The sequence below is a fragment of the Micromonospora musae genome, from assembly GCF_003626635.1.
Lineage (GTDB): Bacteria > Actinomycetota > Actinomycetes > Mycobacteriales > Micromonosporaceae > Micromonospora > Micromonospora musae.
This window is the reverse complement of sequence record NZ_RAZT01000013.1, coordinates 115,344-173,014: the sequence shown is the minus strand read 5'-3', so window position 1 is coordinate 173,014 and position 57,671 is coordinate 115,344. Positions and strand designations below refer to the sequence as shown.

The following is a 57,671-nucleotide window of genomic DNA, read 5'->3' as shown; positions in this document are numbered from 1 at the left end:
ATCAGGTCGAGCAGGTTGGCCCAGCCCGGATCCTCGACGGCGACCGCGTCACCGGCGCGCAGGTGGGCGCCGAGCAGCCGTTCGATGCCGTCGAGCGCGCCACCGGTGAGGGTCAGTTCGCCGGCCGGTACGCCGTCGGCGGCGAGCCGGGCGCGGGCCGCCTCGGCCAGCTCGGGGAGGACGCCTCCGCCCGAGTAGCCGATCGAGGCTCCGGCGTCGGCGGCGAGGGCGGCCAGATGCGGGCCGAACGGCGGCAGCAGCGACGGATCGGGCTCACCGGCGGAGAGGTCTCGCAGGCCGGGCGACGGGGGCGGGCGCAGCGCCGAACGGCGGGCCGCCACCGGCGGGCGGGGACGGACCCGGGTGCCGTGCCGGCCGGCGGTGGCGACCAGCCCGCGCTGGCGGAGCTCCTGGTAGGCGCGGGAGACGGTGGCCGGGCTGACGGCCAGTTCGGCGGCGAGCGCCCGGACCGGTGGAAGGGCGGCCCCGGGCGGCAGGGCTGCGGTGCGGATGCCGGACTCGATGCTGGCCGAAATCTCGACGGCCGTCGCCCCGGTCACCTGATAGCGTGCTGACACAAATATGGGATTGTACTAGAACAAAGGCGGATCGCGATGGCCACCCCTGGAACCGACCCGACCACCTACCCCCGGACCACGCGGACCACCCCGAACCGCTCCCGCGACCGGATGAGCTACGACCGGGCGGGCGTGCACGCCGTGCTGGACGAGGCGTACCACTGCGTGCTCGGGTTCACCGTGGACGGCGAGCCGCGGGTGCTGCCCACCCTGCACGTACGCGTCGACGACACCCTCTACCTGCACGGCTCCACCGGCAGCCGGCCGCTGCTCGCCGCCCGGGGCGACGGGCTGCCGGTCGCCGTGGCGGTCACCCTGCTCGACGGGCTGATCTACGGCCGGTCCCAGTTCCACCACAGCGCCAACTACCGGTCCGTGGTCGCCCACGGCACCGCCCACCTGGTGACCGACGAACGGGAGAAGGCCGCGGCGATGACCGCCCTGGTGGAGAAGGCCGCCGCCGGGCGCAGCGCGGACAGCCGCCCGCCCAGCCGCAAGGAGCTGGCCGAGACCGCGGTGCTGGCGCTGCCGCTGCACGAGGTCTCGCTCCGCCGCCGCGTCGGCGGAGTCCGCGAGGAGGAGTCGGACCTCGGCCTGCCGCACTGGGCCGGAGTGGTGCCGCTGCGGCTCACCCGGGGACGTCCCGAGACCGACCCGGCCGTGACCGCCCCGATCCCGGCGTACCTGTGGCCGGAGCGCTCGCCCTGGCTCGACCCGGTGGTGCTGCGCGGCGAGCACGTGACGCTCGAACCGCTCGAGCTCGCGCACGCGGGCGAGCTGCACGCCGCCACAGCCGACCCGGAGGTCTGGCGGCACCTGTCGCGGGCCGTGCCGACCGACGCCGCCGCGACGGCCGCGGTGATCACCGAAGCGCTGGCCGCCCACGACCGCGGCGAGCGGGTGCCCTGGGTGCAGCGCTGCGCGGCCACCGGCGCGGTGGTCGGCAGCACCTCCTACTACGAGGTGGACCCGCAGCGCCGTTCGGTGGCGATCGGCCACACCTGGCTCGGCCGGCCCTGGTGGCGTACCGGCATCAACACCGAGGCGAAACTGCTGCTGCTCACGTACGCCTTCGAGGAACTGGGCGCGGTCCGGGTGGTGTGGCACACCGACATCCGCAACGAGCGCTCCCAGCGGGCCATCGAGCGCCTCGGCGCGACCCGCGAAGGGGTGTTGCGCATGCACCGGCAGCGCCCGGACGGCTCGTGGCGCGACACCGTGCAGTACGCCCTCACCGTCCAGGAGTGGCCGAACACACAGCAGGCGCTGTGGGAAAGGCTTCGTCGCACGGCACCGGCGGCGTGATGATGGCCGGCGTGCTGGGGATCACCGACATCGGAACGTACGTGCTGGGCACCGTCGCCATCATCCTGCTGCCCGGACCCAACTCGCTCTTCGTGCTCTCCACCGCCGCGAAGCGCGGCGTGGCCGCGGGCTACCGGGCCGCCGGCGGGGTCTTCCTCGGCGACGGGGTGCTGATGCTCCTCTCCGCCGCCGGGGTGGCGTCCCTGCTGAAGGCGTACCCGCCGCTCTTCCTCGTCATCAAGTACGCGGGTGCGGCGTACCTCGGTTACATGGGTCTGACGATGCTGCGTGGCGCCTGGCGGCGCTGGCGCGACCGCAACGACCCGACCATGCCGCGGCTGATCGACGCGGCACAACCGGCGGAGCTGCGCAGCCCGTTCCGCAAGGCGCTGGTGATCAGCCTGCTCAACCCGAAGGCGATCCTCTTCTTCGTCTCGTTCTTCATCCAGTTCGTCGACCCGGCGTACCACTGGCCGGCGCTCTCGTTCCTGCTGCTCGGGCTGATCGCGCACCTGACCAGCGCGCTGTACCTGACCGCGCTGATCTTCACGGGTACCTTCCTGGCCGCGCAGTTCCGTCAGCGCCGACGGCTCGCGGCGGGCGCCACCACCGGCATCGCTGCCCTCTTCCTGGGCTTCAGCGTCAAGCTCGCGACCGCGAGCATCTAGGGTCGGGGGCGTACGGCCGGCTCAGGTGCCGTCGCCGCCCCCGCCCCCGCCGCCGACCCCCGGGCCCCCCGCGGTCCCGCCGAGCCCCGTCCCCGGATGGACTGGCTCGTCGGGCGGGCGGCTGACATGCGCGGACTCGGTGATCTGGGCGGACCAGTCGGAGTGCGCGGCGACCGCCGCGTGCTGATTGATCGCCGTACGCAGCCAGCCGTCCACAGTGCTCACCCAGTCCCGCTGCTCGGCGCCGGTGTGCCAGATCCGGAAACGGCTGATGCTCTGATGGGTCACCCCGGCCAGGGCGAGCCGGCGGTCCAGCCAGAGGATCACCTCCAGGCCGGCTGAGTCGGCCACGAAGATCAGTTCGAGCTCCGTGATCGGCCCGGCGTAGAGCGGGGCGACCCAGAAGCCGATGCGCTGGTGCAGCGGCAGGGTCTGCTGCACCCCGGGCAGCCGCGCGTCGAGCAACCCGGCCTGACGCAGGGTGAACCCGAGGGTGTCCAGCGCCGCGAGCACGTGCCCCTGGGTGGGCAGCGGATGCACGAAGACCGGCACCATCGCGCCCTGGTCGAGCTCTGGCTCGATCGCGACCTCCGTACGCAGGCCCATCCTGAGGCTCAGCAGCGGCACGCCGCCGAAGATGGTCACCGGGGTCTCCCAGGGCATCGGGAACTGGAACGGGATGGTCCGTCCCCGCCCGGCCCGGAGCACGAACGCGCCGGTCAGCGCCGCGCCGTGGAACTGCACCAGGCGGCGCGGCGCCGACGGGTCGTCCGGCTCGGCCGTGGTCACCAGACCGAGCCGGACGTGCCGCACCGGCACGTCCGTGGAGCCGGCCGTCACCGTCACCCGGCCGGGCAGCCGCAGCCCCGGCCGGGTACTCGGATTGGTGAGCGCCGTGGTCACGGTCAGGCCGGTCCAGCTGGACTCCGGTGACACCCCCGTGTACGGCACCGGACCTCCTCCCGCCGCTCGCGCCTCCACCCCCACTGTGGCGGAACGCGCCCCCGGTCACTCGGGGTTCGCCGGAAGCGCCGGTTCCGCCGCCCGGATCGCGGCGTGCGGAACCGGCGCCCGGCTCACGGTGATGTCAGACCCGGGCGGGCCGGCTCATCTCAGCCGGCGGCCGCGCGGCACCGGGTCGGTCTCGTCGTCGAACTCGCCGATGACCTCCTCCAGCAGGTCCTCCAGCGCCACGAAACCCACCGGCCGGGTAGGCCCGCCGCCGTTGCGCACCAGGGCGAGCTGGGACTGGCGGCCACGCATGGCAGCCACCGCCTCGGTCACCGTCGCCTCCGCGGGCAGGGTGAAGGCGCTGCCCATCAGCTCACCGGCGGTGCTCCGCTGACCCGTGGTGACGGCGCGCACCGCCTCCCGGACGTGCACCAGACCGCAGACGTCGCCGGCCGCGTCCAGCACCGCCAGGCGGGACCGGCCGCTCTCGCGGCTGACCTGCTCGATCCGCTCGGCGGAGTCGTCCCGGTGGACCGTCACCATGGTCGAGAACGGCTCCATCACCTGGGCCACCGTGGTGCCCTGCAGCTCCAGCATGCTGGTCAGCAGCTGGTGTTGCTCGGCGCCGAGCAGCCCGTGCTCCCGGGACTGCTCCAGCAGCATCCGCAGCTCGTCCGGGCCGTGCACCTGCGCCAGCTGGTCCTGCGGATTGACCCGGGCCAGCCGCAGGATCGAGTTGGCCAGCGCGTTGAGCGCGCTGAGCACCGGCCGGGCGACCCGGGCGAACGCCCGGAACGGCAGCGCCAGCAGCATGGCCGAGCGTTCCGCGTCGGTGATCGCCCAGGACTTCGGCGCCATCTCGCCGACCACCAGGTGCAGGAAGGTGACCAGCGCCAGCGCGAACACCAACGCCACGATGTGGCTGGCCGCGTCGGGCAGCCCCACCGCGTGCAGCACCGGGCTGGCCAGGTGCTCGATCGCCGGTTCGGCGAGCGCACCGAGACCCAGCGTGCACAGCGTGATGCCGAGCTGCGCGCCGGCGAGCATCAGCGACAGTTCGCGTACGCCGTCCAGCGCCGCCCGGGCGGCCCGTCCGCCACCGGCCGCCGCCTGCTCCAGGCGGTACCGCTTGCTCGCGACCAGGGCGAACTCGGCGGCCACGAAGAAGCCGTTCAACGCCAGCAGCACCACCGAGGTGACCAGCGCGACCCCGGGGCTCATCGCAGCCCTCCTTCGTTCGCGACTGCGGGGCTCGCAAGCTCACTCCTCGCACTCACCGCACCGCCTTCGTTCGCGACTGCGGGGCTCGCAAGCTCACTCCTCGCACTCACCGCACCGCCTTCGTTCGCGACTGCGGGGCTCGCAAGCTCACTCCTCGCACTCACGCGGACACCTCCGGGCGCTTGCCGGACTCGGTGACCCGCAGGCGTACGGAGTCGGCCACGTGCCGGTCGACGGCGAGCACCTCCACCAGCACACGCGGCTCCGCCGCGCCGTCCTCGGCGTCCGCGGCCGGGCCGATCTCGAGCCGGTCACCAACCTCGGGCACCCGCCCCAGCTCGCGCATGACCAGGCCGGAGAGGGTGTCGTACTCGGGGGCCTCGGGCAGCAGGATGCCGGTGCTGTCGGCCACCTCGTCGATCCGCCAGCGGGCCGGCACGACCCAGGAACCGTCGGCCTGCCGGGCCGGCGCCCGCTCCGGCGGGTCGTCCTCGTCGCGGATCGGGCCGACCAGCTCCTCGGCGATGTCCTCCAGGGTGATCACCCCGGCGAAGCCGCCGTACTCGTCGACCACGCAGGCCAACTGCCGGTGCCCGGACCGCAGCCGGTCCAGCACCGTCGGCAGCGGCAGCGTCTCCGGGACCAGCAGCGGTGGTCCGGCCACCGAGCCCACCAGGGTGGTGGCCCGCTCGTGCGACGGCACGCCGAGCACGTCGGCGATGCCGACCACGCCGACGAGGTCGTCCACCCCCTCGGCGCCCCGGACGGGGAACCGGGAGTGCCCGGTGTCCAGCAGCTCGACGACCCGGCTGACCGGCTCGTCGGCGCGTACGGTGTGCACGTCCACCCGCGGCACCATGGCCTCGCCGGCGCTGAGCTCGCGGAAGTCGAGCCCCCGGTCGAGCAGGGTGGACATCTCCGCGTCCAGGTGCCCCTCGTTCCGGGACTCGGCGATGATCTGTTCCAGGTCCTCCGGGGTGGCGCCGCTGGGCAGCTCCTCGATCGGCTCGATGCCGACGCGACGCAGCAGCCGTACCGCGGCCTTGTCGAAGAGCCGGACGACCGGTCCGGCCACCTTGAGGTACATGAGGGTCGAGCGGGACAGCGCCCGGGCGACCGTTTCGGCGCGGGCGATGGCGAGGTTCTTCGGAGCCAGCTCACCGAGGACCATCTGCACCACGGTGGCGATGACGAGCGCCAGCACCACGGAGAGCGTGACGCTGAGCGTCTCGGAGACGCCGGCGACGCCGAGCAGGTCGGCCAGGCCGGCGCCGAGGTACGGCTCGGCGGCGTAACCGACCAGCAGGGCGGTGACGGTGATGCCGAGTTGGGCTCCGGAGAGCATGAAGGAGAGTCGGCCGGTCACCTCGAGTGCCCGGGCGGCCGGCTGGTCGCCGTCGTCGGCGAGCTGGCGCAGCTTGCCTCGGTCCACGGCGACGAAGCCGAACTCCTGGGCCACGAAGTAGCCGGTGAGTGCGGTGAGAACGATGATCAGGACCAGGCCCAGGACGATCAGCACGGGAGGCTCAGGGCTCCTCGCAACCACGTCGGGGCCTTCGAATGCCGGGCACGACCCGGCTGGCTACTGCTGCCCTCCTGGGCAGAAGAGTCGATCATGCGGGTCATTTTATCGGCGTTGGCTGTACGCCCGCTGAAGGTGCGGCGAAGCCTCCCCGTTGTCCGGTTCGTCCGGCGACGAATCGGCCGGGAAGGCCGGTTCCGGGGTCTCACCGGTCGGCGAGTTCGTCGACGTCGAGGAGGGTGGGGTCCACGCGGCCGGCGCGGTAGGCGGAGCGCGCGATCATCTGGGCGGCCACCGGAGCGGTGGCCAGTTGGAAGACCGCGACCAGCGCCACCATTCCGAGGTCGGCCGGCGTACGCAACCGCAGGGCGACCCCGGCCAGCAGGAGGAGCACGCCGAGCGTCTGCGGCTTGGTGGCGGCGTGCATCCGGTCCAGCACGTCCGGGAAGCGCAGCACGCCGATCGCGGCGGCCAGGGCGAGCAGCGCGCCGGAGACCAGGCAGGCGGCGCCGAGCCAGTCGGCGACGGTGGCCGGCATCAGGCGCCCTTGCGGGCCGCGAAGCGGACGAGTGAGATCGAGCCGACGAAGCCGAGCAGCGAGAGCACCACCAGCACCGGCAGGGTGGTGGCGTGCCGGTTCACCGCCGCCTCGGCGGCGACCGCGCCGACCATCGTGGCGAGCAGCATGTCGGCGGCGACCACCCGGTCGAGCAGCGACGGGCCGCGGTAGAGCCGGACCAGCACGAGCAGCGCGGCCGCCGAGAAGAGTCCGGTGAGGACGACGGCGAGGAACGTGGTCACGGTTTTTTCTCCCTTTCGTCGGGTTCGCTGTCCAGCCGGCGTACCTCGGCGGCCGAGCCGACCGCCCGGACGATGCGCCGCTCGATCTCGAGGACCCGCGCCCGGTTGTCGGCCAGGTCCTGCGGCCGGCGTACGTCGAGCACGTGCAGGTAGAGCACTCCCGCCTCCCGGTCCACCTCGAGGATGAGGGTGCCCGGAACGAGCGAGACCAGTTCGGCGGTGAGCGCCAGATTCAGGTCGGTGCGGACCCGCAGCGGCACCGCGATGATCGCGCTGCGCGGCTGGAACCCGGGCTGCACGGCGATCCGGGCCACCCGCACACTCGCGACCACCAGTTCGACGACGAAGCGGGCGACGAGCACCAGCAGCGCCCGGGGCCGCAACCGGCCGCCGAAGGTGACCGGCGGCAACGGGAAGAAGACCAGCACCACGGCCCCCACCAGCACGCCGCCGAGCAGGTTGCCCCAGGTGAACTGGCCCCAGAGCAGGTTCCAGATCAGCACCAGCCAGCCGAACGCGACGCCCTGGTCGCGCCAGGTCGCCGCCCGGCCGCGCAGCCGGCCGGCCGGCCGCCCGCTGGTCCTGCCGGACCCGCCGGTCACGGCGTACCCGCCGGGAAGACGGCGCGGAGGTACGGGGTGCGGTCGCGCAGGTCGTGGGCGGCGTCGGCGGTCACGTCGAAGAGCGGCCCGCCGGCCACGGTCAGCGCCAGCCCGAGCGCGACGAGGGCGACGGTGGCCCCCACCATCAGCGCGGGCAGCCGCACCGCCGGCTCGTCGGTGGCGAGCCGGGGCGACCGCCAGAAGGCGATGTTCCACACCCGGGCGGCCACGTAGAGGGTGAGCAGGCTGGTGAGCGTGCCCGCCGCCACCAGCGCGGCGGGCAGCGCACCGCCGTCCGCGACCCCGGCCTGGAGCAGACCGAGCTTGCCGAGGAAACCCGAGAAGGGCGGCACCCCCGCGAGGTTCATCGCCGGTACGAAGAAGAGCACGCCCAGCAGCGGCGCCAGCCGCGCCAGCCCGCCGAGACGCCGCAGGTCGGTGCTGCCGGCCCGGATCTCCACGAGACCGGCGACCAGGAAGAGGGTGGTCTGGATGGTGATGTGGTGTACCACGTAGAAGATCGCGCCGGAGAGCCCGGCCACGGTGCTCAACGCCACCCCGAAGATCATGTAGCCGATGTGGCTGACCAGCGTGAACGAGAAGAGCCGCTTCAGGTCCGACTGGGCGACCGCGCCGAGGATGCCGACGAGCATGGTCAGCCCGGCCACCACCATCAGCAGCGGGGCGACCTGCCCGTCCGGGAAGAGCAGCGTCTCGGTGCGGATGACCGCGTACACGCCGACTTTGGTGAGCAGGCCGGCGAAGACGGCGGTGACCGGGGCCGGCGCGGTCGGGTAGCTGTCCGGCAGCCAGGCCGACAGTGGGAAGACCGCCGCCTTGACGCCGAACGCGAGCAGCAGCATGAGTTGCAGCGCCAGGCGGACGTCGTCCGGCAGCGCGTCCAGTCGCTGGGCGAGCTGGGCCAGGTTGAGCGTGCCGGTGGCCGCGTAGACCAGCCCCACGGCGGCCAGGAAGATCATCGAGGAGAGGATGCTGACCACCACGTACGTTGAGCCGGTCCGGATCCGGACCTCGGTGCCGCCCAGCGTGATCAGCACGAAGCTCGCGGCGAGCAGGATCTCGAACCCGACGAAGAGGTTGAACAGGTCACCGGCGAGGAACGCGTTGGTCACGCCGGCGGTCAGCACCAGGTAGGTGGGGTGGTAGATGGTGACCGGGGCGCTCTCACCGGCATCCGCCTGACCCTGGCCGATCGAGTAGAGCAGCACGCAGAGGGTGACCGCCGAGGAGACCACCAGCATCAGCGCCGCCAGCTGGTCGGCGACCAGCACGATCCCGACCGGCGGCGGCCACCCGCCGACCGCGAGCACCACCGGTCCGTGCCGGTACGCCTCGACCAGCAGCACCGCGGCCACCGCCAGGGTGGTGGCCAGGCCGACCACGCTGATGCCCCGCTGCAGCCGTGGCCACCGGCCCAGCACCAGGGTCAGCGCCGCGCCGAGCAGCGGCAGCACCACCGGCAGCGGCAACAGCCGGTTCACCGGGCCACCCCTGCGGCCGGGTACCCGATCACTCGACGCCCTCCCCGCGCCGCAGCCGGCGGCGCGCCGGCTCGGGGTCGACCTGCTCCGGGTCGGCGTCCGCCCCCTCGCCGCCGAGGTCCTCGGTGGTCACCTCGTCCCGCTCGGCCCGGCGGATGATCTGCCGGTCCTCGATGTCGTCCGGCACCTCGTCGTCGCCGGTCAGGTACCAGCTGCGGTAGCCGACCGCGAGCAGGAACGCGGTGAGCCCGAAGGTGATCACGATCGAGGTCAGCACCATGGCCTGCGGCACCGCGTCGCTCATCTCCTCGACCGCGCCGGTGCCGACCACCGGGGCGACGCCCGGCCGGCCCCCCAGCAGGATCAGCAGGTTGACCCCGTTGCCGAGCAGGATGACGCCGAGCAGGATCCGGGTCAGGCTCCGCTCCAGCAGCAGACTCACGCCGCAACCGACGAGCACGCCGACGATGACCACCAACACCAGCGTCGGGCCCGCCCCGCCGGCGCTCACGCGCCCTCGCCCCGCTCGACGGCCAGCCGACTGGTGGCGCCGCCGGCCGCCTCGATGTGCCGATCCACCTCGGCGCCCAGGCTGCGCAGGATGTCCAGCATCAGCCCGACCACCACGAGGTAGACGCCGATGTCGAAGAAGATCGAGGTGACCAGGTAGAAGTCACCGACCCCGGGCAGGTACAGGTCGACGCGCGCGCTCTGCAGCACCGAACCACCGGCCAGCAGCGAGACCACGCCGGTGCCGACCGAGACGGCCAGCCCGGCGCCAAGCACCGTACCGGCGCCGATCGGCGCCGCCTCGGCCAGCTCGTACCGGCCCCCGGCCAGGTAGCGCACGACCAGCGCGAGGCCCGCCACCAGCCCGCCGGAGAAGCCGCCGCCCGGCGCGTTGTGGCCGGAGAAGAGCAGGTACAGCGAGAAGAGCACGACGGTGTGGAAGATCAGCCGGGTCATCACCTCCAGCACGATCGACCGGCGCCGCTCCTCCAGGCGGGCGCCGCCGCGCAGCCAGACCGGGCGGCCGGGACGCTGCGGCCGGGCTCCCCGCTGCTGCCGTCGCGGTCGAGGCCCGGTCCGCGAGCGCTGGAAGACGAGGCTGGCCACCCCGGTCGCGGTCACCACGAGCACCGCCATCTCGCCCATCGTGTCCCACGCCCGGATGTCCACCAGGGTCACGTTGACCACGTTGCGGCCGTACCCCTCGGCGACCGCCAGGTCGGGGAAGGCCGCCGAGATGGTGGGTGCGTTCCGGGCGCTCGCGGCGACCAGCGCGAGGCCGGCGGTCACCAGCCCGACCGCGGCGCCGACCGCCCGGCGCAGCCACCGGCTGCGGCGCAGCGGCCGGGCCGAGAAGCGGGCGGGCAGCCGGCGCAGCACCAGCACGAAGACCGCGATCGTCGCGGTCTCCACCAGGAACTGGGTCAGCGCCAGGTCGGGCGCGCCGTAGAGGACGAAGAGCATGGCGGTGCCGTAGCCGGTCACCCCGACCAGCAGCATCGCGGTCATCCGGCTGCGCGAGCCCACGGCCAGCACCGCCGCGACGGCGAGCACCGTGGCGACCACGAGTTGCAGCGGGGTGTCCCAGAGGGCGATCCGCTCTCCCCACGGCCGCGCGGCGAGCATCGCGCCGCCGGGCAGCAGGACGAGCACGACCAGGATGGTGCCGAGGTACTGCGGGAGGGAGCCGCGCTGGGTGGCGCCGGTGACCTCGACGGCGAACCGGTCGAAGCGGCCGACCACCCATTCGTAGCCGGGGTTGCCTCCGACGGGCGCGCGCAGCCGGGCCAGCAGCGGGGTGAGCGGACCGCGCAACGCGAAGAGCGCGCCGCCGGCGACCAGCACCAGCGCCGAGAGGCCGAGCGCCGGGGTCGGGCCGGGCCAGAGCACCAGGTGCGCGTGGACCGCGCCGAAGAGTTCGGCGTACGGCCGCAGCACGCCGTCCAGGCCACCGGCGAGCGGACCGGCGACCAGCCCGGCGACGGCGAGCAGGGCGGGGGGCAGCAGCAGCGGCGCGGCGATCCGGTCGAGCCGGGCGGGCGGCACGCCGGGCCGGTCGGCGAAGGCGCCCCAGAGGAAGCGCGCGCTGTAGGCGACCGTGAGGACGGTGCCGGCGACCAGTCCGGCGAGGATCACCGGCCGGTCGAGAAACGCCGCGAAGACGGCCTCCTTGGCCACGAACCCGATCAGCGGGGGGATCCCGGCCATGGAGGCCGCCGCGAGCAGCGCCACGGCGACCAGCGGGGTGGCGCCGTGCCGGAGCCCGGACAGTTCGCGCAGGTCCCGGGTGCCGGCGCCGTGGTCGATGATCCCGACGACCAGGAAGAGCGTCGCCTTGAACAGGGCGTGCGCGAGCAGCATGGCGATCCCGGCGAGCGCGGCGTCCGGGGTGCCCGCCCCGGTCAGCACCACCAGCAGGCCGAGCTGGCTCACCGTGCCGTACGCCAGCAGCAGCTTCAGGTCGGTCTGCCGCAGCGCGGCCCAACCACCGACGATCATGGTGGCCAGCCCCGCGCCGAGCACCACGGGACGCCAGGGCCCGACGGTGGCGAGCGCCGGCGCGAGCAGCCCCACCAGGTAGACACCGGCCTTCACCATGGCCGCCGCGTGCAGGTACGCGCTCACCGGGGTGGGCGCCGCCATCGCCACCGGCAGCCAGGAGCTGAACGGCAGCACCGCCGACTTCGACAGCGCGCCGATCAGGATCAACACCACGGCGGTGATCAGGTAGCCGCCGGCGGGCAGCGAGCCGGCGGCGATCTCCGACCATCGGTAGGTGCCGGCGTGCTCGCCGAGCAGGATGAAGCCGATCAGCATGGCCAGCCCGCCGAGGGTGGTGACCATCAGCGCCTGGGCGGCCGCCCACCGACTGGATCGACGTTCGGTGCTGTGCCCGATCAGCAGGTAGGAGAAGATCGTGGTCAGTTCCCAGCCGACGTAGAGCAGCAGCAGGTCGTCGGCGAGGACGACGCAGAGCATCGCCCCGGCGAACGCGACCAGCACGGTGGCGAACCGGGCCAGGCCGAGCGAGCCGGGGCTGAAGTAGCGGGCGCAGTAGACCAGGACGAGCGTGCCGACCCCGCCGACCAGCAGGGTCATCAGCCAGTTGAGCGTGCCGAGCCGGAACGCGAGTTCGAGCCCGAGCTGCCCGACCCACGGGTACGTCTCGACCACCGCCCGCCCGTCGCGGACGGTCGGGGTCTGCGCCAGTGCCCAGCCGAACGCGGCGGCCGGCGCCAAGGCCAACGGGTAGCACGCGCGCGGACCCCACCATCGCACGAAGAGCGGCGCGAGGAGTGCCGCCACGAGGTGGAGGATCAGCAGTACGAGCACCCGCACTCCCGGTCGTGGTGGCAGCGGCGGACGCCTCCGGCGGGTCGGCGCCTAGGGCGTGTGTCGAAGTCCTCGGTCGAGCCGAGGCGGAGCCCAGGCGGCGGTCCGGCAAGGCGGGGATTCGTTCGGATACCGGTGTTGTATCCGGACGAAGCGCCGACGCCGCCGGTCGTCGTCTGGGCCCGCCGCAGGCCGGCCAGGGACTTTGACACATGCCCTAGCTGCGATCAGACGCCAGTTCTGCGCGCTTCGGGCGTGTTTACGCAAAGTCGCCTGCGTTGTCCGTGTCCCGGGTTCACCCGATGCACCGGCCCGGACCTGCGCCGGGCGTTGATCGACTCGACTTTCTTGATGTCGGGGCGTTCCTGCGGCGTGGATGGCCCGACATCAAGGAGGTCGAGTTGGTCTTGCGCTCCCAATCGGGGCGAGGCCACCAGACCGAGCAACGGGCGGCACGGCCGGGGCCGGGCGGCTCAGCCGGGGCCGGGCGGCTCAGCCGGGGCCGGGCGGCTCAGCCGGGGCCGGGCGGCTCAGCCGGGGCCGGGCGGCTCAGCCGGGGCCGGGCGGCTCGCCGAGAGGGTTTGGTCGTCGGCGCGGGCGCGGCGACGACCGGGGCCGGGCGGTTCGGCGCAGGGGTCTGGTCGCCGGCGCGGACGCGCGGCCGGCCCGGTGGGTGCCGGCGAGGACTCAGCGGGTGACGGCGCGGCCGACGGGGCCCGGGTCGACGGCCCGCCCCACCCCGGCGCCGCACGACTCCGCGCCGGGCCGGTCGTCGAGCGGCAGCTCGGCCAGCAGGTCGGCGCGCCCGAGCTGCTCGGCGACCCGCCGCACCACCCGCTCGGCGGCGGCCAGCGAGCGGACCGAGAGCAGCCGGCCTCGGCTCTCGCGGCGGAGCACGAAGTAGTGCACGGCCGCGCGGACCTGCCCCCGGTCGGCGGCGCTGGCGTGTGCGGTGGAGACGACCAACTCGCGCAGGCAGCGGCCCAGCCGCTCGGCGAGTTCCAGCTCGGCGCCGCGCAGCCCGGCGCGGACCGCGGCGAGATGACTGTCGACCTTGCGGATGAGCACGTCGGTGCCGGGCTCGAGGTTCCGCTGTTCGACGGTCATCCGATCCCCTCCACCCGCAGCGTGTCGTGAGTGAAGTTACTTTATGTTGCTCAACCCAAGCAAGCAGTTAAGTGAGACTTAATACGTTAAGTGTCATATTCACGGTTGAAGCTCTTGTAGTCGGACAAAACCATTGCCCGCCGCTACGGCTTGTCAGAGGCGCGCGGCAGGATAGAGAGATGGCGGAGATGGCAGCCGGCCCGGCAGCGGGCGGCACAGACACGCTGGGCGAGTTCGGCCCGGCGACGCGCGAGTGGTTCAGCGCCGCCTTCGCCGCACCCACCGCCGCCCAGACGGGGGCCTGGCGCGCGATCTCCGCCGGCCACAACGCGCTCGTGGTGGCGCCGACCGGCTCCGGCAAGACCCTCGCCGCGTTCCTCTGGTCGCTGGACCGGCTCGCCCGCGAGCCCGCCCCGGCCGACGCCCGGCAGCGCTGCCGGGTGCTCTACGTCAGCCCGCTCAAGGCGCTCGCCGTCGACGTGGAGCGCAACCTCCGTGCCCCGCTCGCCGGCCTGCGCCAGGCGGCCACCCGGCTCGGCATCGCCCCGCCCGAGATCACCGTGGGGATGCGCACCGGCGACACCCCCGCCGACGAGCGGCGGGCCTTCGCGCGCACCCCGCCGGACATCCTCATCACCACGCCGGAGTCGCTCTTCCTGCTGCTCACCTCCGCCGCCCGCGACTCGCTGCGCGGCGTGGAGACGGTCATCGTCGACGAGGTGCACGCGGTGGCCGGCAGCAAGCGCGGCGCGCACCTCGCGCTCTCCCTGGAACGCCTCGACGAGCTGCTGCCCACGCCCGCCCAGCGGATCGGCCTCTCCGCCACGGTCCGCCCGATCGACGGCTGCGCCCGGTTCCTCGGCGGCGCCCGGCCCGTCGACGTCGTCCAGCCGGCGACCGCGAAGACCATCGAGGTCACCGTCCAGGTTCCGGTCGAGGACATGACCCGCCTCGACGAGCAGGAGCAGCCCCCCGAGGACGGGCTGGGCGGGCCGGGGCCACGGCGCGCCTCGATCTGGCCGGCCGTCGAGGAGCGGGTCTACTCCCTGATCCGGGCGCACCGCTCGACCATCGTCTTCACCAACTCCCGCCGCGGTGCCGAACGGCTCTGCGCCCGACTCAACGAACTGGCCGCCGACGAGCTGGCCGGGGGCCCCGACGGCGAGCCCGGCAACGCCCGCGAGGCGCAGGCACGGACGACCGGCCCGCTGCGGGCGCCCCGCCCGCCGGCCGAGGTGATGGCGCAGTCCGGCGCCGCCGTCGGCGCCGCGCCGGTGATCGCCCGGGCCCACCACGGGAGCGTCTCCCGGGAGGAGCGCAAGCACATCGAGGAGTCGCTCAAATCCGGGCAGCTCCCCGCCGTGGTCGCCACCTCCAGCCTGGAGCTCGGCATCGACATGGGCGCCGTCGACCTGGTCGTGCAGATCGAGGCGCCGCCCAGCGTCGCCGCCGGGCTGCAACGCGTCGGCCGCGCCGGGCACCAGGTCGGTGCGGTCTCCCGCGGGGTGGTATTCCCGAAACACCGTGGCGACCTGCTCTCCTGCGCCGTGGTCGCGGAACGGATGGGCGCGGGCGCGATCGAGGAGCTACGCCTGCCGCGCAATCCGCTCGACGTGCTGGCGCAGCAGATCGTCGCGATGGTGGCGCTCGAACCGTGGGGCGTCGGGGACCTGGCCGTCCTGGTCCGCCGGGCGGCGCCCTTCGCCGAGCTGCCCGACTCGGCCCTGCACGGCGTGCTCGACATGCTCTCCGGCCGCTACCCGTCGACCGCCTTCGCCGAGCTGCGCCCTCGGCTGGTCTGGGACCGGGCCACCGACCTGCTCACCGGGCGGCCCGGGGCGCAGCGGCTCGCGGTGACCAGCGGCGGCACGATTCCCGACCGGGGTCTCTTCGGCGTCTTCCTGGCCGGGGCCGAGCGCGCCGCCCGGGTCGGGGAGCTCGACGAGGAGATGGTCTACGAGTCGCGGGTCGGTGACGTCTTCCTGCTCGGCTCCTCCTCCTGGCGGATCGAGGAGATCACCCCCGACCGGGTGCTCGTCTCCCCTGCGCCCGGGCAGGCCGCCCGGATGCCGTTCTGGAAGGGCGACACCGTGGGGCGCCCCGTCGAGCTGGGTCGGGCCATCGGCGCCCGGGTGCGTACCCTGCTGCGGCAGAGCGACGAGGCGGCGATCACCGCGCTGCGCGCCGGCGGGCTCGACGACTGGGCCGCCGGCAACCTGATGGCCTACCTGCGCGAGCAGCGGGCGGCCACCCGATCCCTGCCGGACGACCGGACGATCGTCGTCGAACGGTTCCGCGACGAGCTGGGTGACTGGCGGCTCGCCGTGCACAGCGTGCTGGGGGCCCGGGTCAACGCGCCCTGGGCGCTGGCCATCGCCCGGCGACTGACCGAACGCTACGGCGTGGACGCCCAGGTGATGCCCTCCGACGACGGCATCGTCGTACGCCTGCCGGACACCCTCGACGAGCCGCCCGGCGCGGACCTGGTCGCCTTCGAGCCCGACGAGATCGGCCAGCTCGTGGAGGATTCGGTCGGCACCTCCGCGCTCTTCGCGGCCCGCTTCCGCGAGTGCGCGGCCCGCTCCCTGCTGCTGCCCCGCCGCGACCCCCGTCGCCGGCAGCCGCTCTGGCAGCAGCGCCAGCGCTCCGCCCAGCTGCTCGACGTCGCCCGGGAGTACGCGGACTTCCCGGTCACCCTGGAGGCGGCCCGGGAGTGCCTGCAGGACGTCTTCGACCAGCCCGCGCTGGCCGACGTGATGCGCGACCTGGCCGCCCGCCGGGTCCGCCTGGTCGAGGTGGAGACCAACCAGCCGTCGCCCTTCGCCCGCTCGCTGCTCTTCGGCTACGTCGGCGCGTTCCTCTACGAGGGTGACGCTCCGCTCGCCGAACGGCGCGCCGCCGCGCTGGCGCTCGACTCGGCGCTCCTCGGTGAGCTGCTCGGCCGGGTCGACCTACGGGAGCTGCTCGACCCGACGGTCCTCGCCGAGTCCGAGCGGCAGCTGCGGTGGCTGACCGAGCAACGTCGCCCGCGCGACGCCGAGGACGTGGTCGAGCTGCTGCGGGTGCTCGGCGACCTCAACGCCGCCGAGCTGGCCGAGCGCGGCGTACCGGACGGCTGGCTCACCGAGTTGGCGGCGGCCCGCCGGGTGCTGCGCGTACGCATCGCCGGTGAGGAGCGCTGGGTAGGCGTCGAGGACGCCGCCCGGCTGCGCGACGCGCTCGGGGTGGCGCTGCCGGTCGGGGTGGCCGAGGCGTACCTCGCCCCGGTCGCCGACCCGCTCGGCGATCTCGTCGCCCGGTACGCCCGTACCCACGGTCCGTTCGCGGCCGCCAGCTGCGCGGCCCGGTTCGGGCTCGGTGTCTTCGTGGTGGAGCAGGCGCTGCGCCGGCTCGCCGCCACCGGCCGGGTGGTCTCCGGTGAGTTCACCCCGGAGAGCGTCGGCACGCAGTGGTGTGACGCCGAGGTGCTGCGGCTGCTGCGCCGCCGGTCCCTGGCCGCGCTGCGCCGCGAGATCGAACCGGTGCCGCCGCGAGCCCTCGCCGCGTTCCTGCCCCGCTGGCAGCAGGTCGGCTCGTCCGCCCGTGGCGTGGAGGCCCTCGCGGCCACGGTCGAACAGCTACAGGGCGCGGCCGTGCCGGCGTCGGCGCTGGAGCGGCTGGTGCTGCCGAGCCGGGTCGCCGACTACTCGCCGGCCCAGCTCGACGAGCTCTGCGCCAGCGGCGAGGTGCTCTGGGCCGGTTCCGGCGCCATCTCCGGCGGGGACGGCTGGGTCACCCTCGCGTACGCGGACACCGCGCCGCTGCTGCTGCCCCCACCGGACGAGGCGCTGACCCTCACCCCGCTGCACGAGGCCGTGCTCGACGCGCTCTCCGACGGGCAGGCGCTCTTCTTCCGTCCGCTCGCCGACCGGGTCGGCTCGACCGACGACGCCGCGCTGACCGGCGCCATCTGGGATCTGGTCTGGGCCGGTCAGCTCACCAACGACACGCTCGCCCCGCTGCGGGCGGTGCTCGGCGCCGGCGGAGCGCACCGCTCCCGGCCGTCCGCCCCGCGCACCCGCTACCGGCGTCCGGGCCGGGTGGCGCTGCCCAGCCGCGGCGGCCCACCGACCGTGGCCGGGCGCTGGTCCCGTCTCCCGGAGCGGGACGTCGACCCGACCCGCCGGGCGGCGGCCCTCGCCGACGTGCTGCTGGAGCGGCACGGCGTGGTCACCCGGGGCGCGGTCGTGGCCGAGCAGGTCGTCGGCGGCTTCTCGGCGGTCTACCCGGTGCTCTCCGCGCTCGAGGAGCGGGGGGCGGCCCGGCGGGGCTACTTCGTCGAGGGGCTGGGCGCGGCGCAGTTCGCGGTGCCCGGCGCGGTGGAGCGGATCCGGGCGCTGGCCGAGTCGGCCGACGGCGAGCGGGGCGGGCGGGGCGGGGCGACGCTGGTGCTCGCGGCGACCGATCCGGCGAACCCGTACGGCGCCGCGCTGCCCTGGCCGGATCGGGCGGTCGACTCGGGCGACGGCGACACCCCGGCGACCGGGCATCGGGCCGGCCGCAAGGCGGGTGCCCTGGTCGTCCTGGTCGCCGGCGACCTGGTGCTCTACGTGGAGCGGGGTGGGCGCACCCTGCTCTCCTTCACCGACGACGCGGACGTGCTCGCGGCGGCCGGCAAGGCGCTCGCCGACGCGGTCCACTCCGGCGCGCTCGGGGCCATCTCCGTGGAGCGGGCCGACGGCGAGGCGGTGCACGCCTCGCCGCTGCGCGACGCGCTGACCGCCGCCGGTTTCCGGACCACCCCGCGGGGCCTGCGGCTACGCGGCTGACCCGGCGACGACGCGCCGCGGGCTCCGCGGCCCGACCACGAGAGACCCGACGCAGAGGCCGCGGTTGACCACGGGACGACGCGGCGCAGAAGCCCGCAGCTACCCGCCCGACCACGGGATGACCCGGCGCAGAGCCCGCGGCCGACCACGGGACGGCGCGGCGCGGGCGGATCGGTCAGCCGAGGCCGGCGAGCACCTTCTCGTAGCGTGGCCGGTCGGCGGCCGGGGTGCGGGCCGCCAGGTAGTTGAGCACCACCGCGCCCCGCCGGTACGACTGACCGCTCCAGGTGTCGGCGATGTCGCTCGCGCTGGTGGCGTCGGGGAAGACGTACACCGTGAGCGCATCCGTGGCGACGATCTCCGAGCAGCCCAGCCCGAGCCCGTCCGGTCCGCAGTCGACGGAGCGGTCACGGGGGTTGGGCACCTTCAGACCCGCAGCCCGGAACGCGTCGATCACCTGCTTGGCACCCGGGGCGCCGGCCGGACGGCGGGGCAGCACCACCGGTGGCGGGCTGGCCGGGCGGCGCTCGGTGGGCTCCTGCACGGCGGGTGCGTCGCCTGCCGGCGGCACCGCCGGAGCAGTGGGGCTCGACCCGGCGACGGACGGGGTCGGCGAGAGCACCGGGGACGGGCTGGTGGTCGGGGTGCTGGACGTCACGGCCGCCGCCCCCGTGGGCCTGTCCCCGTCGCCGCATCCGGCGATGAGGGAGACAGCCACGACGAGCACCGCGACCGCGGGCAGGCTCCGATGTGTCACCAGGGCAGTCTCCCGAACGGTGGCGGAGGGCGGCAGTGGCCGGTCGGTCAGTGGCCGTGTCCCATATCCGGCACGAGACGCCGCTGTCGCACGCAGGCACCGGGTGCTTCGGCGCGGACGGGCGAGCGCGCTCGCCGACGCGGAACTCGCGGGCGCTCGCCGGGTGTCCCCGCTAGCATCGCCGGCTGACGTGACACCGGCGGATGAGGAGACGGCATGGGCGAGGTCACCGTACGGGAGGCGGAGCGCGACGACCGGGCGGGCGTGGACGCGCTGCACGACCGGGAGTGGGGCGGCCCGTACGTCATCGCCCACGACGTCCGCTACGACCTGCGTACCGTGCCGACGCTGGTGGCGGTGGACGGCGCCGGCGCCGTGGTCGGCGCGCTCGCGTTCCACTGCGACGCCGACGGGCTGGAGGTGGTGAGCGTGGTGGCCGCCGTCCCCGGCGAAGGGGTCGGCACCGCCCTGCTGGAGGCGGCCGCGACGCGGGCCCGGGCGGCGGGCCTGCACCGGCTCTGGCTGATCACCACGAACGACAACCTGCGGGCGCTCCGCTTCTACCAGCGGCGCGGCCTGCGGCTGGTCGCGGTGGACCCGGGGGCGGTGGACCGGGCCCGTCGCCTGAAGCCGGAGATCCCGTTCGTCGGCGAGGACGGCATCCCGCTGCACGACGAGCTGATCCTGGAGCTGCGTACCGCCCGGTGAGCGCGGCGGCGCCGGGTCGGATCCCGGGCCGACGTGCCCGCCCGGGAGTTAGCCTGCTCTCCATGCCCGGCACGCCCTGGATCTCCCTGACCACCGACTACGGTCTCACCGACGGCTTCGTGGCCGCCTGCCACGGAGTGATCGCCCGGCTCGCCCCGGCCGCCCGGGTGATCGACGTGACGCACCTGGTGCCGCCGGCCGACGTACGCCACGGCGCGGCCGTGCTCGCCCAGACCGTCGCGTACCTGCCGGTCGGGGTGCACGTCGCGGTGGTCGATCCGGGTGTCGGCACCGCCCGTCGCGGTGTCGCCCTGGCCGCCCCGGACGGGCTGCTGGTCGGGCCGGACAACGGGCTGCTGCCCGACGCCGCGGACGCGCTGGGCGGGGTGACCGCCGCGGTCGAGCTGACCAACCCGGCCTGGCTGGCCCCGCGGGTGTCCGGCACGTTCCACGGCCGGGACGTCTTCGCACCGGTCGCGGCGCGGCTGGCGCTCGGTGCGTCGCTTCACGAGGCCGGACCCGCGATCGACCCGGCGGGGCTGGTCCGGCTGCCCGAGCCGATCGTGGCGGCGGACCCCGCCGGCTTCACGGCGGAGGTGTTGACCGTGGACCACTTCGGCAACGTGCAGCTCGCGGCCGCGGCCGAGCTGCTGGACGGGCTCGCCCCGACGGTGCGGGTGAGCGCGCCGGCCGCCGCCCCGCTGCCGGCGCCGGAACCGGTCGAGCAGAGTGCGTCGGGCCGGGTGGCCGTGCGGGGGCGGACGTTCGGCGACGCCCGGCCGGGTGGGCTCGTGGTGCACCCCGATTCGGCCGGCCGGGTGGCGGTGGCCGTGAACGGCGGCCGGGCCGTGGACCGGCTCGGCGTACGCCCGGGGGATCTGGTGCGGATCAGCGGCTGAGCGTCGGTCGGTCGACGCCGGGCGCCGGGCCGGGACACAGGGTCCCGGCCCGGGGCGTGCTCAGCAGCGTGGCACGGTGCCGCCGTAGACGGCGGAGATGTAGCCGTGGCTGACGTACTGGCCGGTGGCGAGGCGGTTCCACCGGTTGGTGGTGCGGAACGGGCCGGCGACGGTCTGGCCGGTCACGTAGCACTGGATCGGCACGTTCGCGTAGCGGGCGGCGAGCCCTCGGGACGCGTACGTGGTGCTCGCGCCGGCGCGGATGTTCAGCGGGCCGTCGCCGACGACACCGTGCGGGCCGGAGCCGGTCCACAGGTAGGCCACGTCGACGAAGACGTTCGTGGTGAGCAGCAACCCGTCCCAGAAGGTCCCGTCGGCGAGGTCGATGCCGGCCGGGTTGAGCACCACCCGGCCGAACTGGTCGCGCCCGCCGTTGTAGCCGTTCTGGTAGGCCGCCTGCGCCTGCGGCCGGCCCTGCGGCAGGTCCTTCCAGTTCTCCCGTACGGCGCTGGGGTTCCAGTAGTCGTCCCGGGTGTTCCACGGTCCGACGTCCCACACGGGGGCGTAGGTACAGCGGCTGCCGCTGGTGGTGCAGACCCGCACGGTGTAGTCCCCGGTGTTGTTCGGCGCGAGCCCACGCCGGGAGGGCAGCGCCACGAAGTGGTCGCGCGGCTGGATGGTCCGCCCGTTGGCGGTGACCTCGCCGACCAGGCCGATCCGGGTGGCGAAGACGCGGTAGGTGCGGCCGGGGCTGGCGGCCGTCACGGCGGCCCGCGCGTCGGCGGTGAGTCGGACTCCACGGATCGTGGCGACGGCCCGGGCGTCGCGGGCGGTGAGGACCAGCCGGGGCTGCACCCTGGTCACCGGTTGGTCGAAGACGGCGGTGGTGGCGCGCCACTCGGTCCAGCCGCCGACCGTGCGCCAGCCGCGCACCTGCGTCTCCACGGTTGCGCCCGGCGGGACCGCCGCGGTGACCTCGGCGTGCACCCGGGTGGCCGGCCTCGCCAGGTTGTGCGGCGCGCCGAGGAGCATCCCCTCGGCGGTGGGCCGGGTGGACCGCGCGACTCCCGATCGGGGGTCGCGCAGGCGGAGCCCGGCGGGAGTGCGCCGGACGTTGACGTCGTCGCCGCCGACGACGGAGAGGTCGACGCTCCACCGTTCGGCGTCGCCCGGCGCCGCGGCGGCGAAGGCCGTGACGAGCGGTGGGGCCGCCGGCACCGGGCCGGCGGCGGGGAGCAGTGCGGCGGTGAGGAGGACGGTCAGGGAGGCGACGACTGCGAATCGGGTACGACGATGACGGTGTCTCATGGGCATTCTCCTCAGAACTCCCTGATAGTGCCCATGTCAGGAGATCAAGCGTAACCACGGTACAAATAGCGATACATGCGAATCAGGCTCGGCCGAGGGAGAATGGCAGGATGCCCGAAGGCGACACCGTCTGGAACACCGCCCGCGTCCTGCACCGGGCGCTGGCCGGCGCGACGCTGACGGCGAGCGAGTTCCGGGTGCCGCAGCTCGCCACCACCGATCTCGCCGGTTGGACCGTGCGCGAGTCGGTCGCCCGCGGCAAGCACCTGCTGCTCCGCCTCACCGCGCCGGCGGGCGGCGACGCCACCCCGGCCGGCGGCACGATCGGCGCCGCCCCGGTCGCCGCGACCGCCGACGGGAGCACGCCCGCAGCGAGCTGGACGCTCCACTCGCACCTGCGGATGGACGGCGCCTGGCGGGCGTACGCGCCAGGGGACCGCTGGTCCGCCCGCCCCGGCCACCTGATCCGGGTGGTGCTGCGCAGCACCGAGGCGGTGGCGGTCGGCTACCACCTGCACGAGTTGGCGCTGGTGCCCAGCGCGGAGGAGGAGCAGCTGGTCGGTCACCTCGGCCCGGACCTGCTCGGTCCGGACTGGGATCCGGCCGAGGCGCTCCGGCGGCTCGCCGCCCACCCTGACATCCCCGTCGCCGAGGCGCTGCTCGACCAGCGCAACCTCGCCGGGGTCGGCAACCTCTACAAGTGCGAACTGCTCTTCCTGCGCGGCGTCTCGCCGTGGACGCCGGTGCGCGCGGTGCCCGACCTGCCCGGCCTGGTCGCCCTCGCGCAGCGGCTGCTCGCCGCCAACCGGGGCCGCTGGACGCAGAGCAGCACCGGCTCGCTGCACCGGGGGCAGACCACCTACGTGTACGGGCGGCGGGCCCAGCCGTGCCGCCGGTGCGGCACGGCGATCCGCAAGGAGGAGCTGGGCGAGCGGGTCACCTACTGGTGCCCGGTCTGCCAGCCGGACCCGGCCCGCTGACGCGACGGCCGCCGCGCCCCGCCGGGTCGGCCACCGGGTTGACGAACACGCGCCCGCTGGTGACGTGCCCCGCGACGCTTCACCGTGGCCTGCCGATCCGCGCGCCACGGGCTACGCCACCCGTTGCCCAGAATGGGACGATTGGGTAATTCCTAACCCGACCCCGAGGTCGCATGCTGCGATTGGGCGTTCACCAGACGTCAGCAGAGCCGGCCCGACCGGGTCCGCCACGCCGGGGTGGCGGCGGTCGTGCCCCGACCCCGGGGAGAGCCATGGCGATGTTCCGCAGACTCCGGACCAGCTGGGCGGAGCGGGCGACGCGCGGCGGCACCGACCGCTCCGCCGACAACGGTGCGGCGACGACCGTCCCGATGGCCCGCGCCGCCGAGGAGACGGTGACGGCCGCACCGGCCAGCCTGGATCCCGCCGCCGTCCCCCGCTGCTTCGGTCCGGTGCCGAACTTCGCCCGCAGCCCGCTGCCGATCCGCGAGCCCGACGGCAAGGTGCTGCCCGGCACCGGCCTGCGCAAGTTCGTCGACCCGCTGCCCGGGCCGGGTCCGCTGCACCGCACCGAGCTGGGCGGCTACCTGCCGGTGGCGGTACCGGACACCATCACCTACCCCGGCTGCGACTACTACGAGATCGGCCTGCAGCAGTACGCGCAGCGGCTGCACCGGGACCTGCCCGCCACCCGGTTGCGGGGTTACCGGCAGCTCAACCTCGGTACCGACCGGTCCGGGCACAACACCGTGGCGCCGCCGGGCCGTCCATGGCACCTCGGCCCGCTGATCCGCGCCCGGCGCGGCCGACCGGTGCGGATCAAGTTCATCAACCAGCTCCCCACCGGCCGGGCCGGCGAACTCTTCCTGCCGGTCGACGAGTCCGTCGAGGGCGCCGGCCTCGGGCCGTTGGACGGCCCGGCACCGTACCCGCAGAACCGGGCCGTGCTGCACCTCGCGGGCGCCCAGACCGGCTGGATCAGCGCGGGCAACCCGCTGCAGTGGGTCACGCCGGCCGGCGAGATCACCCCGTACCCGACGGGCGTGTGCCTGAACCACGTGCCGGACATGCCACCACCCGGCACCGGCGCCACCACGCTCTACTACCCGAACGAGCAGAGCGGCCGGTTCCTGTGGTTCCACGACAACACCCTGGGCCTGTCCCGGCTGACCGTCTACTCCGGGCAGCTCGCGCTCTACCTGCTCACCGACCCGGTCGAGGAACAGCTCGTGGCCGACGGGGTGCTCCCCGGCGACGAGCTGCCACTGGTGATCCAGGACAAGACGTTCGTGCCGGACGACACCCAGCTCGCCGCGGAGGACCCGACCTGGGACCGGGACCGCTGGGGAGCGCGCGGCAGCCTCTGGTTCCCGCACGTCTACCAGCCCCGGCAGAATCCGTACCGCGGCGAGGGGACCAACCCCACCGGCCGCTGGGACTACGGGCCCTGGTCGCGGGTCGCCGATGACGACCGCGAGCTCGACCAGGACGGCGGCTCGACGCGTCCCGGGCCGGTGCCGAACCCGCACCACGACCCGGTCGCCGCGGCCGAGGAGCCGCCGCTGGCGCCGGGGGTGCCGCACCCCAGCGCGGTTCCCGAAGCGTTCGGTGACACCCCACTGGTCAACGGGGTCGCCTACCCCTACCTGGAGGTGGAGCCGCGGGCGTACCGGTTCCGGATCCTCAACGCCTGCCTGGACCGCGGCCTCAACCTGCAGCTCTACCGGGCCGGCTCGGACGCTCCGATGTGGGACGACGAGGGCGGCCTGCTCGACGCCGACGCGGGCGAGGTGCCGATGGTGCCGGCGGCGCGGGCACCCGGCCGGCCGGTGGACTGGCCGGCCGACGGGCGCGACGGCGGGGTGCCCGACCCGCGCGCGGCCGGCCCGGAGCTGATCCAGATCGGCAACGACGGTGGCCTGCTGCCCGCGCCGGTGGTGATCCGCAACCGTCCGGTCGGCTACCGGTACGACCGACGCGATCCGACGGTGCTCAACGTCGACGGGCAGGCGCTGCTGCTCGCCCCCGGCGAGCGCGCGGATGTCGTGGTGGACTTCTCCACCGTGCCACCGGGCGGCACGCTGATCCTCTACAACGACTGCCCCGCCCCGCTGCCCGGCTTCGACCCTCGCTACGACCACCACACCGACGCGCCCGACCGCACCGCCGAGGGCGGCTCACCGCCCACCCTCCCCGGGTACGGGCCGAACACAAGGACCCTGCTCCAGTTCCGCGTACGCGGCACCCCGGCGGCCCCGTACGACCTGGCCCGGCTGCGGGAGCGGCTGCCCCGGGCGTACGCGGCCAGCCAGCGCCCGCCGATCGTGCCGCAGCCGGCCTACGACGCGGCGATCGGCACCCGCGCGCCCCGGGAGACGGTGGTGCCGGTGCACGCCGCGACGGTGACCTTCACCCCGGCCGGCGGCGCCGTGCCGGTCGCGGTTCCGATCGCGGTGAAGGCCGTTCAGCAGGTCTTCGAGCCCGGGTACGGTCGGGCCGCCGGCCGGCTCGGCGTGGCGCACCCGCACGCCGGGCCGCTCTCCCCCGCCACGCTGCCGCTCGGCCCCGACGACCCGGCCACCGAGATCCTCTTCGCGGCCGACCCGGCGGTGCCCATCGGTGCCCCGGCCGACGGCACTCAGCTCTGGCGGATCGTGGGCAGCAGCCGGCAGACCGAGGCGCTGCGTCTGGACGGCTGCGACCTGCAGGTGGTCAACCGGGTCGGGTGGGATGGCACGATCCGCCCGCCGGAGCCCGGTGAGCTGGGCTGGAAGGAGGTTGTTCGGGTCAACCCCCGGGAGGACCTGGTCGTCGCGCTGCGTGCGGTCGCCCCGACCCTGCCCTTCAAGATCGGCGACAGTGTCCGGCTGCTCGACCCGACACGACCGGCCGGCACCCGCACCGGCTCGACCCCGGTGAGCCCGTTCGACGGGCGGCCCGCGGTGGTCGTGAACCAGTTGGTGAACCTCGGCTGGGAGTACCGCTGGCACAGCCAGCTCGGCAGTCGCCGCGACCTGGGGATGAACCGTCCGCTGGTGCTCCGCGTCTCGCCGAAGGCGCCCACCGGGCTGACCGCCACCTCGGCGCCGGGCTCGGCCACCGCGCTGCCCGCCATCGCCCTCACCTGGACCGGCAACGGCGGGCGGCCACCGGCCACCAGCCACCTGCTGCAACGGGCCACCGACGCGGCCTTCACCACCGGGGTCACCACGATCACCGTGGCGGCCACCGCCACCCGGTACACCGACGCCACGGTCACACCGGGAATCACCTACCACTACCGAATCCGGGCCGAGAACGCCGTGAGCTGCTCGTCCTGGTCGAACAGCGTGCCCGCATCGGTGCGGCTCACCGCCCCCGCCGGGCTCGCCGCGGCGATCCCACCGGCCGCTCCGCTCCGGGTCGCGCTGCGCTGGTCGAACCGCTCCTTCGCCACCGGGATCGACGTGCAGCGGGCCACCAACCCGACGTTCACCAGCGGACCGGCCACCACCGCCATCGCGGTGGGCGACAACCACCTGGACACCGCGGTCGCCCCGGACACCACGTACTACTACCGGGTGCGGACGACCTATCTCGGCGCCGCCTCGCCCTGGTCGACGGTGGGCACGGTCACCACCCCGCCGGCTCCGGCGACCCCGACCACGGTGACCGTCGGCGCCGACGCGCCCGGGCCGGACACGGCGACGGTGCTGTTGGGCTGGTCACCGGGGACCGCGCCCGGTCCGGGCGCCGGGTTCATCGTCCAGCGCGCCGTCGATCCCGCGTTCAGCCGCGAGGTCGCCACGTTCACGGTCACCGGGCCGAGCTTCACCAACACCGGGCTGGCCCGCGGCGTCACGTACCACTACCGGATCCGCGCGTTCAACGTGGTCGGCAGCTCCGCCTTCACCGCCCCCGCCACCATCACCACCCCGTCCTGACCCCGGATCGGGTGCCGCACTTTCACTGAAAGAGTGCTCATTCCGCGTGGAACAGCCACTCTTTCCGTGAACGAGTGGCCCGGACCTGGCCGGGGGGTCAGGGCAGCGGGGTGCGGAGGGGGTCGGCGGCGGTACGCAGCTCCGCCAACGCCCCGGCGACGCCGTGCAGCAGGTCGGTCGCCTCGGTCAGCCGGGCGGCGGCCGGGTGCGGGGCGTCCGGCCGGGCGTCCTCGGCGACGTAGCCGGCCGCGGCGACGACGAGCCGCTCGTACGCGGCCACTCCGCTCTCCAGCTGTTCGGTGAGGATCCGGTGTGTGTCGCCCAGCGGCGCCCGGGCGTCGACCGGGGCGAGCCGGAGCGCCCGCTCCACACTCGCCACCCGGTGCGCGAGTTCCCGCAGCGAACGGTCGGCGGCGGTGGCCTCCTGCACGGCCGGCTCGGCCGGGCCGGTCAACCGCTGCGTCATCCCGCCCAGGGTGAGCGTCGCCCGGTCCAGCCGGGCCCAGAGCTGCGCCGCGCTGGTGCCGCGCAGCGCCACCCGGGCGCGCACCCGGCGTACCTCGGCGACCACACCGGATCCGGCCGGCAGTCGCTCGACGGCGGCGATCAGCCGGGCCCGGGACCGGGCGGCGGCCTCGACCGGGTCGACCGGCGGCGGCGCCGGCTGGGCGGCGAGGGCCCGCAGATCGATCCAGCGCCAGGCGGCGAGCGCCACCGCGCTGCCCGCCGCACCGGCCCAGGCCGCGTCCGGCAGCCCGAGCCCGGCGTACGGGGTCAGCACGGCGGCGGCGCCCCCGAGGCCGCCGGCCAGCACGCTCCACCGTCGCGCCGACCGGCGAAGCCGGGTCAGCCGCCGGAAGTACCGCGTACGCTCGTCTGCCACCCTGACCTCCTCTGGCCGCCCGCTCAGCCGGCGGGGGTGGTGTCCCCGGTGCCCCGTTCGCGGGCCATCGTCGCGCGGAGTTCGTCGAGGCGGGCGGCGGCGGCCGGATCGGCCGCCGGAGGCGCGGACTGCTCGGCGCTCTGTCGCTGCGCGCCGAGCTGCTCGCCGGCCATGCTGGAGCGGATCTGCTCCAGCCGGGCCGAACCCGCCGAGTCGAGACTCGCCTTCTGGATCTCGAGCATCCGTCCCTCGTTCGAGTTGCCAGCCAGCTCGGCGCGGCCCATCGCGTTGGCGTAACGGCGCTCGATCCGGTCGCGAACCTCGTCGAGCGAGGGGGTGGTGCCGGGCGCGGTGAGCGCCGACATCGACTCCAGCGAGCGGGCCACGCCCTCCTGCATCTTCGCCTGTTCCAGCTGGCTGAGCAGGCGGGTGCGCTCGGCGAGACGCTGCTGGAGGATCATCGAGTTGTTCTCCACCGCGCGGCGGGCCTGCCCGGCTGCGGCGAGCGCCTGGTCGTGCAGGGTCTTCAGGTCCTCGGCGGACTGCTCGGCGGCGACGAGCTGGGTGGCGAGGGTCTGCGCACTCTGCTCGTACCGCCCGGCCTCGGCCTCGTCGCCCCGGGCGCGGGCCTGGTCGGCGAGGACCAGCGCCTGGCGGGCGTTGGCCTGGAGGCGCTCGACCTCGGACATCTGCCGGGAGAGCTTCATCTCCAGCTGGCGCTGGTTGCCGATCACCGCGGCGGCCTGCTGGACGAGGGCCTGGTGCTGGCGCTGCGCCTCTTCGATGGCCTGCTGGATCTGGACCTTCGGATCGGCGTGCTCGTCGATCCGGGCGCCGAAGAGCGCCATCAGGTACTTCCACCCCTTGACGAACGGGTTCGCCATCTCCGCGGTATCCCCTCAGTAGCGTCGCTGCGCCTGCTCGAGCCGGACGCGACGACGGACCACCGGCGCGGCAGTTCCTCCATCGTCCCAGGCGGGCGCCAGACCGGCACCCGTACCGGCGAGCAGGCGGCCGACACCGTCTGCGATCAACCCTACGCGGACCGCGCGAGGGCGGCTACGGCGCTGCGAAGGAGACTCAGGCGGCGCAGACGACGTCGCGGTCGCGCTCGGCGGGGCGGACCCGGGTGCTGCGCAGGGTGGCCTTGAGCGGCGAGTCCTGGCGGACGGAGACGGCGACCGTGCCGTCGGAGCTGACCTGGCGTACGGCCCGACCGGTGGCCTTGGCGGCCGCGGCCGGCGAGACCGGCGTGGAGTCGGCCGGCTCGTCCTGGACGGGGACCAGCACGTTCGGCATCTGCTCGGCGAGCGCGACGGTGTCGCTCACCTCACGCAGCAGCTCGGAGAGGCGGGCGCCCAGCGCGTCACAGATGGCGGCCAGCAGCTCGCTGGAGGGTTCCTTCTGGCCACGCTCGATCTCGGAGAGGTAACCGAGGCTGACGTTGGCGGCGGAGGAGACTTCACGCAGGGTGCGTTGCTGCCCCTGCCGGCGTGCCCGCAATGCGTCCCCGACCACTCGGCGTAGCAGGACCATCGCACCTCCCCCTCTCCGGCCGCACGTCTCCCGGCTTCACGGGCCGAACGTGGCGGACCAGACCGGCACCGACCGACGGAGCCTTTCCGCAACGGTACCCGGTACCCGGCCCGGCGACATCCCGCCCCGCCCGTCGGATTGCCGGCGCCGGTGTGCACACCCGGCCGGCCTCGGCCCGTCAGCCGGCGAGGGCGTCGGCGTCCGCCCCGGCAGCGGCGTCGGCTCGTCAGCCGGCGTCCGCAGCCGGTCGGTGTCGGCTCGTCAGCCCGCGACGGCGTCGGCTTCGGCGGCCTCGGCCTCGGCGGCGTCGGCCTCGTGGATCCGCTCGGCGAGCAGCCGCAGCGCCTCGATAACCGCGGCGGAGCGGATGTGGTCCCGGCCACCGGTCAGGTCGAGCTGCCGCACGGCGGTGCCGTTCGGCCCGGCCGCGGCCACGTAGACCAGCCCGACCGGCTTGTCGTCCTGCGGCTGCGGGCCCGCCACCCCGGTGGTGGCCAGCCCCCAGTCGGCGCGGCAGCGGCGCCGGCCGCCCTCGGCGAGCGCCACCGCGACGTCGGGGTCGACGGGGCCACGCTGGGCGAGCAGCTCGGCCGGTACGTCGGCCAGCTCCGACTTCAGCTCGGTGGCGTAGACCACCAGGCCGCCCCGGTAGATCCCGCTCACACCCGCGATCTCGACCACCGAGGCGGAGAGCAGGCCACCGGTGAGCGACTCGATCGTCGCCAGCGTCTCGTTCCGCTGGGAGAGGCTGTGCACCACCCCTGCCGCCGGGCTGCCGACCGGCCGCTCCCCGTTCGCGTCGCTCTCCATGCCCCCATCCTTCCCCGGCTCCCGCCGAGCAACCGCCGACCCCCGCTCCGACCTCGGCGCTCGCCGTCGATCACGAGGCTGCCGACCGGCAACCTCATGATCACCGGGGCTGGGCGCGGGAGGGGTCAGGCGTCGGGACGGGGGCGGCGCAGGCGCACGGCCTGGGCCAGGTAGTCGAAGCCGGTGGCCACGGTCACCACCACGGCGGCCCCCATGATCCACGGACCGACCGGGGCGAGGACGGCCGGCATCGGCCAGAGGTACCAGGCGATGGCGAGGATCTGGAGCGCAGTCTTGATCTTGCCGCCCCGGCTCGCCGCGATCACTCCGTGCCGGATCACCCAGAACCGCATCGCCGTGATGCCCAGCTCACGCAGGAGGATGAGTGCGGTCACCCACCAGGGCAGCCGGTCGTACCAGGAGAGCAGCACCAGGGCGGCGCCGGTGAGCGCCTTGTCGGCGATCGGGTCGGCCACCTTGCCGACCGAGGTGACCAGCCCGAACCGGCGCGCGATCCAGCCGTCCACCAGATCGGTCACCGAGGCGAAGGCGAAGATCAGGCAGGCGGCCATCCGCCAGCCGGCGTGCGTCATGGCGGAGGCGACCACCGTGGCGGCGAAGACCGGCACGAGCAGCAACCGCAGCGCGGTGAGCGCGTTGGCCGCGTTGAGCAGTGGCACCGGGCGGGCCACCCGGGCCGGCGTGGAGTCGGTCGCCTCGGTCACCGCCGCACTCCGCCCGGCCGGCCGTGGCGTCTCCCGTACCCCACCACGTGGCCTCCCCGCTCCGTCCGGGCCCGCCGTCACCGTGCCGCGCCGGGCGCCGCCGAGATCATCCCATCCGGCACGGCGAACAGGTCCACTCCTTCGGTGCCCGTCACCGTGGCGCGTACCAGATCGCCGGGGCGCAGCGCCGCCAGGTCGACGCCACCCTCCTCGGGGGCGACCAGGGTGGTGGAGCCGTCGACCTCGGGCGCCTGGTGGGCCGCCCGGCCCTCCACGACACCGCCCTCGACCGAGTCGACGAGCACCTCGACCGTCGAGCCGAGCCGCTCCTCGGCCCGCTGGGCGCAGAGCTCGTCGGCGAGCGCGCTGAGCTTGTCGTACCGCCGCTTGATCGTCGCGGCCGAGACCTTGCCCGGCAGCCCGGCGGCCTCGGTGCCGTCCTCGTCGCTGTAGTCGAACATGCCGATCGCGTCGAGCCGCGCCGCGGAGAGGAACCGGACGAGCTCGTTCACGTCGGCGCGGGTCTCGCCCGGGAAACCGACGATGAAGTTGCTCCGGGCCCCCGCGTCGGGCGCGAGCGCCCGGGCGCCGGCCAGCAGCTCGAGGAACCGGTCGGTGGAGCCGAACCGGCGCATCCGGCGCAGCACCGGCTCGCTGGAGTGCTGGAACGACAGGTCGAAGTAGGGCGCCACGCCCGGTGTGGTGGCGATCGCCTCGACCAGGCCGGGCCGGGTCTCGGCCGGCTGGAGGTAGCTCGCGCGCACCCGGACGATGCCGTCGATCGCGGCGAGCTGCGGCAGCAGCTTCTCCAGCGCTCGGGGGTCACCCAGGTCCTTGCCGTACGAGGTGGAGTTCTCACTCACCAGCACCAGCTCACGGACGCCGGTCTTGGCCAGCCACTCGGCCTCGGCGAGCAGCTCGTCGGGCGTACGCGAGACGAAGGCACCCCGGAACGCGGGGATCGCGCAGAACGCGCAGCGCCGGTCGCAGCCGCTGGCCAGCTTGAGCGAGGCGACCGGGCCGCTCTCCAGCCGGCGACGCAGCACCGGGCGCAGGTGGGCGGGGGTGTGCTCGTCGGTCTCCACGACGGCCCGCAGCGGGGTGCCGTGGCCGGGCAGCGACACCGCCGCCGTACGGCGGTTGACCGGGGTCAGCGGAAGCAGCTCACGCCGGTCGCGGGGGGTGTGCGCGTCGACCTGCTCGCCGGCGAGCACCGCGTCGAGGCGGGCGGCGATGTCCGGGTAGTCGTCGAAGCTGAGCACCGCCTGCGCCTCCGGCAGGCTCTCGGCCAGCTCCCGGCCGTACCGCTCGGCCATGCAGCCGGCCGCCACCACCTTGGCGCCGGTGTCCGCGGCGGCGAGCAGGGTCTGGATCGAATCCTGCTTGGCCTTCTCCACGAAGCCGCAGGTGTTGACGAGCACCACGTCGGCGCCCTCACCGTCGGTGGTGACCTGCCAGCCGTCGGCGTGCAGCCGGGCGGCGAGCTCCTCCGAGTCGACCTCGTTGCGGGCACAGCCCAGAGTCAGCAGGGCTACACGGCGGCCGTCGGTGGCAGGGGAGGTGGCAGAGGTGGCAGACACCATCCGAGGGTACCGGGCCGCTCCGGGCCGCCCACCAACGGCGGCCCGCCGAGCCCGCAGGCGCCCATTGATCACCGCCCCCGCCGGGCACCGTGGCGCGGGCGGCGGCTCAGACGGTGGCCGCGCCGACGCGGACCAGGCGGTCGAGGAGGAAGACCTCGGTGCCGGCGAGGCCGACCGAGCAGAAGACCGAGATCTGCTCCGGGGCGGTCCGGCCGGGCACGGCGCCGGCGAGCACGGCCCCGAGGTCGTGCAGGCGCTCGACGTGCGGCGGCTCGGCCGCGAGCATCGGCGGGCTGTACGCGTGCGCCTGGGCCGGTGAGTCGGTGGCCAGGACGTCGGCGACGGCGAGCAGGTCCGGCCCGAACTCGGCGCGGTCCTGCTGCTTGAACCCGACGGCGTTGACGTGGGTGCCCGGCGAGACGTCGGCGGCGTCGAGCACCGACGTGGGGCTGGTGGTGGCGAGCACCACCACGTCCCGCCCGGTGACGGCGCTCGCCGGATCGCCCACCGCCCGAGCTGTCACGCCCAGCTCGGCGCCGACCCGGGCGGCGAACGCCTCCCGCCGGGCAGCCGAGCGGCTGTAGACGGTGACCTCGCGCAGGGGGCGTACCGCGGCGGTGGCCCACACCTGCGTCCAGGCCTGCCGACCGGAGCCGATCACGCCGACCGTCTCGGCGTCCGGACGGGCCAGGACGTCGACCGCCACCGCGCCGAGGCCGCCGGTGCGCCGGGATCCCAGCTCCTCGCCGACCGCCACCGCCCGCACCGCGCCGGTCCGCCCGTCGTGCAGCACCACGAGCTGCTGGGACTCCGGGTGACCGAAGGTGTCGTACGAGCGGTAGCCGTACCACTCGCCGGTGAGGCAACCCGCGGTCAACACCATCCGGCCGCCGCCGAGCGGCGCCGAGGTCCGCGGTGGGGCCGTCAACCGCCTGTCGTACGCGGCCAGCAGGGCGCTCCGCATGGCATCGACCGTGGTGGGGGCGTCCAGCGCGGCAGACACCTCCGCGTCGGAGTAGAAGAGGGTCATAACCGCAAATACTGCAAGCTGAAGCGAGGTTCAAGTCAACCCTCCGCCGCCCGATCCGCGCCCCCCACCCGGCAGACGCCCGGATCACCGGCACGGCCCGGCACACGGTGCTAGCCTCGGCTCCGGTGGCCCTCGTGCGGCCGCCCCGGACGAGCGGTGGGCGTACCCGGTCAGGCAAGACGCCCCGATCAGTGTGAAACCGACTCGTCCCGGCCCCGGTGGTCCGGGCGCTCACCGAAGGTGGCGGCAATGGCCTGGATCGTGCTCGTACTCTCCGGACTGCTCGAGACGGCGTGGGCGATCGCCCTGGACCGCAGCGCCGGCCTCAGCCGGCTCGTACCCTCAGTGATCTTCGTGGTCGCCCTGGTCCTCAGCATGGGCGGCCTGGCCTACGCGCTTCGCGAGATCCCCGTCGGCACCGGCTATGCGGTGTGGGTCGGTATCGGCGCGGTGGGCACCGCCCTGGTCGGCATGCTCGCGCTGCACGAATCGGCCAGCCTGCCCCGGATCCTCTGCCTCTTCCTGGTGATCGCCGGCGTGGTCGGTCTGAAGTTCTTCCACTGAGCGCACCGGCCGCCCCGCCGGGCCGCCCGCAACGCCCCACCGGTCCCGGGTAACCCGCCCGGCATCGGCCCGCATGAGTACATCGAGGTCCGGCTGGGTAGTGATCGGCCGACAGTCACGGCTCTCACCACGGAGGACGTCATGGCCGACATTCCGAGCACCGCCCGCCCGCGCAGCAGCGCGGCCCGCGTCTGCACCATCCTGGGCTTCGTCTTCGCCGTTCTCGCGATCTTCCTGCCGCCACTGATCTTCGGCGTGCTCGGCGTGATCCTCGGCATCGTCGGCGCGGTGCTCGGCGACAAGCCGCTCGGCTGGTACGCCGCAGCGGCGAGCGTTGTCGGCGCGCTCCTCGGCATGCTGCTCTTCGCCGCGCTCGTCAACTCCTGAACCGCACCGCTCCGGGCCCGTCGGTCGACCGGCGGGCCCCCCCGCGCTGATCCACCGGCCGGGCCGGTCAGCCCCGGTCGGCCACCAGCACCCGGTTGCCGTCCGGGTCGAGCACGACCGCCATCCGCTCCCCCCACGGCTGCGCCGCCGGCTCGGCCACCACCCGGACGCCGGCGGCGCGTAGCCGCCGCACCGCGGCCGCGCAGTCGGCGACGTACACCCAGAGCGTCACCCGGTCGTTCTCCAGCCTGCCCGGCTCGTCCTGCCGACCGAGACCGAGCTGCGCGGCGCCGAGGCGGAGCGTGACGTACACCGGCTCGCCCTCCTCCGGGAACCGGTAGCTCACCGTGCCACCGAGCAGCTCACCGTAGAAGCGCAGCGCCGCCGCCAGGTCGCCGGTGGTGAGGATCGGGAAGAGCTCCTCCGCCAGCGGGGCGTCACTCATCGCCACCGCCCCGGATGCCGGCCATGACCTCCTCCAGCTCGTCCGGCTTGATCAGCACGTCCCGGGCCTTGGAGCCCTCGGAGGGCCCGACGACGCCCCGCGTCTCCATCAGGTCCATCAGCCGGCCGGCCTTGGCGAACCCCACCCGCAGCTTGCGCTGCAACATCGAGGTGGAACCGAACTGCGAGGTGACCACCAGCTCCACCGCCTGCAACAACAGGTCGAGATCGTCGCCGATGTCCTCGTCGATCTTCTTCTTGCTCTCCTGCGCGACGGTCAGCACGTCCGAGCGGAACTCCGGCTCACGCTGGTCCTTGCAGAACTTGACCACGTCGGCGATCTCACGCTCGGTGACCCAGGCACCCTGGATCCGGATCGGCTTCGACGCGCCCATCGGCAGGAAGAGCCCGTCACCGCGGCCGAGCAGCTTCTCCGCGCCGGGCTGGTCGAGGATGACCCGCGAGTCGGCCAGCGACGAGGTGGCGAAGGCGAGCCGGGACGGCACGTTCGCCTTGATGAGGCCGGTCACCACGTCGACCGAGGGGCGCTGGGTGGCGAGGACCAGGTGGATCCCGGCGGCCCGGGCGAGCTGGGTGATCCGGACGACGGAATCCTCCACGTCCCGGGGCGCGACCATCATGAGGTCGGCCAGCTCGTCCACGATCACCAGCAGGTACGGGTACGGCCGCATCTCCCGTTCGCTGCCCGGCGGGGCCTTGATCTCGCCGTTGCGCACCTTGCGGTTGAAGTCGTCGATGTGCCGGACCCCGTTGGCGGCGAGATCGTCGTAGCGCATGTCCATCTCGCGGACGACCCACTCCAGCGAGTCGGCCGCCTTCTTCGCGTTGGTCACGATCGGCGTGACCAGGTGCGGGATGCCCTCGTAGCCGGTCATCTCGACCCGCTTCGGGTCGATCAGCAGCAGCCGCACCTCGTCCGGCGTGGCCCGGGTCAGGACCGACACCAGCAGCGAGTTCAGGCAGCTCGACTTACCGGCGCCGGTGGCCCCCGCGATCAGAATGTGGGGCATCTTCGCGAGGTTGGCCACCACGAAGCCGCCCTCGATGTCCTTGCCGAGGGCCACGACCATCGGGTGGTGGTCACCCGTGGCCGCCCGGGAGCGCAGCACGTCACCGAGCGCCACGTTCTCCGGGTCGGTGTTGGGGATCTCCACCCCGACCGCGCTCTTGCCCGGGATCGGGCTGAGGATCCGCACGTCCGGTGACTTGACCGCGTACGCGATGTTGCGGGAGAGCTGCGTGATCCGCTCGACCTTGACGCCCGGTCCCAGCTCCACCTCGTACCGGGTGACCGTCGGCCCCCGGGTGAAGCCCGTCACCGCCGCGTCCACGTCGAACTGCTCGAAGACCCCGGTCAGCGCGGCGATCACCTCGTCGTTCGCCTTGCTCCGGGTCTTCGGCGTCGCACCGCTGCCGAGCAGGTTCGCCGGGGGCAGCGTGTAGTCGCCCGCCATCCCGGTCAGTGCGAGCTGCTCGGCCCGGGTGGGCAGCGGCGAGTGCTCCGGCGGTTCCACCGGCTTGCGACTGACCGGCACCTTGGTCGGGGGCGTACGGGTCAGCACGAGGGTTTCCTGCAGGTCGACGCCGTCCAGGTCGTCGAAGTCGTCCGGGTCGACGGGCGAGGGCGTACGCTTCGCCGGCCGCTTGCGGGCCGGCTTCGCCGGGGCCTCCTCGGCCTCCTCCTCCTTCGTGGACGGCGCGACGAGCGTGCCGGCCAGCAGCCCGAGCCGCTCCGGGATCTTGTTGATCGGGGTCGCGGTGACGACCAGCAGTCCGAAGAGGAGCAGCAGGACGAGCAGCGGCATCGCCACCCAGGCGGTCACCGCCCGCTCGAGCAGGCCGCCGATGCCCGCGCCGATCAAGCCGCCCGCGTAGTCGCGCTGCGCCGGGTCGACCGGCTCCTGTCCGATGTGCAGCATGGCGGCCGTGGCGAGCAGCATCGACCCCCAGCCGACGAGCCCCCGGCCGCGGTGCTGCGGATCGACCGGCTGGCGCATCAGCCGCCAGGCGCCGATCCCCAGCAGCACCGGCACCACGACGGCGATCGCGCCCAGGAAGAGCCGGACGGTGTCGGCCAGCCGCTCCCCCACCGGGCCGGCGCCGGAGAACCAGATCCCCACGGCGCTGAGCAGTGCGAGGCCGAAGAGCAGCAGCCCGGCCCCGTCGCGGCGGTGCTCCGGGTCGAGTTCCCGGGCCGAGGCCGCCTGGCGACCGGCGGCCCGGACGGCCCACCCCATGCCGTGCGCCAGACCCATCCACAGCGCACCGACCGCGCGTCCGACGTAGACGGCGGGGCTGGGGCGGGCGGGCCGGGTTCGGCGGCGGACCGGGGTCCGGGTCTTCTTCGCCGGTTGACGTGCGCGGTTGTTCGTCGCACCGCGCGGCGACGCGCCGCGCCGCCGGCTCGCCTGAGAGGTACGGCCCGCCATAGCATCACCGTAACGGCGCGGCCCGGCGGATCGCCGCTTTTCCGGGTCGTGTCCGCGCGTCGCAGCACGGACTCCGCCGCATGACGTGATATCTGCCTCAGAAGGGATGCCCGATGGCGTCGCCGGGAATCGAGGACGGTCCGGACGATCCCCTGGCCGGGCACCCGCGACAGCTGCGACCGCTGACCCGCGAGCTGATCGCCGCGGTGCTGGGCAACCGTGGGTACGCCGTGACCGCCGACGCGGACGGCGACCTGGTCGGTCGCTGGGGGGAGAACCTGGTCTGGTTCCTGCGGCTGGGCGAAGCCGGGGAGCTGCTCCAGATCCGCACCCTGATCGCGTCGACCTTCCCGATCGAGCAGGTCCCCGGGTTGCACGCCTTCTGCAACTCGTGGAACCACGACCGGCTCTGGCCGAAGGCGTTCGTGCACGTCGACGACGACGGCCGGGCCCGGGTCTGCGGCGAGGTGATCACCGACCTGGAGCGCGGCGTCACCCCGCACCAGCTCGACCGGTTGCTCGACTGCGGCATCTCCACCGGATGCCAACTCGCCACGGCGGTCGGGCAACTCCCCCGGGAAACCGCGCCGTGAGTGGGCCCGGCGGGCGGCCCCGTCGTGAGGTGAGCGGGCCCGGTGGTCCGCGCGGCGGCGACTCCAGCGGCCCCGTCGGTCGCCCGGACCGGGGCGCGCGGGGGCCCGGCGTACGGGCCACGCCGCTCGGTGACGTCGGCCTCGTCGGGCCCGGTCGCGCGCCGGCGGGCCGCAGCCGGGAGCTGATCAGCGCGCTCGCCGAGGCCCGGGACCTGCCCGACGGCCCGGAGCGGATGATGGAGTTGGAGCGCATCGCCACGGCGGCCGACGCGGCCGGCGACGACCGGTCCGCGGTCGACGCCCGGCTCGCGCTGATCGAGACGGCCCTCGTCCAGGGTGAACGGTGGCGACTCGTCGAGCCGGCCCGGCGCTGCCTCGCCGTGCTCGACCGCCGTCCCGAGATCTTCGCCGAGGGCGAGGGCGAGTTGCTGACGCGCTACCAGCGGTACGCGATCGAGGCGCTGCTCGGCACTCCGCGGGTCGGGCTCGACCAGCTCCGCGCGGTCGACGACCTGGCCCGACGGGTCGGCGCCGACGCCGAGGCGGTGGCCGAGCTGCGCTGCCGGATCGCCGACCACCTGGGCGACGAGCCGACCGCCCGCGAGTGGTACGAGCGCTGGGCGGGCGCCGATCCCGACGTGACGGGTGGCTGTCCCGGCTGCGCACCCGTCCGGCGGGCGGAGCTGCTCGCCGACTGGGGCGACCAGGCCGCCGCGCTGGCCGAGCTGGCCGACCTCCTCGACGGCGCCGTCGACTGCACCGACCAGCCGGAGCGGTCGCTCACCGCGGCGCTGCTGCCGTGGCTGAGGAGCGGCGAGCCGGAGCGGGCCGGCGTCGCGCACGTGCGGGCGTACCGGCGGCACCGCACCGAGCGCGGGTCCTTCCCGTACCTCGCCACCCACCTGCGCTTCTGCGCGCTCGGCGGGCACCCGGGTCGGGCGCTGGAGATCCTCGCCGAGCAGCTGCCCCGGCTCGACCACCCGTACGACGACCTCTCCGCGATGGAGTTCGCCGCCGCCGGGGCGCTGGTCTGCCACCTCGCCGTCGAGGCGGGGCTGGGCGGGCGTACGGTGCGCCGGCCGGCGTACGGGCAGCGCTCCGCCGCCGACCTGGAGATCGGGACGCTCGGCGCGGTGCTGCTGGCGGTCGCCACCGAACTGGCGGGCAGCTTCGACGCCCGCAACGGCACCGGGCACCAGTCGGGCCGGATCGCCGCGTGGCTGGCCGAGCGGCCGGTGGCCGGGGCGGTGCCGCTCCCCGCCGACGACCCGATCGACGAAGCCGAGGGACCGGAGGACGATCCTGGGCCGGCCGACCTGGAGCCGGCGCCGCTGACCCTGGAGATGATCACCAGCGCGCTGGACCGGCGCGGCGACCGGTACGCGGTGGAGCCCGGCGCGACCGTGGTCGGCCGCTGGGGCGACGCGGTGATCCAGTTCCGGCGGCTCGGGGAGCGGGGCGAGATCCTGCACGCCCGGTCGCTCGCCACCCGCCGCCTGCCCGCCACCCGACGCGCGGAGGCGTACGCGTTCTGCAACGGGTGGAACCACGACCGGCTGCTACCGAAGGCGTACGTGCACGACCCGGGCGGTGAGTTGGTGCTGGCCGGCGACGTGAGCACGGACCTGGCGCACGGGGTGACCCCGGCGCAGCTGGCCGTGCTGCTGAACGCCGCCATCACCACCGGCGTCGCCTACGCCGACGCGGTGGCGGCCCTGCCCTGACGGCGACCGGCCCGCGCCGAGGCGTCGGGCCGGTCGCAGGCGTCGGTCGGGTCAGACCTCGACGACGGTGGGCACGATCATCGGACGCCGCCGGTACGCGTCGTTGACCCAGCGCCCCACCGTCCGGCGGACGATCTGCTGGAGCTGGTGGGGGTCGGTGATCCCGTCCGCGGCGGCCCGGTTGAGCGCCTCGGTGACCAGCGGGACCACCGCGTTGAACGCCTCCGGGTCCTCCGAGAAGCCCTTCGCGGAGACGGTCGGGCCGGCGACCACCTTGCCGGTGACCGAGTCGACCACGACGGTGGCGGCGATGAACCCGCCGTCCCCGAGGATCCGCCGCTCGGTCAGCAAAGACTCGCTCACGTCACCGACGGCCAGACCGTCCACGTAGACGTACCGGCTCTTCACGCGGCCGACCAGGCTGGCCCGCCCGTCGACCAGGTCGACGACGTCGCCGTCCTCGCAGAGCACCACCCGGTCCGCCGCCACCCCCGACTCGATACCGAGCCGGGCGTGCGCGCGCAGGTGACGCCACTCGCCGTGCACCGGCATCAGGTTGCTGGGGCGCACCACGTTGAGCAGGTAGAGCAGCTCGCCGGCCGGGGCGTGACCGGAGACGTGCACCTTGGCCACGTCCTTGTGCACGACCACCGCGCCGGCCCGGGCCAGCCGGTTGATCACCCGGTAGACGGAGGTCTCGTTCCCCGGCACCAGGGAGGAGGCGAGCACCACGGTGTCGCCGGGGGCGATGGTGATGTGCCGGTGGTCGCCGCTGGCCATCCGGCCCAGCGCGCTCATCGGCTCGCCCTGCGAACCGGTGGACATGAGCACGATCTGCTCCGGCGGCATCGCGGTCGCCTCGTCGAGGCCGACGACGAGACCGGGCGGGATGTTGAGCAGACCCAGGTCACGCGCGATGCCCATGTTGCGCACCATCGACCGGCCGATGAGGGCGACCTTGCGGCCGTGCTCGGCGGCCGAGTCCATCACCTGCTGCACGCGGTGCACGTGCGAGGCGAACGAGGCGACGATGATCCGCCCCCGCGCCTTCCCGAAGATCGAGTCGAGCACCGGACCGATCTCGCGCTCCGGGGTGACGAAGCCGGGGATCTCCGCGTTCGTGGAGTCCGACAGCAGCAGGTCCACACCCTCGGCGCCGAGCCGGGCGAACCCGGCCAGGTCGGTGATCCGGCCGTCCAGCGGGAGCTGGTCCATCTTGAAGTCGCCGGTGTGCAGCACCAGGCCGGCGGGGGTACGCACGGCCACCGCGAGCGCGTCCGGGATCGAGTGGTTCACCGCGAAGAACTCGCACTCGAACGGGCCGAGCTGCTCCCGGCCGCCCTCCCGCACGGTCAGCGTGTAGGGCTGGATGCGCCGCTCGGCGAGCTTCGCCTCGACGAGGGCGAGGGTGAACTGCGAGCCGACCAGCGGAATGTCCGGCTTGTGCGCGAGCAGGTACGGCACCGCGCCGATGTGGTCCTCGTGGCCATGGGTCAGCACGATCGCCTGCACGTCGTCGAGCCGGTCCAGGATCGGCCCGAAGTCGGGCAGGATCAGGTCCACGCCGGGCTGCTCGACGTCGGGGAAGAGCACCCCGCAGTCGATCACCAGCAGCTTGCCGTCGTACTCGAAGACGGTCATGTTCCGACCGATGGCGCCGAGTCCGCCGAGCGGAATGATCCGCAGTCCGCCCTCCGGCAGCGGTGGGGGAAGCTCCGCCTCGATGTGCGCCTCGGTCACGCGTTCACCTCATTCTGCGACGCCGTCATAGGGCGTCCGTCGTGTCGTTCGATCATTCGGGCAGTGCGAGGCCCGCCGCGGCGCAGTCGGCGCGCAGCTGGGCGATCTCGTCGTCGGTGGCGTCCACCATCGGGGGCCGTACCGGGCCGGCGGGCAGGCCGGCGGCGTTCAGCCCCGCCTTCACCAGGATGACCCCCTGGGTGCGGAAGATGCCGGTGTAGAGCGGCAGCAGCCGGCGGTGCAGGGCGAGCGCGGCACCGTTGTCGCCGGCGTCGTGAGCCTCGATCATCTGCTTGGTCAGCGCGCCGGTGAAGTGGGTGGAGGTACCGACCACGCCGACCGCGCCGACGCCGAGGGCGGGCAGGGTGAGCGAGTCCTCGCCGCTGTAGAAGGCCAGGTCGGTGCGGCTGGTCACCCAGCTGGTAGCGGTCAGGTCGCCCTTGGCGTCCTTCACCGCCACGATTCGCCCGTGCTCGGCGAGACGCACCATCGTCTCGGTGGCGATCGGCACGCCGGCGCGGTGCGGGATGTCGTAGAGCATCACCGGCAGGCCGGTGGCGTCCGCCACGGCGGTGAAGTGGCGCAGCAGGCCGCTCTGCGGCGGCTTGTTGTAGTACGGCGTGACCACCAGCAGCCCGTGGGCGCCCGCCTTCTCGGCCGCGGCGGCCAACTCGATGGTGTGCCGGGTGTCGTTCGTCCCCACCCCGGCCACGATCCTGGCCCGGTCGCCGACCGCCTCCGCGACGGCCCGGATCAGGCGCTCCTTCTCCGCGTCGCTGGTGGTGGGCGACTCGCCGGTGGTGCCGTTGATCACCAGCGCGTCGTTGCCCTGCTCGTCGACCAGGTGGTTCGCCAGTCGGGCGGCACCGTCGAGGTCGAGCTCGCCGTCAGCGGTGAACGGAGTCACCATTGCCGTGAGCACCCGCCCGAAGGGGCGGGACGCCGCCCGGGCGGGGGTGTCAGGGTGGTCGTGCGTCATCCTCCTAACCTAGCGGACGACCCGGGAGCACCCGCCGGGGAAGGGCTCAGGAGAGCGCGGCGTACGGGCTCGACGCCACCTCGGTCGGTGCCGTCCCGGCGTAGTGGCGAGCACCGAGTCGGCGAAGACCCGGCACGGACCGGCTGCCCGCCGAGGGTCAGACGTACAGCGAGGTGAACGGGGCCAGCGGAAGGTTGCGCAGCACCGAGAAGGCCAGCCAGGCGGCGAGGAAGCCACCGATCAGCTTGTTGCTGACGCGCAGCTCCGGCAGCCGCCAGCCGAACGCCTGCCGGCCCGCCCAGGCGACGAAGAGGTACGCCAGGAAGGGCAGCGCGAAGACCAGCAGGAAGTGGTGGCGGGCGGCGGCGGGAACGTCGCCGTGCAGCACGTACCAGAGCGCGCGGGTGCCGCCGCAGCCCGGGCAGTCCAGGCCGGTGGTCAGCTTGAGCACGCAGCTGGGCGCGGCCGTGGGGTCGGACCGGGTCGGGTCGGTGATCAACGTGTAGCCGATGCCCAGCGCGACGCAGCCCAGCGCGGCCAGCGGCACCGCCCACCGGGGCGAGCGGTCGTAGAGCCGGACCACGAACCGGGTGAAGCGGTCCGGCTCCGGCACCGGATAGGGCGGGATCGGATAGGCCCCGGCGCCCGCGTCCGTCGGCCAGCCGGCCGGCGGGATCACCTCGGGTGCCGCGACAGCCCCGTGCGCGGCGGCCGTGCCGGGTGGGGGGACCGCACCGGTCGGCGGCTGCGGTGGAACGGCGGGCCCGTCAACGCTCGACACGCGAATCACCGTACACCCGCGACGCCCACCAGGGCGGCGGCGAGCGGGGCGGCCAGGTCGCCCGCGACGGGCGGGGCCACCGAGTCCAGGCCGAGCCAGCCGGCGAGCCGGTAGAGCTCGGCGGCGAGCGCCACGGCCGTCTCGCCCGGGTCGGCGCCCGGCTCGACCCAGGCGGCGGGCACCAGCAGCGCACGCGCCTTCCGATCGGCCTTCAGGTCGACCCGGGCGGTGAACCGCTCCCCCTGGAGGAAGGGGAGCACGTAGTAGCCGTGGACGCGCTGCGGAGCCGGCACGTAGATCTCGATGCGGTAGCTGAAGTCGAAGAGCCGTTCGGCCCGGTTGCGCTCCCAGACCAGCGGGTCGAACGGGCTGACCAGGGTGTTGCCCCGCACCCAGCGGGGTAGCCGGGCCGAGGCGTGCAGCCAGGCGGGCTGCCGCCACCCCGACACGGTGACCGGCAGCAGCTCACCGGCCTCGGCGAGCTCGGCGATCGCCTGGCGGGCCCCGGCGACCGGGAGCCGGAAGTAGTCACGCAGCTCCGGCTCGGCGGCCACCCCGAGCGACCGGGCGGCGACCGCCACCAGCGCCCGGTACGCCTCGGCGTCGGTCGGGGTCGGCGCGTCGAGCGCCGCGGCCGGGAGCACCCGCTCGGGCAGGTCGTAGCGGCGGGCGAAGGAGCTGGTGCGCTCGGCGGCGCTCACCTCGCCGGCCCAGAAGAGGAACTCCAGGGCGCGCTTCACCGCCGACCAGTTCCAGCCCCAGTTGCCCGTCTCCCGGGGGGCGTCGTGCTCGATCTCGGCGGCGGTCAGCGGCCCCCGGGCGGCCACCTCGGCGCGGACCCAGGCGACCAGTTCGGGCTGCTCCTGGGCGATCCGGCGCATGCCGCCCCAGGCCTCGCTGTGGGCGCGGGCCATCCGCCAGCGCAGCGCCGCGTGCAGCCCGACCGGGACCAGGGACGCCTCGTGCCCCCAGTACTCGAAGAGGTCGCGGGGCCGGCGGTAGGCCGCGGTGTCGAGCAGGGCGGTCGGGTAGGGCCCGAGCCGGCTGTAGAGCGGCAGGTAGTGCGCCCGCTGCAGCACGTTGACGGAATCCATCTGGATCAGACCGACCCGGTCGAGCACCCGCCGCAGGTGGCGGCGGGTGGGCACGCCGGCGGGCGCGGGATCGGCGAAGCCCTGTGCGGCGAGCGCCACCCGGCGGGCCTGGGCGAGCGAGAGCGATTCCGGAGCGGCCATCGCGGCGACCCTAGCTCAGCGGTCCGACATCCCGGCGCGGACGCTGGACGGCTCGCCTATAGGGGCATAGAACGGACCCGTGCTGACGATCCGACCCGAGGAGCCCGATGACGCCGAGGCGATCGCCCAGGTGCACGTGCACGGCTGGCAGGCCGGTTACGCCGGCATCATGCCGGAGGAGGTGCTGGGGCGGCTGAACGTCTCCGCCTGGGCACAGCGTCGACGTGACCTGGGCACCGCCGACCCGGAGCATCCGTTCACCACCCTGCTGGCCGAGGCGGGCGGCTCGAAGGTCGTCGGGTTCGCCTCCTTCGGGCCGTACCGGGTCGACCAGGATCGCGCCAACCTCGACCCGACGCACGGCGAACTCCTCGCCCTCTACGTCGAGCCGGGGCACTGGGGCGACGGCACGGCGACGGCGCTGCTCGCCGCCGCCCGCGAGGGGCTGGCCGCGCGGGGTTTCCCGACGTACCGGGCCTGGGTGCTGGCGGAGAACGAACGGGCCCGGCGGTTCTACGCGCGGGCCGGGCTGTCACCGGACGGAGAGTGGACGACCTATCCGGTGCCGCTCAGCGGCGGGCGCCCGCCCGTCCGGCTCGTCGAGCTGCGGTACGCCGGACCTCTCGGCGGTTGATCCGGGCGCGACCAGCCGGCGGCGGACCGGCAGGAAGGCCAGCAGCGCGAGGCTGATCCACACGTACGTGTTGCTGCCGAGGAAGCCGTCCAGCCCGGTGAAGTCCTGCTCCCAGGCCCAGACGATCCGGCTGGTGAGGAGCGCGTACCCGGCGAGCGCGGCGGCCAGCAGCAGCCGGCGCCGGTGGGTACGGGCGGGCGCGGCCATGGCGTTGTCGACCAGCAGGATGAGCGCCGGCAACAGCCAGACCAGGTGGTGCACCCAGGTCACCGGGCTGATCAGGCACATCACCGCGCCGGTCAGCGCCAGCCCGGTCGCCTCGTCGCCGGCGGCCGCGGCGCGGCGGGACCGCCACGCCCAGAGCGCCAGGGTGCCGAGGGCCAGCGCCAGCCAGGCGAGGGTGCTCGGGTGCTCCGGGTCGAGCCGGGCCACCACCCCGCGCAGCGACTGGTTGGAGACGAACGCCAGCTCGCCGACACGGCCGGTGTTCCACAGCGCCTCGGTCCAGAACTCCCGCGAGGCGTCGGGGAAGAGCGCGCCGGCCACCAGGCTCGCGGCCGCCGCGGTGGCCATCGACGTGACGGCCGCCCGCCAGCGCCGGGTCACCAGCAGGTAGACGATGAAGATGCCGGGAGTCAGCTTGATCGCGGTGGCCAGCCCGATGCCCACGCCCGCCCAGCGGCTCCCGGCCGGAAGCAGCCGCAGCAGGTCCACCGCGACCAGGAAGAGCAGCAGCATGTTGACCTGGCCGAAGTTGACCGTCTCGCGCATCGGCTCGTACGCGGCGACCAGGCAGAGCGCGACGGCGAGCGCGAACCAGCGGGTCCAGCCCGCGCGCACCGAGATCGGGTCGATCAGCCACCAGAAGAGCACCGCGGTCACGGCGACGGTGGCGATCACGCTGACGACGATGGCGGCCAGCCACGGCAGGTACGCCATGGGCAGCATGACGAGGGCGGCGAACGGCGGATAGGTGAAGCCGTACTGGGTCAGCGGCCGCAGGTAGTCGTAGATCTCCCCGCCGTGCACCCACCAGGTGAGTGCCCCGTAGTAGACCTGGAGATCGAAGAAGCCGTGCCGGACGGCGGCGACGGAGAGGAAGGCCGCCACCGCGACGGCGAGCAGGAGCACGCCCACCACCTGCGTGACCGTCCTACTGGCACCCTGCAGCACCGTCGCCTCCCTCGCCCTGCGTAGGCTCACGTCCCATGGCTCTCGGGTACGTCCGCCCGGCGCGTCCGGAAGACGCCGGCGAGATCGCACGCATCCAGCTCGCGACCTGGCGGGTCGCCTACCGCCGGATCCTGCCCCGGCACGTCCTCGAAAACCTGGACGAGGCGTGGCTGGCCCGGCGGTGGACCGCCGCGGTGCAGGAACCGCCGTCGGCCGCCCACCGGGTGCTGGTCGCCGTCGAACAGGCCGAGCAATCGTATCTGGTGGGGTTCACGGCGTTCGGTCCGGCCGATGCCGAGGCGCTCGCGCCGAACGAGCCGGCCGAGGCGCTCGGCGCCGACGTCGCGGCGGTCACCGACCTGCTCGTCGAACCGCGGTGGGGCCGGCGTGGGCACGGCAGCCGGTTGCTCGCCGCCAGCGTCGACCTGTGGCGCTCGGACGGCTTCGCCAGCGCGGTGGCCTGGGCGTTCGACGGTGACGAGGCGACCCGCAAGTTCCTGACCAGCACCGGTTGGGCGGCCGACGGGGCGGCCCGGGCCCTCGACGTGGAGGACATGCTGGTCCCGCAGCTCCGGCTGCACGTGGCGCTCCCCGCCGAGCCCGCGCCCACCCCGCCGGCGCCAGCCGCGCCGGTCGACTGAGCGCCGCCTCCGAATGGAGTGCGTCGCGGGCCTCCGGGTGCCGGAGGCCCGCGAACCGGGCGGGGCGGCTCAGCCCTTGTCGGAGCCGTCGTTGGCGTCACGTACGAAGTAGCGCTGAAACACCACGAAGATGATCGCCACGGGGATCGTGGCGAGCAGGGCGGCACCGAGCTTGAGCGGGTACTGACTGCCCTTGCCGAGCGACCCGCTCACCAGGTCGGCCAGACCGCGCGGCAGGGTGAACAGATCCGGGTCCTGCACCGCTACGAGGCTGTGCGGGAACTCGTTCCAGGAGCCCTGGAACGACAGGATCGTCAGGGTGATCAGCGCAGGCTTCGCCATCGGCAGCACCACCGACCAGAAGGTGCGGAAGACGCTCGCCCCGTCGATGCGGGCCGCCTCCTCCACGCTCACCGGGATCGACTCGAAGAACTGCTTCATGATGAAGACGCCTGCCGCGTCGGCGAGCAGCGGCACGATCAGCCCGCTGTAGCTGTTGTAGATGCCGAGCTGGTTGAGGACCAGGAACTTCGGGATGAGCAGCACCACAGGGGGCACCGCCATGACCGCGACGACCATGGCGAAGAGCCAGGAGCGGCCCCGGAACCGCAACCGGGCCAGCGCGTAACCGGCCAGCGAGTCGAAGAAGACCCGGCCGACCGTCACGAGCACGGTGACCAGCAGCGAGTTGCCCAGCCAGAGCGGGAAGTTGGTGCCCGCGAAGATCCGCTCGAAGCCGGCCAGCGTGAGCGGGTCGGGAATCGGCGAGAGCGGGTTGGCGGCCGCGTCCGGCTCGGTCTTGAACGAGTTGCCGAGCTGGATCACGAACGGGTAGAGGAAGACCAACCCGAAGAAGATCAGCGTGGCGTACCCCAGGACCCGGGAGACCAGGCTGCGGCGGGCGCGACGCCGCCGCGCGGGCTTCGCCGCGACCGGCGGCCGGTCGGTCAGCACGGCCATGTCACGACCCTTCCGGTACGCGTCGACGCCACCGGCCGCGTCGCCGGGCGACCGGATCGCGGTCGGCCATCACGCGGCGCTGGATCAGGGTCAACACGATGATGATCAGGAACAGCACGAACGAGATCGCCGCTCCGGAGCCGTAGTCGAACTCCCGGAACGCGGTCCGGTACGACAGGTAGGCCGGGGTGAGGGTGGTCTTGGCGGGGTCGCCCTGGCTCATCACGTACACCTGGTCGAAGACCTGCCAGGAGCCGATCAGGCCGAGCGTCACCACCAGGAACATGGTCGGCCTGATCATCGGCAGCGTGACGTACCGGAGGCGCTGCCAGCGGCCGGCGCCGTCAAGGGTGCTCGCCTCGTCCAGCGTCACCGGCACGTTCTGCAGCGCGGCCAGGAACATCAGCATGAACGTGCCGCTGGTGGTCCAGACCACCAGCGTGATGATCGAGACCATCGCGACGCTCGGCCCGGAGAGCCACTCCCACCAGCTCAGCCCGAACGGTCCGCCGCCGGTCAGCGCGGCGGGCGGGTCGTCCACCCCGAGCGCGCCGAGGAGCAGGTGCAGCACGCCCCGGGAGTCGGCGAACCACTGCGGGCCGGCGACACCGAAGAGGCTGAGCAGCTTGTTGACCGCCCCGGAGTTGGCGAAGAGGAAGAGGAAGACCACGCTGATCGCCACCGAGCTGGTGACGGAGGGGAAGTAGAAGGCACTCCGGAAGAAGCCCTTCCCCTTGAGCATCCGGTTGTTCACGACCAGCGCCAGGCCGAGGGCGAGGATGGTCTGCGCCGGCACGACGATCCCGACGTAGTAGATGTTGTTGCGCAGGCTCGTCATCAGGTCGCGCCGCGCCAGCCCGTCCTCGGCGAAGAGCCGGGTGTAGTTCTCCACCCCGACGAACGGCACGTTCCGGGTGAAGGGGCTGCCCTGGCCGTTCCAGTCGGTGAGGCTCACCCAGAGCGCCATCAGGATCGGCAGCAGCAGGAAGAGCCCGAGGATCGCCACGACCGGCGCGACGAAGAGCCAACCGGCGAGGTTCTCGCTGCTCCGGGTGCCACGCCCACGCCGTCGAGGCGCGCCGCCGCGTACGACCACCCGAGCCGCCGGTGCCTCCGTTGCCATTGTCCCTCCCTCACGAGAAAGGAGGTGCGGGGCGAGGGCCCCGGCCGAGACCGGGGCCCTCACAGCACACCTCAGTCGCCGAGCGCCGCCTTGGCGTTCTTGTCGAAGTTCGCCAGGATCGTCTTCGGGTCGCCGGTCGAGAGGGCCTGCAGCCCCGCCTCGAGGTCACGCAGGACGCTGTCCATCTTCGGCGCGTTCACCGGGCCCTGCGCGTACTCGACGCCGTCGATGAAGGGCTTGTCGGCGGGGAAGGCGCTGACGTACTGGTCGTGGACCGACTGCCGGGAGGGCATCACGCCGAACGCCCGCGCGAAGGCCATCTGCTGCTCGCCGGCGGTCATCGCCTCGACGAACTTGATCGCCTGCTCCTTGTACTTCGACTTGGCGGCGATCCCCCAGCACTGCGTGAAGGAGAGCGTGCCCGGCCCCTTCGGACCGGCCGGCAGCGGGACGACCTGGTACTTCACGTTCGGGAAGTCGTTCTGCAGGGCACCCTTGATCCAGTTGCCCTCGATGGTCATCACCGCCTTGCCCCTGCCGAACGCCTCGCCGGACCACCCGGCGTCCAGCTGCTTCGGGTACTGGGCCAGCCCCTTGGTGACCAGGTCCTTCACGTACTGGAGGGCGGCCAGGTTCTCCGGGGTGTCCGCGGTGGGCTGCTTGCCGTCCTCGCTCATCAGCCAGCCGCCGTTCTGCACCATGAACGCGCCGACGCGGTCCCGCGTGTCGCCCAGCGCCAGCGGCACCTGCCCCTTCGCCTTGATCTTCTGGGCGGTGGCGGTGAGCTGGTCCCAGGTGGTGGGGATGTCGGCGTCGGTCAGACCGGCCTTGGTCCAGAGGTCGGTGTTGATCTGCAAGGCCAGCGTGGAGAAGTCCTTCGGCGCGCAGTAGAGCTTGCCGTCGTAGGTGAACGCGGTGCGCAGGCTCTCGTAGAAGTCGCCGGTGTTACTGATCTTGTCGCCGTAGGGTTCGAGCGCGCCGACGCTCGCGTAGTCGGCGAACTGGGCCGCGTCGACGTAGAAGACGTCCGGCGGCGTACCGCCGGCGAGGCCCTGGCCGAGCTGCTGGGTGAGGTCCTGGGCGGGGGTCACGGTGGCGGTGTTGCCCGATTCGCCGGCCCACTTGGCCGCCGCGTCCTGCACGGCCTTCGTCTCGGCGTCGCCGGACGAGCCGATCAGGATCTGCAGGCTGGCCGGGCCGCTGGACTGGGCGGTGCCCTCGGAGCTGTCGTCGAAGCCGCTGCCACAGGCGGCGGAGCCGAGCAGTGCGACGGCGGCGAGGCCGGCCACCGCCACCCGGGCGAGGGGTCGAGGTGCCATCTGGTTTCTCCTGTTCGGGGATGGGTTACGCGGTGTGCCGGAGCACCAGCGAGGGCTGGAGCAGCACGGGTTCGGGAGACTGCTGGTCCCCGTCGAGGACCGCGGTGAGCAGGTCCACGCAGCGGGCGGCGGCCTCGCCGAGGGGTTGGCTGACGCTGGTCAGCCCGGTCGCGGCGGCGACGGGGGTGTCGTCGAAGCCGACCACCGCGACGGCCGGGTCGCTCGCGCGTACCGCCTGGAGTGCGCCGAGGGCGAGGGAGTCGCTGGCACAGACCACGGCGGTCGGGGGTTCGTCGGCGTTGAGCAGGTCACGCATCGACCACTCCCCCTCGGCGATGCCGTCCTCGACCGCCCGCTCCAGCCCCGCCGGGTCGATCCCGGCGGCGTGCAGGGCCGCTCGCCACCCCGCGCGGCGGTCGTCGCCGACGCCGGAGGGGGCGGGCCAACCCAGGAAGCCGATCCGGCGGTGGCCGCGTTCGAGCAGGTGCCGGGTCGCTCGGGCGGTGCCCGCCGCGCCGTCGACGTCGACCCACGGGTGGGCGGTGAGGTCGTCCCAGGGGCGGCCGAAGGCCACGAACGCCACCTCCCGTTCGGCCAGCCAGGCCGTCCGGGGGTCGCCGTGGTCCGTCCCGGTCAGCACGAAGCCGTCCAGGTCGTACGCGCTGAGCAGGTCGTCGTAGGCGGTGATCTCCCGCTCGGTGTCGCCGGCGGTGTAGAGCATCACCCGGTAGCCGGCGACCTCCGCGCTCTCGGTGAGGCCGTGCAGGAAGCGGTCGAGCACCGAGCCGTTGATGCCGTCCCGGGTCGGCTCGATCCTCATGGCGATGAGACGGGAGCGGCCGGTGCGCATCTGCCGGGCGGCCTGGCTGACGCGGTAGCCGAGGGCGACGATCGCCTCCTGGACCCGCTGCCGGGTCTCCTCCCGCACGATCTGCGGCGTGTTGAGCACGTTGGAAACCGTCTGGCGGCTCACACGGGCGTGTCGGGCCACCGTCGCGATGGTCACCTTTTCAGCCACGAAATCCCTCTCGCCATCTTGAACGATCCAATTTGGATAAGGCAGGATTGGATCGTTCAAGTTTCTGGAATGTTTCGCACTTTGCACCGGACGGAGCGACTTGTCAAGACGTCGTTTCGCAGCTACAGGATCTGGAGCAACATCGTGACCGAGCGCCAACTGCAACCCCTGCTGCACGAGTTGGTCGGAGTCGTGCTCGCCCCCACCAGCGCGCTGGGGGACGCGGCCGGGCAGATCCGCCCGACCGGCGTCCAGGGCGTTTTCCACGCCGATGCCCGGGTGCTGTCCCGGGCCGAGCTGCGGGTCGACGACCGGCAACCGGAGAGCCTGGCCCGGGGATCCGTGGGTCCGCACGCCGTACGTTTCGTCGGGCTGACCCGGTGGCTCGGCGACCCCGGGCCGGACCCGACCGTCCGGGTCGAGCGGCTCCGCCGGGTCTCACCCGGCGGACTCACCGAGGAGATCCAGGTCGTCTCCACCGCCTCAGTGCCGGTCCGGGCCGTCGTGAGCGTCGAACTCGCCTGCGACCTGGCCCCCATCGAGGTGGTCAAGTCCGGCGGCGCCACCGAGGCGCTGGAGGCGAAGACGGGCGAGCCCGGCGAGCTGGTCTGGGCCGCGGCCGGCATCACGGTCACCGTGACCGGCGACGGCGCCACGACCGAGACGGGCGGCGGGTCCGCCGCGCCCCGACTCACCTGGCCGGTCGAGCTGCCGCCCCGCGGTCGGGTGGAGCTGAGCTGGCGACTCGACGTCGACGACCCGCGGGCCGTGGTGGTCTGCCCACCGGGTGAGCCCGCCTGGTCCCGGCCGGGCCTGCACGCCGACGACCGCCGGCTGGTCCGGCTGATCGACCGCAGCCTCGACGACCTGCGCGGCCTGCGGCTGGCCGAGGCGGGCGCACCGGAGGACGTCTTCCTCGGCGCCGGAGTCCCCTGGTTCCTCACCCTCTTCGGGCGGGACAGCCTCTGGGCGGCCCGGATGATGCTGCCGCTCGGCACCGACCTGGCCGGCGGCACGCTGCGGGTGCTCGCCCGACGGCAGGGCGCCCGCGTCGACCCGGCGTCGGGCGAGGCGCCCGGCAAGATCCTGCACGAGCTGCGCCGGCACGAGTTCGCCCCGGGCGACGGCCTGCACCTCCCGCCGGCGTACTACGGCACCGTCGACGCCACCATGCTCTGGGTCAACCTGCTGCACGACGCGTGGTGCTGGGGCCTGCCCGCGGAGCAGATCGAGCCGCTGCTGCCGCAGCTGGAGGCGGCGCTGCACTGGGTCGGCGAACACGCCGACGCCGACGGCGACGGCCTGGTCGAGTACATCGACACCACCGGGCGCGGCCTCGCGAACCAGGGCTGGAAGGACTCCGGCGACGCGGTCCGGTTCCGCGACGGCACCCTGGCCGCGCCGCCGATCGTGCTCGCCGAGGTGCAGGGGTACGCGCACGAGGCGGCGGTCAACGGCGCCCGGTTGCTGGACGCGTTCGGCCGCCCCGGCGGCGACCGCTGGCGCGAGCACGCGGCCGGATTGGCGCGCCGGTTCCGGGCGGCGTTCTGGGTCGACGGGCCGTACGGGCCGCAGCCGGCTCTCGCGCTGGATCGGGACAAGCGGCCGGTCGACTCGCTGACCAGCAACATCGGCCACCTGCTCGGCACCGGGTTGCTCAACGGCGAGGAGGAGGCGCAGGTGGCCCGCCTGCTCGGCACCGACGCGCTGGCCGGCGCGTTCGGGCTGCGCACGATGTCCACCGACGACGCCGGGTTCAGCCCGCTGTCGTACCACTGCGGCTCGGTCTGGGCGCACGACACCGCGATCGTGCTCGGCAACCTGGCCCGCGCCGGCTTCCGGGACACCGCCCTCACCCTCGCCGACGGCCTGCTCGGGGCGGCCGAGGCGTTCGACTACCGCCTGCCCGAGCTCTACGGCGGCGACGACCGCTCGCTGCTCGGCCGGCCGGTGCCCTACCCGGCGGCGTGCCGGCCGCAGGCGTGGGCCGCGGCCGGGGCGGTGCTGCTGCTCCAGGCCGCCACCGGGCTCTACCCCGACGTGCCCGGCGGCACGGTCCGGCTCGCCCCGCTCGCCGGCGCGCAGCTCGGCGCGGTCGCGGCGGAGCACCTGACCGTCGCCGGCGCCCCGGTCGACGTGGCGGTGGACCGGGCCGGCCGGCCGACGATCACCGGCCTCCCCGCCGGCCTGACCGTCACGGTGGACGCGACGCCGACCATCCCGACCCCCCGCCGCTCGGCCCCCACCGACCACCCGGTCGGTGGCTGACCCACAACGTTGATCATGAGGTTGGCGGTGACTTCGATCTCCCGGAGCGCCGCCAACCTCATGATCAGCTGGACGACAAGGGCGGCGGCGGGGCGGCCAGCTCGGCGATCAGCTCGTCGTCATCCACCTCGCCGGTGGGGTGGAAGCCGAGGGACGTGTAGAGGGCGGCGGCCGCCGTGTTCCCCGGGTGGTACGACAATCGCACCGGCGGCCTCCCCTCCCGGCCGGCCAGCCACCCGGCGAGGGTCGCCACGGTGACCCGCCCGACGCCCCGCCCCTGCTCAGCGGCATCGATGATCATGCCGCCGATCCAGTGCGAGCCGTCGTCGTCGACGCCCCACATCACGTGTCCGACGACCGTCTCGTCCGCGTACACGGCGAGCGACCTCCACACGTCGCCGCGCATCGTCAGCAGCAGGTAGCGCGCGGCCAGCGCGGCCACCCAGTCGCGCTGGTCGTCGCGGGGCGCGACGTCGGCCACCGCCCGCCAGTTGTCGTCGTCCACCGGACGCAGGGTGACGGCGCGTCCGCTCCGATCCCGGTAGCCAGCATTGATCATCGGGGCAGCCTAGGCGGACGCCGACCCGGCGGCGAACCGATTTCCGCCGGTGGAGCGCTCAGCCGAGCAGCGGGTCGAGACCCACGGTGAGGCCGGGCCGGTCGCCCACCGCGCGCACGGCGAGCAGCACGCCCGGCATGAACGAGGCCCGGTCGTACGAGTCGTGCCGGATAGTCAGCGTCTCGCCGGTGGTGCCGAAGAGCACCTCCTGGTGCGCGACGAGCCCGGTGGCGCGTACGGCGTGCACCCGGATGCCGTCGATCTGCGCACCTCGGGCGCCCGGCACCTCGTCCTTCGTGGCGTCCGGCACCGGACCGAGGCCCGCCTCGGCGCGAGCCTGCGCGATCTGCCGCGCGGTGTGCGTCGCGGTGCCGCTCGGCGCGTCGAGCTTCCGGGGATGGTGCTGCTCGATGATCTCGACCGACTCGAAGTGCCGGGCCGCCCGCGCGGCGAACTGCATCATCAGCACCGCGCCGATGCCGAAGTTCGGGGCGATCACCATGCCGACTCCGGGCTTGTCCGCCAACCAGCCGCGAACCTGCTCCAGCCGCTCCTCGGTGAAGCCGGTGGTGCCGACCACGGCGTGGACGCCCTGCTCGACGCACCACCGCAGGTTCTCCATGACGACGTCCGGGGTGGTGAAGTCCACGACCACCTCGGCGCCGGCCTCGGCGACGGCAGAGAGGTCGTCCCCCTGGTCGACCGTCGCCACCAGCTCCATGTCGGCGGCGGCGTCGACCGCCTTGCACACCTCGAGGCCCATCCGGCCCCGCGCGCCCAGGACGCCGACCCGCAGCGGCTCGGCCGGGTTTCTCTCCTGCTCGTCAGTCACGGGGCACAACCTATCCCAATCGGGACGCGACCCAGCCCGGCACCCGGGGACCCGGGCACCCGCCCGGTACGGCTGCCCCGGGCGGCCGGGCCGGCCGATCCGTGCCTTGGTCGCCTCGCTGGATTCCCGGGGGCGCCTGGTCAGGCGGTGGCGAAATCGCCGGCGCCGAACGGGCCGACCACCGCCAGGGACATCGGCCGAGCGAGCAGGTCGGCGGCGAGGGCGTTGACGTCGTCCAGACTCACCGCGTCCACCCGGGCGAGCAGCGCGTCCACCGGCATCAGGTCGCCGTAGAGCAGCTCACCCTTGGCGAGCCGGCTCATCCGCGAACCGGTGTCCTCGAGTCCGAGCACGAACGAGCCCTTCGACATGCCCTTGCCGCGAGCGATCTCCGCCTCGGTCAGCCCGCCCGCGGCGACCCGGGCCAGCTCGGCGCGGGTCAACTCCAACACCTCGTCCACCTTGCCCGGTGCGCAGCCCGCGTAGACGGCGAAGAGGCCGCTGTCGGCGTACTGGCTCGCGTAGGAGTAGACCGAGTAGGCCAGGCCACGCTGTTCACGGATCTCCTGGAACAGCCGGCTCGACATGCCGCCGCCGAGGACGTTGTTGAGCACCCCCAGGGCGAACCGCCGCTCGTCGGTCCGGTCGATGCCCGGGGAGCCGAGGATGACGTGCGCCTGCTCGGTCTCCTTCGTCTCCACCAGCGTGGTGGCGGGACGGGTGCGTACCGCCGGGCTCGCCGGCCGGTGCGGGGCCGGCGTGCCCTGGTCGGTGTCGAGCGGCGTGCCGTGCAGCGCCTGCCGGACCAGGTCGACCACGGTCGTGTGGTCCAGGTTGCCGGCGGCGGCGATGACGATCTGCGGCGCGGTGTAGTGCCGGCGGTAGAAGTCCCGGATCTGCGGCCGCGTCATCGGGGTGACCGTCTCCTCCGTGCCGGAGATCAGCCGGCCCAGCGGGTGGTCGCCGTAGACGGCCCGGGCGAAGAGGTCGTGCACCTCGTCGCCGGGCTCGTCGTCGTGCATGGCGATCTCTTCGAGGATGACGCCGCGCTCGGTCTCCACGTCCGCCGCCTCGAGCACCGAGTCGGCCACCAGGTCGCACATCACGTCGATCGCCAGCGGCAGGTCCTCGTCCAGCACGCGGGCGTAGTAGCAGGTGTACTCCTTGGTGGTGAAGGCGTTCGTCTCGCCGCCCACCGCCTCGATCGACGAGGAGATCTCCAACGCGCTGCGCTTACGGGTGCCCTTGAAGAGCAGATGCTCCAGGAAGTGCGCGGCCCCGGAGTCCGGGCCGGTCTCGTCCCGCGAGCCGACCGACACCCAGATCCCGAACGACACGCTGCGCATCGTCGGGATCGCCTCGGTCAGCACCCGCAGCCCGTTCGACAGCACGGTACGGCGCACGGTGCCACCCAGCGGGTCCTCGCTGATGGTCCGGGTTACCGCCTTGCCGGCGCCGCCGGAACGCGCGGCCCCGGACGCCGCCACCCCCCGTCGACCCGCAGGAAAAGGCGCACGCTGGGCCCGACTCACGGAAACCTGCTCTCACTTCGACGAGGGGTGGGTGGTACGAAGAAAACCGGCCGGACGGCACCCGTCGGGGCGCCGTCCGGCCGGTCGGTGATCAGCTGTGCCGGGTCCGGCGACGCGGACGCGAGTCGCCGCCGCCCTCGCCACCCTCGCCCCGCTCCGAGCCGCCGCGGCCACCGCGCTCGCGGTCACCACGCTCCCGCGGAGCCCGCTCGCGGCCGGCCGGACGCTCGCCACCGGCGGCCTCCGGAGCAGCCGCGACCGGCGCCTCGGCGCCCTCGGGGCGCACCTTGTCCAGGTAGATCTTGCCGCGCTGGTCGATGTCGGCGATCTCCACCTCGACGCGGTCACCCACGTTGAGGAAGTCCTCCACCTTCTCGACCCGCTTGCCGTCGCCCACCTTCGAGATGTGCAGCAGGCCGTCGCGGCCGGGCAGCAGCGAGATGAACGCGCCGAACGCGGCGGTCTTGACCACCGTGCCGAGGAACCGCTCCCCCACCTTCGGCAGCGTCGGGTTGGCGATGCCGTTGATCCGGTCCACCGCGGCCTGGGCCGACGGGCCGTTGGTCGCGCCGACGTAGATCGTGCCGTCGTCCTCGATCGAGATCTCGGCGCCGGTCTCGTCCTGGATCGCGTTGATGGTCTGACCCTTCGGGCCGATGACCATGCCGATCTTGTCGACCGGGATCTTGACGGTGGTGACCCGCGGCGCGTACTCCGACATCTCGGCCGGACCCTCGATCGCCGCCTGCATCACGCCGAGGATGGTCTGCCGGGCCTCGTTCGCCTGCTGGAGCGCGGCGGCCAGCACGTCCGACGGGATGCCGTCGAGCTTGGTGTCGAGCTGGAGCGCGGTGACGAACTCCGACGTACCGGCGACCTTGAAGTCCATGTCACCGAAGGCGTCCTCGGCACCGAGGATGTCGGTCAGCGTCACGTACTGGGTCTTGCCGTCGACCTCGTCGGAGATGAGGCCCATGGCGATGCCGGCGACCGGCGCCTTCAGCGGCACACCGGCGCTGAGCAGGCCCAGCGTCGAGGCGCAGACCGAACCCATCGAGGTGGAGCCGTTGGAGCCGAGCGCCTCGGAGACCTGCCGGATGGCGTACGGGAACTCCTCACGCGAGGGCAGCACAGGGATCAGCGCCCGCTCGGCGAGCGCGCCGTGG

General features: G+C 73.9%; 49 protein-coding genes and 1 riboswitch (2 of these 50 cut by a window edge). Of the genes, 14 read left to right on the top strand and 35 right to left on the bottom strand.

Going from position 1 to position 57,671, the window contains the following annotated elements; genetic code table 11:
- Positions 1-578, bottom strand: partial view of an aminotransferase class I/II-fold pyridoxal phosphate-dependent enzyme gene (locus tag D7044_RS24795; protein WP_120677054.1) — the 5' portion only. It extends 763 nt beyond the left edge of the window; 578 of the gene's 1,341 nt are visible here — the first part of the coding sequence; its start codon is at positions 576-578; its stop codon lies beyond the left edge, outside the window.
- 36 nt (positions 579-614) lie between these two features.
- Between D7044_RS24795 and D7044_RS24790 the strand changes: the two genes are divergently transcribed.
- Both D7044_RS24790 and leuE read left to right on the top strand, forming a co-directional pair.
- The gene (locus D7044_RS24790; protein WP_120690346.1) at positions 615-1,883 is read left to right on the top strand and encodes a bifunctional pyridoxamine 5'-phosphate oxidase family protein/GNAT family N-acetyltransferase; all 1,269 of its coding nucleotides are present in this window, start codon (positions 615-617) and stop codon (positions 1,881-1,883) included.
- Positions 1,883-2,551, top strand: a complete 669-nt coding sequence (gene leuE, locus D7044_RS24785; protein ID WP_120677808.1) for a leucine efflux protein LeuE — start codon at positions 1,883-1,885, stop codon at positions 2,549-2,551. Before D7044_RS24790 ends, leuE begins: the two co-directional genes overlap by 1 nt.
- Before the next feature lie 21 nt (positions 2,552-2,572).
- On the opposite strand, the gene D7044_RS24780 is transcribed toward leuE, so the two are convergent.
- From D7044_RS24780 to D7044_RS24735, 10 genes are all read right to left on the bottom strand, one after another.
- Positions 2,573-3,502, bottom strand: coding sequence for a sporulation protein (locus tag D7044_RS24780; protein WP_120677058.1), 930 nt, complete (start codon positions 3,500-3,502; stop codon positions 2,573-2,575).
- 156 nt (positions 3,503-3,658) lie between these two features.
- Positions 3,659-4,723 carry a hemolysin family protein gene (locus tag D7044_RS24775; protein WP_120677060.1) on the bottom strand — a complete coding sequence of 355 codons (1,065 nt, stop codon included), beginning with the start codon at positions 4,721-4,723 and terminating at the stop codon, positions 3,659-3,661.
- Positions 4,724-4,883: 160 nt separating this feature from the next.
- Positions 4,884-6,242, bottom strand: a complete 1,359-nt coding sequence (locus D7044_RS24770) for a hemolysin family protein (RefSeq protein WP_120690345.1) — start codon at positions 6,240-6,242, stop codon at positions 4,884-4,886.
- A gap of 208 nt (positions 6,243-6,450) precedes the next feature.
- A complete protein-coding gene (gene mnhG / locus D7044_RS24765) occupies positions 6,451-6,783 on the bottom strand; it encodes a monovalent cation/H(+) antiporter subunit G (RefSeq protein ID WP_120677064.1) in 333 nt (110 codons plus the stop codon).
- A complete protein-coding gene (locus tag D7044_RS24760; protein ID WP_120677066.1) occupies positions 6,783-7,046 on the bottom strand; it encodes a monovalent cation/H+ antiporter complex subunit F in 264 nt (87 codons plus the stop codon). Before D7044_RS24760 ends, mnhG begins: the two co-directional genes overlap by 1 nt.
- Complete coding sequence (locus D7044_RS24755; RefSeq protein ID WP_120690344.1) at positions 7,043-7,648, bottom strand: Na+/H+ antiporter subunit E; 606 nt, start codon at positions 7,646-7,648, stop codon at positions 7,043-7,045. Before D7044_RS24755 ends, D7044_RS24760 begins: the two co-directional genes overlap by 4 nt.
- Positions 7,645-9,150, bottom strand: coding sequence for a Na+/H+ antiporter subunit D (locus D7044_RS24750; RefSeq protein WP_120690343.1), 1,506 nt, complete (start codon positions 9,148-9,150; stop codon positions 7,645-7,647). The genes D7044_RS24755 and D7044_RS24750 overlap by 4 nt, the downstream gene beginning before the upstream one ends.
- A 28-nt stretch (positions 9,151-9,178) precedes the next feature.
- A complete protein-coding gene (locus D7044_RS24745) occupies positions 9,179-9,661 on the bottom strand; it encodes a Na(+)/H(+) antiporter subunit C (protein WP_120690342.1) in 483 nt (160 codons plus the stop codon).
- Complete coding sequence (locus tag D7044_RS24740) at positions 9,658-12,492, bottom strand: Na+/H+ antiporter subunit A (RefSeq protein ID WP_120690372.1); 2,835 nt, start codon at positions 12,490-12,492, stop codon at positions 9,658-9,660. Before D7044_RS24740 ends, D7044_RS24745 begins: the two co-directional genes overlap by 4 nt.
- Positions 12,493-13,179: 687 nt before the next feature.
- A complete protein-coding gene (locus tag D7044_RS24735; RefSeq protein ID WP_120690341.1) occupies positions 13,180-13,599 on the bottom strand; it encodes a hypothetical protein in 420 nt (139 codons plus the stop codon).
- A 179-nt stretch (positions 13,600-13,778) separates the two neighbouring features.
- Between D7044_RS24735 and D7044_RS24730 the strand changes: the two genes are divergently transcribed.
- Positions 13,779-18,407, top strand: a complete 4,629-nt coding sequence (locus tag D7044_RS24730) for an ATP-dependent helicase (protein ID WP_120690340.1) — start codon at positions 13,779-13,781, stop codon at positions 18,405-18,407.
- A gap of 175 nt (positions 18,408-18,582) precedes the next feature.
- Here D7044_RS24730 and D7044_RS24725 read toward each other — a convergent pair whose 3' ends face one another.
- Entirely contained in the window at positions 18,583-19,164 is a 582-nt protein-coding gene (locus D7044_RS24725; RefSeq protein WP_120690339.1) for a hypothetical protein, read from the bottom strand.
- Between the two features lie 216 nt (positions 19,165-19,380).
- Here D7044_RS24725 and D7044_RS24720 point away from each other — a divergent pair, with 216 nt between their 5' ends.
- Positions 19,381-19,872, top strand: coding sequence for a GNAT family N-acetyltransferase (locus D7044_RS24720; protein ID WP_120677080.1), 492 nt, complete (start codon positions 19,381-19,383; stop codon positions 19,870-19,872).
- A gap of 62 nt (positions 19,873-19,934) precedes the next feature.
- A complete protein-coding gene (locus tag D7044_RS24715; protein WP_120690338.1) occupies positions 19,935-20,771 on the top strand; it encodes an SAM hydrolase/SAM-dependent halogenase family protein in 837 nt (278 codons plus the stop codon).
- Positions 20,772-20,831: 60 nt separating this feature from the next.
- Here the strand turns inward: D7044_RS24715 and D7044_RS24710 are convergent, their stop codons facing one another.
- Positions 20,832-22,079 carry a hypothetical protein gene (locus D7044_RS24710; protein ID WP_120690337.1) on the bottom strand — a complete coding sequence of 416 codons (1,248 nt, stop codon included), beginning with the start codon at positions 22,077-22,079 and terminating at the stop codon, positions 20,832-20,834.
- Between the two features lie 110 nt (positions 22,080-22,189).
- On the opposite strand from D7044_RS24710, the gene D7044_RS24705 reads away from it, so the two are divergent.
- Both D7044_RS24705 and D7044_RS24700 read left to right on the top strand, forming a co-directional pair.
- A complete protein-coding gene (locus D7044_RS24705) occupies positions 22,190-23,059 on the top strand; it encodes a zinc finger domain-containing protein (RefSeq protein WP_120690336.1) in 870 nt (289 codons plus the stop codon).
- A gap of 272 nt (positions 23,060-23,331) precedes the next feature.
- Positions 23,332-26,982, top strand: a complete 3,651-nt coding sequence (locus D7044_RS24700; RefSeq protein ID WP_120690335.1) for a hypothetical protein — start codon at positions 23,332-23,334, stop codon at positions 26,980-26,982.
- A gap of 97 nt (positions 26,983-27,079) precedes the next feature.
- On the opposite strand, the gene pspM is transcribed toward D7044_RS24700, so the two are convergent.
- The 7 genes from pspM to D7044_RS24665 form a co-directional block, all read right to left on the bottom strand.
- A complete protein-coding gene (pspM, locus tag D7044_RS24695; RefSeq protein ID WP_120677091.1) occupies positions 27,080-27,865 on the bottom strand; it encodes a phage shock envelope stress response protein PspM in 786 nt (261 codons plus the stop codon).
- 23 nt (positions 27,866-27,888) lie between these two features.
- A complete protein-coding gene (locus tag D7044_RS24690; protein WP_120677093.1) occupies positions 27,889-28,749 on the bottom strand; it encodes a PspA/IM30 family protein in 861 nt (286 codons plus the stop codon).
- Between the two features lie 196 nt (positions 28,750-28,945).
- On the bottom strand, positions 28,946-29,401 hold the full coding sequence (locus tag D7044_RS24685) for a helix-turn-helix domain-containing protein (RefSeq protein ID WP_120677095.1): 456 nt from the start codon (positions 29,399-29,401) through the stop codon (positions 28,946-28,948).
- 261 nt (positions 29,402-29,662) lie between these two features.
- A complete protein-coding gene (locus D7044_RS24680; protein WP_120690334.1) occupies positions 29,663-30,211 on the bottom strand; it encodes a CinA family protein in 549 nt (182 codons plus the stop codon).
- 125 nt (positions 30,212-30,336) lie between these two features.
- Complete coding sequence (gene pgsA / locus D7044_RS24675) at positions 30,337-30,936, bottom strand: CDP-diacylglycerol--glycerol-3-phosphate 3-phosphatidyltransferase (RefSeq protein ID WP_120690333.1); 600 nt, start codon at positions 30,934-30,936, stop codon at positions 30,337-30,339.
- A 77-nt stretch (positions 30,937-31,013) separates the two neighbouring features.
- Complete coding sequence (rimO, locus tag D7044_RS24670; RefSeq protein ID WP_120677100.1) at positions 31,014-32,519, bottom strand: 30S ribosomal protein S12 methylthiotransferase RimO; 1,506 nt, start codon at positions 32,517-32,519, stop codon at positions 31,014-31,016.
- A gap of 106 nt (positions 32,520-32,625) precedes the next feature.
- On the bottom strand, positions 32,626-33,549 hold the full coding sequence (locus D7044_RS24665) for an ornithine cyclodeaminase family protein (RefSeq protein ID WP_120690332.1): 924 nt from the start codon (positions 33,547-33,549) through the stop codon (positions 32,626-32,628).
- Positions 33,550-33,671: 122 nt separating this feature from the next.
- A riboswitch (guanidine-III (ykkC-III) riboswitch) is annotated at positions 33,672-33,738 on the top strand.
- A 60-nt stretch (positions 33,739-33,798) separates the two neighbouring features.
- On the opposite strand from D7044_RS24665, the gene D7044_RS24660 reads away from it, so the two are divergent.
- Complete coding sequence (locus D7044_RS24660; protein WP_120677104.1) at positions 33,799-34,113, top strand: DMT family transporter; 315 nt, start codon at positions 33,799-33,801, stop codon at positions 34,111-34,113.
- 141 nt (positions 34,114-34,254) lie between these two features.
- Positions 34,255-34,500, top strand: a complete 246-nt coding sequence (locus D7044_RS24655; RefSeq protein WP_120677106.1) for a hypothetical protein — start codon at positions 34,255-34,257, stop codon at positions 34,498-34,500.
- Between the two features lie 67 nt (positions 34,501-34,567).
- Here D7044_RS24655 and D7044_RS24650 read toward each other — a convergent pair whose 3' ends face one another.
- Both D7044_RS24650 and D7044_RS24645 read right to left on the bottom strand, forming a co-directional pair.
- Positions 34,568-34,945: a VOC family protein gene (locus tag D7044_RS24650; protein WP_120677812.1), complete on the bottom strand. Its 378-nt coding sequence runs from the start codon at positions 34,943-34,945 to the stop codon at positions 34,568-34,570.
- A complete protein-coding gene (locus D7044_RS24645) occupies positions 34,938-37,394 on the bottom strand; it encodes a DNA translocase FtsK (protein WP_120677108.1) in 2,457 nt (818 codons plus the stop codon). Before D7044_RS24645 ends, D7044_RS24650 begins: the two co-directional genes overlap by 8 nt.
- A gap of 113 nt (positions 37,395-37,507) precedes the next feature.
- On the opposite strand from D7044_RS24645, the gene D7044_RS24640 reads away from it, so the two are divergent.
- Positions 37,508-37,987: a YbjN domain-containing protein gene (locus D7044_RS24640; protein ID WP_120677109.1), complete on the top strand. Its 480-nt coding sequence runs from the start codon at positions 37,508-37,510 to the stop codon at positions 37,985-37,987.
- The gene (locus D7044_RS24635; RefSeq protein ID WP_411710999.1) at positions 37,936-39,711 is read left to right on the top strand and encodes a type III secretion system chaperone family protein; all 1,776 of its coding nucleotides are present in this window, start codon (positions 37,936-37,938) and stop codon (positions 39,709-39,711) included. The genes D7044_RS24640 and D7044_RS24635 overlap by 52 nt, the downstream gene beginning before the upstream one ends.
- 51 nt (positions 39,712-39,762) lie before the next feature.
- On the opposite strand, the gene D7044_RS24630 is transcribed toward D7044_RS24635, so the two are convergent.
- The 4 genes from D7044_RS24630 to D7044_RS24615 form a co-directional block, all read right to left on the bottom strand.
- Positions 39,763-41,451: a ribonuclease J gene (locus D7044_RS24630; RefSeq protein ID WP_120677111.1), complete on the bottom strand. Its 1,689-nt coding sequence runs from the start codon at positions 41,449-41,451 to the stop codon at positions 39,763-39,765.
- Between the two features lie 52 nt (positions 41,452-41,503).
- Complete coding sequence (dapA, locus tag D7044_RS24625) at positions 41,504-42,430, bottom strand: 4-hydroxy-tetrahydrodipicolinate synthase (protein ID WP_120677113.1); 927 nt, start codon at positions 42,428-42,430, stop codon at positions 41,504-41,506.
- Between the two features lie 157 nt (positions 42,431-42,587).
- Positions 42,588-43,220 carry a DUF2752 domain-containing protein gene (locus D7044_RS24620; RefSeq protein ID WP_411710998.1) on the bottom strand — a complete coding sequence of 211 codons (633 nt, stop codon included), beginning with the start codon at positions 43,218-43,220 and terminating at the stop codon, positions 42,588-42,590.
- Positions 43,217-44,446 (bottom strand): winged helix-turn-helix domain-containing protein, encoded by a 1,230-nt coding sequence (locus D7044_RS24615; protein ID WP_120690330.1) that lies wholly within the window; start codon positions 44,444-44,446, stop codon positions 43,217-43,219. Before D7044_RS24615 ends, D7044_RS24620 begins: the two co-directional genes overlap by 4 nt.
- 79 nt (positions 44,447-44,525) lie before the next feature.
- Between D7044_RS24615 and D7044_RS24610 the strand changes: the two genes are divergently transcribed.
- Positions 44,526-45,080 (top strand): GNAT family N-acetyltransferase, encoded by a 555-nt coding sequence (locus D7044_RS24610; protein WP_120690329.1) that lies wholly within the window; start codon positions 44,526-44,528, stop codon positions 45,078-45,080.
- On the opposite strand, the gene D7044_RS24605 is transcribed toward D7044_RS24610, so the two are convergent.
- Entirely contained in the window at positions 44,979-46,253 is a 1,275-nt protein-coding gene (locus tag D7044_RS24605; RefSeq protein ID WP_120677121.1) for a glycosyltransferase family 87 protein, read from the bottom strand. The genes D7044_RS24610 and D7044_RS24605 overlap by 102 nt on opposite strands.
- Before the next feature lie 35 nt (positions 46,254-46,288).
- Between D7044_RS24605 and D7044_RS24600 the strand changes: the two genes are divergently transcribed.
- A complete protein-coding gene (locus D7044_RS24600; RefSeq protein ID WP_120677123.1) occupies positions 46,289-46,894 on the top strand; it encodes a GNAT family N-acetyltransferase in 606 nt (201 codons plus the stop codon).
- Positions 46,895-46,963: 69 nt separating this feature from the next.
- Here the strand turns inward: D7044_RS24600 and D7044_RS24595 are convergent, their stop codons facing one another.
- The 4 genes from D7044_RS24595 to D7044_RS24580 form a co-directional block, all read right to left on the bottom strand.
- Positions 46,964-47,854: a carbohydrate ABC transporter permease gene (locus D7044_RS24595; RefSeq protein ID WP_120677125.1), complete on the bottom strand. Its 891-nt coding sequence runs from the start codon at positions 47,852-47,854 to the stop codon at positions 46,964-46,966.
- A 1-nt stretch (position 47,855) separates the two neighbouring features.
- Complete coding sequence (locus D7044_RS24590) at positions 47,856-48,977, bottom strand: carbohydrate ABC transporter permease (protein ID WP_120677127.1); 1,122 nt, start codon at positions 48,975-48,977, stop codon at positions 47,856-47,858.
- Positions 48,978-49,048: 71 nt separating this feature from the next.
- On the bottom strand, positions 49,049-50,296 hold the full coding sequence (locus D7044_RS24585) for a sugar ABC transporter substrate-binding protein (protein WP_120677129.1): 1,248 nt from the start codon (positions 50,294-50,296) through the stop codon (positions 49,049-49,051).
- Positions 50,297-50,321: 25 nt separating this feature from the next.
- Positions 50,322-51,314 carry a LacI family DNA-binding transcriptional regulator gene (locus tag D7044_RS24580; RefSeq protein ID WP_120677130.1) on the bottom strand — a complete coding sequence of 331 codons (993 nt, stop codon included), beginning with the start codon at positions 51,312-51,314 and terminating at the stop codon, positions 50,322-50,324.
- A gap of 144 nt (positions 51,315-51,458) precedes the next feature.
- Here D7044_RS24580 and D7044_RS24575 point away from each other — a divergent pair, with 144 nt between their 5' ends.
- Positions 51,459-53,582, top strand: coding sequence for an amylo-alpha-1,6-glucosidase (locus tag D7044_RS24575; protein ID WP_120690328.1), 2,124 nt, complete (start codon positions 51,459-51,461; stop codon positions 53,580-53,582).
- 64 nt (positions 53,583-53,646) lie between these two features.
- Here D7044_RS24575 and D7044_RS24570 read toward each other — a convergent pair whose 3' ends face one another.
- The 4 genes from D7044_RS24570 to D7044_RS24555 all read right to left on the bottom strand — a co-directional run.
- Entirely contained in the window at positions 53,647-54,141 is a 495-nt protein-coding gene (locus D7044_RS24570; protein WP_120677134.1) for a GNAT family N-acetyltransferase, read from the bottom strand.
- 58 nt (positions 54,142-54,199) lie between these two features.
- The gene (dapB, locus tag D7044_RS24565) at positions 54,200-54,973 is read right to left on the bottom strand and encodes a 4-hydroxy-tetrahydrodipicolinate reductase (protein ID WP_120677136.1); all 774 of its coding nucleotides are present in this window, start codon (positions 54,971-54,973) and stop codon (positions 54,200-54,202) included.
- 140 nt (positions 54,974-55,113) lie between these two features.
- Positions 55,114-56,505: a M16 family metallopeptidase gene (locus tag D7044_RS24560; RefSeq protein ID WP_120677138.1), complete on the bottom strand. Its 1,392-nt coding sequence runs from the start codon at positions 56,503-56,505 to the stop codon at positions 55,114-55,116.
- A gap of 91 nt (positions 56,506-56,596) precedes the next feature.
- Positions 56,597-57,671, bottom strand: partial view of a polyribonucleotide nucleotidyltransferase gene (locus tag D7044_RS24555; RefSeq protein WP_120677140.1) — the 3' portion only. Its footprint extends 1,283 nt past the window's final position; 1,075 of the gene's 2,358 nt are visible here — the last part of the coding sequence; its start codon lies beyond the right edge, outside the window; the stop codon is at positions 56,597-56,599.

Coding starts and splice junctions, on each gene's coding strand:
- D7044_RS24615 (WP_120690330.1), bottom strand. CDS start 44,446: ATGGCCGCTCCGGAATCGCTCTCGCTCGCCCAGGCCCGCCGGGTGGCG.
- D7044_RS24775 (WP_120677060.1), bottom strand. CDS start 4,723: ATGAGCCCCGGGGTCGCGCTGGTCACCTCGGTGGTGCTGCTGGCGTTG.
- D7044_RS24645 (WP_120677108.1), bottom strand. CDS start 37,394: ATGGCGGGCCGTACCTCTCAGGCGAGCCGGCGGCGCGGCGCGTCGCCG.
- D7044_RS24685 (WP_120677095.1), bottom strand. CDS start 29,401: ATGGTCCTGCTACGCCGAGTGGTCGGGGACGCATTGCGGGCACGCCGG.
- D7044_RS24590 (WP_120677127.1), bottom strand. CDS start 48,977: ATGGCAACGGAGGCACCGGCGGCTCGGGTGGTCGTACGCGGCGGCGCG.
- D7044_RS24570 (WP_120677134.1), bottom strand. CDS start 54,141: ATGATCAATGCTGGCTACCGGGATCGGAGCGGACGCGCCGTCACCCTG.
- D7044_RS24715 (WP_120690338.1), top strand. CDS start 19,935: ATGCCCGGCACGCCCTGGATCTCCCTGACCACCGACTACGGTCTCACC.
- D7044_RS24655 (WP_120677106.1), top strand. CDS start 34,255: ATGGCCGACATTCCGAGCACCGCCCGCCCGCGCAGCAGCGCGGCCCGC.
- D7044_RS24585 (WP_120677129.1), bottom strand. CDS start 50,296: ATGGCACCTCGACCCCTCGCCCGGGTGGCGGTGGCCGGCCTCGCCGCC.
- leuE (WP_120677808.1), top strand. CDS start 1,883: ATGATGGCCGGCGTGCTGGGGATCACCGACATCGGAACGTACGTGCTG.
- D7044_RS24690 (WP_120677093.1), bottom strand. CDS start 28,749: ATGGCGAACCCGTTCGTCAAGGGGTGGAAGTACCTGATGGCGCTCTTC.
- D7044_RS24600 (WP_120677123.1), top strand. CDS start 46,289: ATGGCTCTCGGGTACGTCCGCCCGGCGCGTCCGGAAGACGCCGGCGAG.
- D7044_RS24635 (WP_411710999.1), top strand. CDS start 37,936: ATGCCAACTCGCCACGGCGGTCGGGCAACTCCCCCGGGAAACCGCGCC.
- mnhG (WP_120677064.1), bottom strand. CDS start 6,783: ATGCCGGCCACCGTCGCCGACTGGCTCGGCGCCGCCTGCCTGGTCTCC.
- D7044_RS24730 (WP_120690340.1), top strand. CDS start 13,779: ATGGCGGAGATGGCAGCCGGCCCGGCAGCGGGCGGCACAGACACGCTG.
- D7044_RS24650 (WP_120677812.1), bottom strand. CDS start 34,945: ATGAGTGACGCCCCGCTGGCGGAGGAGCTCTTCCCGATCCTCACCACC.
- D7044_RS24705 (WP_120690336.1), top strand. CDS start 22,190: ATGCCCGAAGGCGACACCGTCTGGAACACCGCCCGCGTCCTGCACCGG.
- D7044_RS24720 (WP_120677080.1), top strand. CDS start 19,381: ATGGGCGAGGTCACCGTACGGGAGGCGGAGCGCGACGACCGGGCGGGC.
- D7044_RS24665 (WP_120690332.1), bottom strand. CDS start 33,549: ATGACCCTCTTCTACTCCGACGCGGAGGTGTCTGCCGCGCTGGACGCC.
- D7044_RS24640 (WP_120677109.1), top strand. CDS start 37,508: ATGGCGTCGCCGGGAATCGAGGACGGTCCGGACGATCCCCTGGCCGGG.
- D7044_RS24735 (WP_120690341.1), bottom strand. CDS start 13,599: ATGACCGTCGAACAGCGGAACCTCGAGCCCGGCACCGACGTGCTCATC.
- D7044_RS24700 (WP_120690335.1), top strand. CDS start 23,332: ATGGCGATGTTCCGCAGACTCCGGACCAGCTGGGCGGAGCGGGCGACG.
- D7044_RS24680 (WP_120690334.1), bottom strand. CDS start 30,211: ATGGAGAGCGACGCGAACGGGGAGCGGCCGGTCGGCAGCCCGGCGGCA.
- dapA (WP_120677113.1), bottom strand. CDS start 42,430: ATGACGCACGACCACCCTGACACCCCCGCCCGGGCGGCGTCCCGCCCC.
- D7044_RS24710 (WP_120690337.1), bottom strand. CDS start 22,079: ATGAGACACCGTCATCGTCGTACCCGATTCGCAGTCGTCGCCTCCCTG.
- rimO (WP_120677100.1), bottom strand. CDS start 32,519: ATGGTGTCTGCCACCTCTGCCACCTCCCCTGCCACCGACGGCCGCCGT.
- D7044_RS24595 (WP_120677125.1), bottom strand. CDS start 47,854: ATGGCCGTGCTGACCGACCGGCCGCCGGTCGCGGCGAAGCCCGCGCGG.
- D7044_RS24790 (WP_120690346.1), top strand. CDS start 615: ATGGCCACCCCTGGAACCGACCCGACCACCTACCCCCGGACCACGCGG.
- D7044_RS24660 (WP_120677104.1), top strand. CDS start 33,799: ATGGCCTGGATCGTGCTCGTACTCTCCGGACTGCTCGAGACGGCGTGG.